The sequence below is a fragment of the Janthinobacterium sp. 35 genome (assembly GCF_002754575.1).
GTDB classification, from domain to species: Bacteria; Pseudomonadota; Gammaproteobacteria; order Burkholderiales; family Burkholderiaceae_D; genus Janthinobacterium; species Janthinobacterium tructae.
On sequence record NZ_PEFN01000001.1, the window covers coordinates 4753849 to 4811261 of the forward strand.

Genomic DNA, 57413 nt, shown 5'->3' on the forward strand with positions numbered 1-57413 from the left:
ATGGTTTTCAGGCGCGCCTGCAGGGCGGAGAAGCCGGGCCGGGCTTCCAGCTCTTTGGTGGTGACGGCATTGTGTTGTTTGACCCAGGCCAGCGGCTTGTCGCCGAGGACGTCTTCCAGCCACAGGTGGGGATCGGCCGGAGCAGTGGCAGCGGCGGGCGTGGGTGCTTGTGCATGGGCGATGCCCGCTGCGGCCAGGCCGAGCAGCATGCTGCCGGCGAGATTGCGATATGACGACATGTAGGGTTCCTGGTTGGTCCGATGGAGGCCGCGTTGCAGGCAAAACGGCGCAGCCATGGTGCCATGGATTGCTGTGGGGAACCAGTGTCTATGGACGGCTACTTAAAAAAATAGTTACTTTTCAAATATTGTTTGCTGGAATGGAAGCACGCCGCAGAATCTGCGGTGCTATACAGGCGAGGCGGCCTCCTCAAGGCAACTGATTGACCCACACGGGCGCCGACCAGACGATATTGCCGTCATCCTGCGTCAGGCGCGCGTAATAGAAATGGGGGCCGGGCGCGGGCGTGAGGGTGGTCTCGGCCTGGTCCGATATGGCGGTGACGGAGCCGTTGCCGCCCGGTACACCGTGCAAGATGGCGATGGCCGCCGCTTGCCGCCCGGCGCTGTTGCTGAAATGGGTGGCCAGCTGCAAGGGGCCGTGGTTGTCGAAACGCTCGCCCATCAGCCTGCCATTCGCTGTGAACAGCAGCTGCGCGTGCTTGTCCATGGTGGCAAACACGCGGCGCGCGCGCAGCGCGTCGAGGAAGCTGTCGCGGGAAACGGGCATGCCGGCGGCCGGGCTGGCCACCAGCACGGCCGTGCGGTTGCCGTACGACGCGCCCCAGTTGGCGCAGTGGTTGTCCTGGTTGCTGCTGAAGACCACGTGGTAGCCGGCTGCCAGGGCCCGGTTGCAAGCCGCTTCGTAGTTGCTGCGCCGCGTCTCCGTTTCCTTGTCGTTGGTGGAAAAGGCGGACGTGTTCATCACTTCGCACAGCACCATGGCCGCGTCGCCATCTTGTGTGTAGCCCAGCGGCTGGCCGTTGACGAGAAACTGGCCCGTTTGCGCCGGGTGGTTGAACTGGCCCAGCCAGCCCCGTTCGCGCATCAGCGCATACAGGGCTGCGTAGTCGCTTTTCGGCGTTTCCACATCGGCCAGCAATTCGCCGCCGGCATTTCTTTCCCAGCCCAGCAACTGCTCGCTATTGACAATGTTCACATGGCCGCCCTTGTTGATGACGCCCCATTCCATGCCGTACAGTGCCAGGAAGCCCGGGTGGGCAGCCGTGTAGGCGGCCGCTTCGGCCAGCCCCGTCTGGTACAGGGCCTTGGCTTCTGCCGGCAGGGCGGCGGCGTTGGTGCCGTCCGAGCCGTCATACATATGGTTGTGCTCGGATGTCAGCAAGGCGTCCAGGCCGTGATCTTGCGCATACTTGTACGCATCGATGGGGCCGAAGGGCGCCGTTTGCGGTTCCTGCGCGCCACGGCAGGCGTCGAGCGCCGCGCCGCCGTCGCTGTGGCGCGTCTGGCTGTGCAGGTTGGCGTAGACGATGCGGTAGGCGGGCTGCCCATCCAGGCTGGACAGGTGTTGCAGGCCGGCCTGGAAGGCGGGCACTCGGGGCGCCGTGCTGGTGCCCCGCTGCACCTGGATGTGCCATTGCTGCTCTACCTGCGCCTCTTGCGGCGTGCCCGCATCGGCTACGGCCAGCAGGCGCAACTGGTACAAGCCATCGGGCGCCAGCATGCGCCGCTCGCGCGCACCGGCGTCGACGCGGCCATCCCAGGGCAGGGTTATGCTCTGGCCGTCGGCGCCCACCTGTTGCGTGCCTGACCAGCGCCGCAGCACGGCCCCTTGCGGTCCGGGGCCGGACAAGGTCAGTGTCCAGTGCACGGCGTGCGTGCGGCCTGCGTCCGGGTAAGTGAGGCGCACGATAAATGTACGTGACTGCGAGGTACGCGCCTGCGTTGTCCGCGCAGCGGCTGCGGCGCGGAAGGGCGCAACGACGGTGGCATCGAGTTCGCTGTGTTCCTTCGGTTCTTGCGCTGCGGCGGTGTTGCTCCACGTAATGAGCAGCACGCCGGCGCACGCGCAAGCCAGCCACGGTGGCCGCCAGCGGCGCAGTATCTTGAGCATCATGGCCTCCTGCGACTACTTCGAATGGTATTTAGACAAAAGTTGCCACTTGCTGGTTCCCGCATGCACCAGCAAGTGGCGTGCTTGCACCGTGATTGGCCATGATCTGGCGCAAACCTCGTATCGGTAAGGCTATTTGCCCGTGCGGCAAGCTGGCACGGCGCTTGCTAAACAGAAGGTACGGATCAACGGCGATCCCCTGAATAAACGCACAACGGTCCAACGACGGACCACCTGGACAACGGCGTCCGCTCTGGCTGATTTTTTTTCATCGGCGGGGGCGGGCGCCGTTTTTGTTTGCATTTTTGTTATTTTCGGGATACTTCGGGAACCTATCATGGCCAGCCAAAAAGCAACGCGCATCGCGCTCTTCTCCCTCGCCACGCCGCCCATGCGGGCATTCCACCTGACGTGGATGGCATTTTTCGTGTGTTTCTTCGCCTGGTTCGCCTGTGCACCGCTGATGCCGGTTATCAAGGGCGAGTTCGGCCTTTCCCTGGCGCAAGTGGCGAATATCAATATCGCGGCCGTCGCCATCACCATCCTCGTGCGCCTGATCGTCGGACCCTTGTGCGACCGCTACGGCCCGCGCAAGACGTACACGGGCTTGCTGCTGCTGGGCGCCATTCCCGTACTGGGCGTGGCCGCCTCGCAAAGCTATGAAAGCTTTCTGTTCTTTCGCCTGGGCATCGGCGCCGTCGGCGCCAGCTTTGTCATCACGCAATATCACACCTCCGTGATGTTCGCGCCCCGCGTGGTGGGCACGGCGAATGCGGCCGCCGCCGGCTGGGGCAATGCGGGCGGCGGGGCGGCGCAGGCGCTGATGCCCTTGCTGCTCGGTGCCGTGCTGATGCTGGGCGTGTCCGAATCGCTGGGCTGGCGCATCGCCCTGCTGGTGCCGGGCGTGCTGATGCTGGTGATGGCCGTGTTGTACTGGCGCTATACGCAGGATTGCCCTGAAGGCAATTACTCGGACTTGCGCGCCGCTGGCACCGCCATCGAAGGGGGCAAAGGTGGTGGCAAAAGCGGTGGCTGGGCCAGCTTCAAGGCAGCCAGTTCCAACTACCGCGTCTGGCTGCTGTTCGTCACCTACGGCGCCTGCTTCGGCATCGAGATTTTCATCCACAACATCGCCGCCGTGTATTACGTCGACCATTTCGGCCTGTCTTTGAAATCCGCCGGCCTGGCAGCCGGCAGCTTCGGCTTGCTGGCCCTGTTTGCCCGCGCCCTGGGTGGCTGGATGTCCGACAAACTGGCCTTGCGCGGCAATCTGAACAGCCGCGTGACCCTGCTGTTCATGCTGATGATCGGCGAAGGCGTGGGCTTGCTGTGGTTTGCCAAGGTCGACAGCGTCACGTACGCCGTCATCGCCATGCTGGTCTTCGGCCTGTTCACCCACATGGCGTGCGGCGCCACCTACGCGCTGGTGCCCTTCATCGACAGCAAGGCGCTCGGCGGCGTGGCCGGCATCATCGGCGCGGGCGGCAACGTGGGCGCCGTGGCGGCCGGTTTCCTGATGAAGGGTACGGGCGACATCCGCCAGACCCTGATCATCTTGAGCGCGCTGGTGGTGATCTCGGCCCTGTGCGCCATCGCCGCCCGTTTTACGGGGCTGGCGGCCGAACCGAACATGGCCGCGGCCTGAGGAGAGCAGAATGAACCATCCCGTGAAGATCGTCGTCCTCGGCCATGGCATGGTCGGGCACAAATTCCTCGAACGCCTGGCCCTGGAAAACGCGCCGCACTTGTGCGTCACGGTCTTGTGCGAAGAACCGCGTCCCGCCTACGACCGCGTGCACCTGTCCGAATTTTTCAACGGCAAATCGGCCGAGGATCTGTCGCTAGTGGCGCCCGGCTTCTTCGACAAGGGCAACGTCGTCCTGAAACTCAATGCGCGGGCCGTGTCCATCGACCGCGTGGCGAAAACCGTCACTGCCAGCACGGGCGAAGTGCTGGCCTACGACAAGCTGGTGTTCGCCACGGGTTCCACGCCGTTCGTGCCGCCGCTGCCGGGCAAGGAGCGCGATGGCTGCTTTGTCTACCGCACCATCGAAGACCTGGAAGCCATGCTGGCCTGGGGCGCCAAGTCCACCACGGGCGTGGTGATCGGCGGCGGGCTGCTGGGCCTCGAATGCGCGAAAGCCTTGCGTGATTTGAAGCTCGACACCCACGTGGTGGAGTTCGCGCCGCGCCTGATGGCCGTGCAAGTCGATGAAGGTGGCGCGCGCGTCCTGCGCCGCAAGATCGAGGAACTGGGCGTGACCGTGCACACGCAAAAGAACACCCTGGCCATCGTCGACGGCGAAGCGGCCACGCACCGCATGCAGTTTGCCGATGGCAGCCACCTGGAAGCGGACATGATCGTCTTCTCGGCCGGCATCCGTCCGCGCGACGAACTGGCGCGCGCCTGCGGCCTGGACGTGGGGCCGCGCGGCGGCATCGCCATCGACGACCGTTGCGTCACCTCCGACCCCGATATTTATGCGATCGGCGAATGCGCGCTGTGGGGCGGCCTGGTCTTCGGCCTGGTGGCGCCCGGCTATGAAATGGCGCGCATCGCGGCGCGCCATGTGCTGGAAGAGGAGGGCGAAGCGTCGTTCAAGGGTGCCGACATGAGCACCAAGTTGAAACTCATGGGCGTGGACGTGGCCAGCCTGGGCGACCCGCACGGCAATGCACCGGGTAGCCGCTCCTACCAGTTCATGGATGAGCGCAAGCAGATCTACAAGAAGATCGTCGTCTCCGATTGCGGCAAATACCTGCTGGGCGGCGTGATGGTGGGCGACGCCAGCGAATACGGCACGCTCTTGCAGATGATGCTCAATAAAATCGAGCTGCCTGCATCCCCCGAATTCCTGATCCTGCCGCAGGCCGATGGCCAGCAAAAGGTGGGACTGGGCGTGGATGCCTTGCCCGAGTCGGCGCAAATCTGCTCGTGCAACGACGTGTCGAAAGGCGCGCTGTGCGCGGCCGTGGCCGAGGGCGCGACGACGATAGGCGCGCTCAAAAGCTGCACCAAGGCGGGCACCGCCTGCGGCGGCTGCGTGCCCTTGGTGACGCAGATCATGAAGGCGGAAATGCAGAAGCAGGGCCTGATGGTGAACAACCACGTGTGCGAGCACTTTGCCTACTCGCGCCAGGAATTGCACCACCTGGTCCGCGTGGGCAAGCTCCGCAGCTTCGGCGAACTCTTGGAAGCGCATGGCCACGGTCTCGGTTGCGACGTGTGCAAGCCCGTGGCGGCAAATATCCTGGCCTCGTGCTGGAACGATTTCGTGCTGTCTCCCGTGCACGCCAGCCTGCAGGACAGTAACGATTATTTCCTCGGCAATATCCAGAAGGATGGCACATATTCAGTCGTGCCGCGCATGCCGGGCGGCGAAGTGACGGCCGACGGCTTGATCGCCGTGGGCATGGTGGCGAAAAAATATGGTCTCTATACGAAGATCACGGGCGGCCAGCGGGTCGACCTGTTCGGCGCAAGAGTCGACCAGTTGCCGGCCATCTGGGAAGAGCTGATCGCGGCCGGCTTCGAGTCGGGCCACGCCTACGGCAAATCCTTGCGAACGGTGAAATCATGCGTCGGTTCCACCTGGTGCCGCTATGGCGTGGCCGACAGCGTGGGCTTTGCGATCCAGCTGGAAAACCGCTACAAGGGCTTGCGCACCCCGCACAAGATCAAGTTCGGCGTCTCCGGCTGCACGCGCGAATGCGCCGAGGCGCAGGGCAAGGACATCGGCCTGATCGCCACAGAAAAGGGCTGGAATCTGTACGTGTGCGGCAATGGCGGCATGAAGCCGCGCCACGCGGAACTGATCGCGTCCGATCTCGATGAAGCGACCCTGGTGCGCTACGTCGACCGCTTCCTGATGTTTTACGTGCGCACGGCCGACCGCCTGCAGCGCACCAGCGTGTGGCGCGACAATCTGGAAGGGGGCCTCGATTACCTGAAAGCCGTCGTCGTGGCCGACCGCCTGGGCATCGCCCACGAGCTGGAAGCGGACATGCAGCACGTGGTCGACACCTATGCCTGCGAATGGAAAGCAGCCGTCACCGACCCCGCCGTGCGCCAGCGCTTCCGCCACTTCGTCAACAGCGAGAAGAACGATGAAAACGTGGTGTTCGTCGAAGAGCGGGGCCAGATCCGGCCCGCCACGCCGAGTGAACGCCGCAGCAGCGTGATCCCCATCCTTGCCGTGGAGGCTTGAGCCATGAATGCGATGAATGAACTGTCCGGCGCCAGCGCCGACAACTGGGTGGCTATCTGCCCCTTGACCGACATCGTGCCCGACACGGGCGTGTGCGCATTGTTGAACGGGCGCCACGTGGCCGTGTTCCGCATCGGCGATGCCGCGCCGCGCGTGTACGCGATCGACAATGTCGACCCGAACGCGGGCGCTTCCGTGCTCTCGCGGGGCCTGGTGGGCAGCATCGGCGAGCGCGTCGTCGTCGCCTCGCCCATCTACAAGCAGCACTTTGACCTGGCCAGCGGCGAGTGCCTGGAAGCGCCCGAGCATTCGGTGGCTACCTGGCCGGCGCGCGTGTTCGGCGGCATGGTATGGGTGGCCCTGTGAACACCGCCGCACGGCCGTCTTTAGTTGTTGTTGGCAACGGCATGGCCGGCATGCGCACGGTCGAGGAGTTGCTGAAACTGGCCCCCGACCTGTACGACATCACCGTGTTCGGCGCCGAACCGCATGGTAATTACAACCGCATTTTGCTGTCGCCCGTGCTGGCCGGTGAAAAGACGGTGGACGACATCATGCTGCACACGCGCCACTGGTATGCGCAAAATGGCATCACCCTGCACGCGGGCGACCCCGTGGTGCGCATCGACCGCCAGGCGCGCACCGTGCAATCACTGTCCGGGATCGAGGTGCGCTACGACCGCTTGCTGCTGGCCACCGGCTCGACGCCGTTCATCGTGCCTGTGCCCGGGCATGACCTGCCCGGCGTGATCGGTTTTCGCGACATCAGCGACGTCGACACCATGCTGCAGGCGGCGCGCACGCACCGCCACGCAGTGGTCATCGGCGGCGGCTTGCTGGGACTGGAAGCGGCCAACGGCTTGCAGCGCCAGGGTATGGATGTGACGGTGGTGCACATGAGCGGTGCCCTGATGAACCAGCAGCTCGATGCACCCGCATCGATGCTGCTGAAAACGGCGCTGGAAGCGCGCGGCCTGCGGTTTTTGATGCAGGCGCAAACGGCGGAAATTCTCGGCACCGACCGGGTGCAGGCAGTTCGCTTTGCCGATGGTACGTCGATCCCGGCCGACCTGGTGGTGATGACGGCCGGCGTGCGCCCCAACATCGCGCTGGCGCAAGCGGCCGGCCTGCACTGCGAGCGGGCCATCGTCGTCGATGACTGCCTGCAAAGCTATGACCCGCGCGTGTACGCGGTGGGCGAATGCGTGCAGCACCGGCGCGCCACCTTCGGCCTGGTCGCGCCCATCTGGGAACAGGCGCGCGTGTGCGGCGCGCACCTGGCCGGCGCGGGACACCGGCGCTACGTGCAGCAGGCCAGCGCCACCAAATTGAAAGTGACGGGCATCGACCTGTACTCGGCCGGCGACATCATCGGCGGCGAAGGCAGCGAAGACCTGGTGCTGCGCGATCCGCGCCGCGGTGTCTACAAGCGCCTGGTGGTGCAGGGCAGCCGCCTGGTGGGCGCCGTGCTGTATGGCGAGGTGCAGGACGGTCCCTGGTATTTCGACCTGATCCAGCAGCGCCGCGACATCAGCGCGCTGCGTTCCCATTTATTGTTTGGCCAGGCCCTGTGCGGCCAGGCTGCCTGACAGGACATCTCATGACAAGCTGCACGCCCGTAAAAACCACTTGCCCGTACTGCGGCGTCGGCTGCGGCGTGGAAGCGACACGCCTGCCCGACGGCGCCATCCGCATCGCCGGCGATAGCGGCCACCCGGCCAACCTGGGCAAGCTGTGCGTGAAAGGCTCGGCGCTGGGCGACACCCTGGATCTGGACAAGCGTTTGCTGCAGCCGCAGGTGCGCGTCGATGGTGCGTTGCAGCCGGCTTCATGGGACGTGGCGCTGGACAAAGTGGCCGGCGGCTTGCGCGCCATCATCGATGCACACGGCCCCGACGCCGTGGCCCTGTATGTCTCGGGCCAGCTGCTGACGGAAGATTATTATGTGGCCAACAAGTTCATGAAGGGCTATGTGGGCAGCGCGAATATCGACACCAATTCGCGCCTGTGCATGTCGTCGGCCGTGGCGGGACACAAGCGCGCGTTCGGCGAGGATATCGTGCCGGGCTGCTATGAAGACATGGAACTGGCTGACATGGTGGTGCTGGTGGGGTCGAACACGGCCTGGTGCCATCCGATCCTGTTTCAGCGCATCGCCCGCATCAAGGAAGGCCGGCCGGAGATGAAACTGGTGGTGATCGACCCGCGCCGCACGGCCACCTGCGAGCTGGCCGATGTCCATTTGCCCGTGAAGCCGGGCACCGACGTGTGGCTGTTCAACGGCTTGCTGTGCTATCTGGCGCAGGCAGGCGTGATCGACGATGCGTTCGTCACGCAGCACAGCTCCGGACTCGACGCAGCGCTGGCTGCGGCGCATGTTGACTGTTCAGATCCTGTGCAGGTGGCGAAAATCTGCAAGGTCGACCCGCAAGCCTTGCTGGCGTTTTACCAGGCGTTTGCCGCTACGCGCAAGGTCGTCACGGCGTTTTCGCAGGGCGTGAACCAGTCTTCCTCCGGCACGGACAAGGTCAACAGCATCATCAACTGCCACCTGGCGACGGGGCGCATCGGCCAGCCCGGCATGGGGCCGTTTTCGCTGACGGGCCAGCCGAACGCCATGGGCGGGCGTGAAGTGGGCGGCCTGGCCAATATGCTGGCGGCGCACCTGGAACTCGATAATCCCCTGCACCGCGACACGGTGCAGACGTTCTGGGACTCGCCGCGCATCGCGCACAAACCGGGCTTGAAAGCCGTGGAACTGTTCCACGCGATCGAAGCGGGCAAGGTCAAAGCCGTGTGGATCATCGCCACCAATCCCCTGGTCAGCATGCCGGACGCGGACCAGGTGCGCCGCGCGCTGGCCAAGTGCGAACTGGTGGTGGTGTCGGACATCAGCGCCGGGTCGGATACGAATGCGCATGCCGACGTGCTGCTGCCCGCGCTGGGCTGGGGCGAGAAGGATGGCACGGTGACCAATTCCGAGCGCCGCATCTCGCGCCAGCGGGCGTTTTTGCCGGCGCCCGGCGCGGCGCGCGCCGACTGGCAGGTGCTGTGCGAGGTAGCCACGCGCATGGGCTATGCGGGCTTTGATTTCACCTCGCCGCAGGCCATCTTCGACGAGCACGCGCGCCTGTCCACCTTCCGCAACGGGGCAGAAACGGCGCGCCTGTTCAACCTGGCGGGCCTCGACAAGCTGGATGCGGCGCAATACGATGCGCTGGCGCCGCAGCAGTGGCCGCAGGGCCAGGCGCGTTTGTTTGGCGACGGCCGCTTCGCGCATGCGGATGGGCGCGCGCGCTTCGTGCCCACGCCGCCGCGCGCACCGCGCAATGCGCCCGACGCAGAGTATCCGCTGATCCTCAACACGGGAAGGGTGCGCGACCAGTGGCATACCATGACGCGCACGGGCAAGGCGGCGAAATTGTCCGCTCACGTCGCCGAGGCGTTCATCGACCTCCACCCGCAGGATGCGCTGTTGTACAGCGTGCGCGAAGGCGAGCTGGCGCGCATTTCCAGCGCCTGGGGCGCGATGGTGGCGAGGGTCGTGCACGGCGGCGGCATCGCGCGCGGCCAGGTTTTCGTGCCGATCCACTGGAGCGACGCGAATGCCTCCGATGCGCGCGTGGGCGCCGTCGTCAACCCGGTCGTCGATCCCGTCTCGGGTGAACCCGAATTCAAGCACACGCCCGTGCGCATCGAGCAGTTCCGCGTGCACTGGCATGCTTTCGTGTTGAGCCGCACGCCCTTGAAGCTGGACGGCGTGGCGCACTGGACGCGCATCCAGGGCGAGCAATTCCTGCGCTACGAGCTGGCCGGGCGCCAGCGCATTGAAGACCTGGGCGCCTGGGCGCGCGCGCTGCTCGGCGTCACGGACGACAAGGCCGACTGGCTCGATTATGCGGACGCCAGCGCCGGCGTGTACCGCGCCGTGCACCTGGACGAAGGGCGCATCGCGCAATGCGTGTATGTCTCGCCCCGTCCCGACCTGCCATCGCGCAGCTGGCTGGCGGGCCTGTTTGCACACGCGCAAATGGATGCGGCGGACCGCGCCGGCGTGCTGCTGGGCCAGCCCATCGGCAAGGGTGTCGACGCCGGGCCCACCGTGTGCTCGTGCTTTGGTGTCGGGCGCAACACCATTTGCGCCGCCATCCAGGAGCAAAAGCTGACGACGACGGCGCAGGTGACGGCTTGCGTCAAGGCGGGCGGTAATTGCGGTTCCTGCGTGCCGGAGATACGACAGTTGCTGCTTGCCGCGCGCAGCGCGGCCTGAAAATCTGTCCTTTCCGGCACGGCTTTGTTATATTGCCAGCTCTGTAACAGAGAGGCAGTGTGATGACAGCAGCACAACACCCCACGGTCTGGCTGACGGGCTTGAGCGGCGCCGGCAAGACCAGCATCGCGCTGGCGCTGGCGCAAGCGCTGAAGGCGCAGGGCCGCGCCGTGGCGCTGCTCGACGGCGACCAGCTGCGCCATGGCCTGAACCGCGACCTCGGTTTTACGCCGCAAGACCGGCATGAAAACATCCGCCGCACGGCCGAAGTGGCGCGCCTGATGAACGCGGCGGGATTGACCGTCATCGCCGCCTTCATTTCGCCGTACCGCGCCGACCGGGCCATGGCGGCCGACATCGTCGGCGCGGCGCATTTCATCGAGGTCCACGTCAGCACACCGCTGGCCGTGTGCGAGGCGCGCGATCCGAAAGGCCTGTACGCAAAGGCGCGCGCGGGGCAGCTTGCGCAATTCACGGGCGTTTCCGCTCCCTACGAAGCGCCGCTGTCGCCCGCGCTGACCCTGGACACGGGCACGCTGGCGCTGGACGAGTCGGTCGAGCGCCTGTGCCACTACCTTCAGCAGCGTACGTGACGAACTGGCGAAAACGATTGCGCCGACGCCTGCCCGCCAGCCTGAAGGCGCGCATGAGCGTGGTCGTCTTCCTGCTCGTGCTGGCGGCCGTGGCCTCGCTGGCGCTGGCCACCCTGAGCGTGGCCGAGCGCGGCATGCGCGATGTGACGGGACGCCAGCAGTATGTATCGCTGGCCAGCGCCGCTGTCTTCATCGATGAAGAACTCGACGCGAAGCGCAACGTGCTGCGCGCCATCGCCGACAGCCTGGCGGCCAGCGGCGCGCATGATGGCGCCGGCTTGCAGCGCTTCCTGGCCGCGCAAACGGTGCTGGACAAGGAGTTCTACACGGCCGGCGTGGCGGCCGCCGATGGCTCCCTGCTGGCCAGCATGGGCCCCGTCAAGCCGCAGGCGGGCATGAACCTGAAAGGCCGCCCGTATTTCGACCAGACGCTGGCGACCCGGCGTTCGGTGATTTCCGCGCCGCTCAACGGCAGCATTTCGGGCATGCCCATCGTGGTGGTGACGCAGCCCGTGTTCGACGCGCAGGGCGCCGTGCGCTATGTGCTGGCGGCCAGCGTGAACCTGCGCCAGCCCGATTTCCTGGGGCGCCTGGGCGCGCTCAAGCCGGGCACGGGTGGTTATCTGTACATCATGACCAGCGAAGGCGTCATCGTCGAGCATCCCGACAAGTCGCGCATCATGCAGCATATCGACGCGCATGGCCCCATCAGCGAACCGACGCGGCGCGCCATGCAGGGCTTCGAGGGCTGGCTGACGGGCACCACCACCCAGGGCGTCGATGCCTTGTTCGCCTACCACCGCATTCCCGCCACGGGATGGATACTGGCGTCCGTGTATCCCATGCGTGACGCGTTCGCGCCGCTGCACGCCATCCGCAGCAAGATCCTGCTGGCCGCCGTGCTGCTGGCGGCGCTGGCGGGGCTGGCCGGCTGGCGCGTGGTGCTGCGCCTGTTGCAGCCTTTGGAGCGCTTGCGCCGCCAGGTGCACCAGATTCGCCGCCAGCGCCTGGGCATCGAGGCGCTGCAAATCGGGCGGCGCGACGAAATCGGCGACTTGAGCCGCGATTTTTACTCGCTGGTGGCCGAGCGCGAAATCGCCGAGGCGCAGACGCGCGACAGCGAACGGCGCCTGAAACTGCTGACGGACCATGTTCCCGTGGTGATCGTCTACATCGACCGCGAGCACCGCTACCAGTTCATCAACGCCACGTTTGAAAAATGGTTCGGCCGGTCGCACAAGGAAAGCATGATGCAGTCGATCCGCGAGGTGCTGGGCGAAGAAGCTTATCAGCTGCGCGAAGCCTACCTGCAGCGCGCCTTCGCGGGCGAGGAGGTCGAATATGAATTCACCATCGACGGCGAGGGGGAGGCGGGCCGGCGTGCCTTTCAGACCAGCTATGTGCCCGATGTGGGCGAGAGCGGCGCGGTGGAAGGCGTGTATGGCCTGATCCACGAAATCACCAAGACCAAGGCGGTGCATACGGCGCTGCAGTTTGCCGCCGCCACCGACACCCTGACGGGCATCGCCAACCGCCGCCGCTTCGACGAACAGCTGGTGCAAAGCATGCAGCGTACGCGCGTGGCGCGCGCGCCGATGGCGCTGGCGTATCTCGATATCGACCGTTTCAAGGTCATCAACGACAGCCTGGGACACAAAGCGGGCGACGAGGTGCTGAAGGAATTCGCCGCGCGCCTGGTGCGCAGCGTGCGCGCCAGCGACCTGGTGGCGCGCCTGGCCGGCGATGAATTCGTGATCATTTTCGAAGGCGTGAACGGCGCGGCGGAAGTGCGCCAGATCGGCGCGAAGATCATCGACGCCATCCGCCAGCCGTTTGAGCTGGCCAGCGGCCCGCTGCGGGTGACGACCAGCGTCGGTATCGCCATCTTCCGCGAAGGCGCGCTGACGCCGGCGCAGTTGCTGGACCTGGCGGACCAGGCCCTGTATGCCGCCAAGGGGCAGGGCCGCGACGGCGTGGCGCTGCTTGAGGCGGCGCCGTAGGTTTTACAGAGTGGCAGTCCAGTGGTCGAGCTGCTGCGTGGTGGCCGTGACGCCGCCGCAGACGATGACCAGCACATTGCGGTAGGGCGCCAGTTGCGGCACCTTGCCGTAGACGGCGGCCAGCGCCGCGCCGCAGGCCGGCTCCACCACCAGGCGCTGGTCGTCAATGAAGCGCTGGCAGGCATCGACGGCGGCCTTGTCCGAGACCACCACGCTGTGCAGCAGGCGCGTCTGGCTGATGGCGTAGGCTTGCGCACACACCTGGCGCGCGGCCAGCGAGGTGGCGATGCTGGCGACAGATGGCAGGGCCACGTGGTCGCGCGCGGCCACGGCGGCGGCCAGCGAGGCCGCACCTTCGGTTTCCACGGCCACCAGCGCCACGTCGTCCCACCCGTTGCGCTGCAAGCCTTCGGCCACGCCGGCCAGCAGGCCGCCGCCGCCCACCGACAGCACCACCGCGTCCGGTTTCAGGCCCGCGCTGGCCACTTCATCGATCATGCCCGCGTGGCCCTGCCACAGCAGCGGGTCGTCGAACGGATGCAGGAAAGCGTCTTGCGGCGTGAGCATGGCTTGCGCCAGCGCGTTGGCTTCTTGCCAGGCGGCGCCGTGCACGATGACTTCGGCGCCTTCCTGGGCGATCAGGGCCCTGGCCCGCGCGCTGGTCGTTTCCGGCACCACGACGATGACGGGAATGCCCAGCTGGCGTCCCGCATAGGCCACGGCGATGCCGGCATTGCCGCCGGAAGAAGAGATGAAACGGCTGGCGCCGCGCCGCGCGTATTCTTCGCAGGCGAGACCGATGCCGCGGATCTTGAAGGAGCCGGGCGGCTGCAGGGCTTCGAGCTTGAGCCAGATGGTGCGTTCGCTGAGCAGGCTCAGGGCGCGCGAGTTGAGCAGAGGGGTTTCGATGTGCAGGGCCATGCGTGTTCCTGGTAGACGGTCAGGCCAGCATCATAGCCGAAGCGCCCGTGCCACCGTCCCACCCTTGCCGCCAGCGGCCTTAATTCAGGGGCGCGTTCTTGAGCTGATGCGTGCGCGCCACTTCCTTCATCGCATCGAGCAGGTCGTCGCGCAGTTGGCGCGGCAGCTTGCCGAAGAATTCCTCGTCGTTCTGGTCGGCCATCTCGGCCAGCACGGGCACCAGCGCTTCGCCTTCCGTGGTCAGTTCGATCGAATGCTGGCGGCGGTCCGCCAGCAGGATGGACTTGCTGACCATGCCCTTGCTTTCCAGTCGGTCGATCAGCTTCGACACGGCGCCCTTGCTCATGCCGGACACTTGCGCCAGCACCGTGGGCGAGGTGCAGCCGAGGCGGAACATTTCGCGCAGCACGACCCATTCGGACACCGTCACGCCGTTGGCTTCGGCTTTTTTCTGGAAGCTGTGGGAAACGTGGTTGGAGACGAAACGCAGCCAGTAGCCGAGATGGGCTTCCAGCTCGCTGACGGGAACGCTGTTGGGACGGGCGGTTTGCGGCATGCCGGCCGTTTCAAAATTATGGCTCATTTCTTTTCCTTCACTGGGCGGCGTTGTCGGCATGGTTAGGGCCTTGACGCTGGCTGTCGAGTGGTTTGTTTGGGAATAATCATCGTGCTTGAGGTCGTTTTAACACTGTTTTCACAGGAAATCACTGAGCGACAAAGAGTTTTTCCTTATTTCCTTGCTCTGGATAGATAAAAAGCAATATCAAGCGGCTAATCGTATTGCCGGAGAGGAAGATTAAAAAAATAACTCATGTTGCATCAATGGTAACAGCTTTTTTGCCGAATTGATAAATATTTCATATCATTCGCTGCGCTTGCCCCTACCTGCCGCTCAGGCCACCACCACCTTGACGCCCGCGTCGCGCAGGACGTCGGCAAAGCGGGCCGGCGGCGGCGCATCCGTAAACAAGATATCGATTTGCGCCAGGTCGGCCAGGCGCACCAGCGCCTTGCGGCCGAATTTATGCTGATCAGCCACCAGCCACACTTCGCGCGACTGCTCGATGATGGCTTGCGCCACCTTCACTTCGCGCGCATCGAAGTCGCGCAGGCTGCCGTCTTCGTCGATGCTGGAAATGCCGATGATGCCGATGTCGACCTTGAACTGGCGGATGAAGTCGATGGTGGCTTCACCCACGATGCCACGGTCGCGTCCGCGCACCACACCGCCGGCCACGATGACTTCGCAGGCGCCGTTGTCGGCCAGGATGGCGGCCACGTTCAGGTTGTTCGTCACCACGTGCAAGCCCGTGTGCTGTCCCAGCGCGCGCGCCACTTCTTCGGTGGTGGTGCCGATATTGATCAGGAGCGAGCAGCCATGCGGCACTTGCGCCGCCACGGCGGTGGCGATGCGCCGCTTGGCGTCGCTGTTGAATACCTGGCGCTGGCTGTAATCGATGTTTTCCACGGACGAGGGCAAGCCCACGCCGCCGTGATAGCGGGCCAGCAGGCGCGCTTCTTCCATCTGTTTGACGTCGCGCCGCACGGTTTGCGGCGTGACGTCGAGTTGCTGGGCCAACTCCTCGACCGACATGGTGACTTTCTGGCGCACCACTTCAAGCAAGCGGCGCTGGCGGGGATTCAAATTCATGGGCGTGTCTCTTTAAAATTGCATAAGCGAACAAAATCGAACAAATTTGGGTGAAAACATGTTGCTATGAGTTCGATTTATGGCGTAATCTTATCCATATTGCATTCGTATGACATCCGTATTGATCTTAACCACAGTCGCCGGGTGTGCCTAGTCTTTCTTGGTCGCTTGTCCTTGATAACGATGGAGTCCCGATGGCCTCAATGCAGCAGGGAATCGACGCAGTGCCGCAGCCGCAGCCGGCGATGGCATGCGACGTGCTGGTGGTGGGTGGCGGCATCAACGGCGCCGGCATCGCGCGCGACGCGGCCGGGCGGGGCTTGTCCGTGGTGCTGTGCGAAAAAGACGACCTGGCCGCCCACACCTCGTCCGCGTCCACCAAGCTGATACACGGCGGTCTGCGCTACCTCGAATACTATGAATTCGGCCTCGTGCGCAAGGCGCTGATCGAGCGCGAAGTGTTGTTGCGCTCGGCGCCGCACATCATGTGGCCCTTGCGCTTCGTCATGCCGCATGCGCAAGGCCAGCGCCCCGCCTGGCTGATACGCGCCGGCCTGTTTCTCTACGACATGCTGGCGAAGCGCGAAATCCTGCCTGCCTCACAAGGCATCGACCTTGAGCGCCACGCGGCCGGACAACCGTTAAAACCTGAGTTCAAGCGCGGCTTCGTGTATTCCGACGGCTGGGTCGACGATGCGCGCCTGGTGGTGCTGAACGCCATCGACGCGGCGGACAAGGGCGCGCACGTGCTGACACAGACGCGCTGCACGGCCCTGCGGCGCGATGGCGCGGGTGCGGACGCTTGCTGGCAGGCGACCCTGCAGCAAGGCGATGGACGTGAGTTGTCCGTGCGCGCGCGCAGCGTCGTCAATGCGGCCGGGCCGTGGACGGCCGAGTTCCTGCAACAGGCGGCGCCCGGCGGACAGGGCCGCCATTTGCGTTTGATCAAGGGCAGCCATATCGTCGTCAAGCGATTGTTCGAGCATGATCATGCGTATATCTTCCAGCATCCGGACGGACGCATCGTGTTTGCCATTCCATACGAGCACGATTTCACCCTGATCGGCACCACCGATCTCGACTACCAGGGCGAGCGCGGCAAGGTGGAAATCGATGACGCGGAAATTCGTTACTTGTGCGAGCTTTCCAGTTACTATTTCAGCAAGCCCATCAATCCTGCCGACGTGGTCTGGACGTATGCGGGCGTGCGCCCGCTGGTGGAAGACGCGGCGGCCGACGCCAAGGCCGTCACGCGCGATTACCGCTTCGAGCTGGACCAGGAGGGCGCGCCGCTGCTGAGTATCTTCGGCGGCAAGATCACCACCTTTCGCAAGCTGGCTGAGGAAGCGCTGGATTTACTGGCGCCCTTGCTGGGCAATACGCGGCCAGCCTGGACGGCCAGCGCCTGCCTGCCCGGCGGCGACGTGTTCGGCAGTACGCCGCAGAACCGGTCCGTGCGCGAATTCGGGCAGTTCGTGCAAGGCTTGCAGCGCGAGTACGCGTGGCTGCCGGCGGCGCTGGTGGCGCGCTATGCGCGCGCCTACGGCACGCGCATCCATCTGCTGCTGGCTGGGCGCAAGGATGTGGCGGCCATGGGCGAGGCAATCGCCGCCGGCCTGTACGGGGCGGAAGTCGACTATTTGCGGCGCCATGAATGGGCCGTCAGCGCGGCCGACATCCTGTGGCGGCGCTCCAAGCTGGGCCTGCACCTGCCGCGCGAGACGGCGGGCAGGCTCGACGCCTGGCTGTTGCAGCACCCTTTGCCGTAAGCAGCACATGTTGGCGACCACGCCCCGCAGAGGGTGCCGCGAAGAATAAGAAACCATCACTGGAGGAGACGCGCGTGCAACTGGTACTGGACAAGATCAGCAGGAAGCAGGGGGCTGACGATTATTTATATCCGATGTCGCTGGCGCTGGTGCCGGGCGCCATCAACGTCTTGCTGGGCACCACGCGTGCCGGCAAGACGACCCTGATGCGCGTGATGGCGGGCCTGGACAAGCCCAGCGGGGGCACAGTGACTGCCGATGGCGTCGACGTGACGGGCGTGCCCGTCAGCAAGCGCAATCTGGCCATGGTGTACCAGCAATTCATCAACTATCCGGCCTTTACCGTGTACGACAATATCGCCTCGCCCTTGCGCTTGCGCAAGGTGCCCGAGGAACAGATCCACGCCAAAGTGCTGGCGCTGGCCGAGCGCCTGCATATCACGCCGTATCTGCAGCGCACGCCCGGCGAACTGTCGGGCGGCCAGCAGCAGCGCACGGCGCTGGGGCGCGCGCTGATCAAGGATGCCTCGCTGTTGCTGCTCGACGAGCCACTGGTGAACCTCGACTACAAATTGCGTGAGGAATTGCGCCGCGAGTTGACGGAACTGTTTTCCAGCGGCAGCACGACGGTCGTGTACGCCACCACGGAACCGCTGGAAGCGCTGCAGCTGGGCGGCCACGTGGCCGTGCTGCACGAGGGACGCTTGCTGCAGCAGGGGCCGACCCTGGACGTCTTCAACGCGCCCAATTCCATCGCCGTGGCGCGCACCTTCAGCGATCCGCCCATCAACCTGATTCCCGCGCGCGTCGATGCGCAGGGCGTGGCGCAGGCGGCGGACGGCCTGGCGATACACCTGAGCGGCGCACAGCGTGCCCGCCTGGGCGACAGCACGCAGGTGATTCTCGGCGTGCGCGCGCACAGCCTGCATCTGTCTCCCCAGTCCGAGGGCGACGTGGCCATCGCAGCGACGGTGGACCTGGCGGAAATCAGCGGTTCGGAAACCTATGTGCATGCGCGCCGTGGCGACCTGGCCCTGGTGGCGCAACTGGGCGGCGTGCACAACCTGGAGATCGGCAGCGCCTGCACCGTGTATTGCCAGCCGCACGCCTTGCTGATTTTTGCCGACGATGGCGGCCTGCTGTTTGCCCCTGTGCAAGGAGGAGTGTGACATGGCGCGCATCGAACTGGTCGACCTGGCCCACGCCTACAAACCGAACCCCACGGCACCGGCCGACTATGCGCTGCGGCCCATGAGCATGGCGTGGCATGACGGTGGCGCCTACGCCTTGCTGGGGCCGTCCGGCTGCGGCAAGACGACCTTGCTCAACATTATCTCTGGCCTGGTGAAACCGTCGCATGGCAAGGTGCTGTTCGATGGCAAGGATGTGACGCAACTGCCCACGGAAGCTCGGAATATCGCGCAAGTGTTCCAGTTTCCCGTCATCTACGACACCATGACCGTGCACGACAACCTGGCGTTTCCGCTGCGCAATCGCGGCTGGAAAGAGATCGAGGTGAAAAAGCGCGTGCAGCAGGTGGCGCAGATGCTGGAGCTGACGGGCGACCTGAAGCTGCGCGCCAGCGGCTTGTCCGTGGACGCCAAGCAAAAGATTTCGCTGGGAAGGGGGCTCGTGCGCCCCGACGTGGCGGCCGTGCTGTTCGATGAACCGCTGACGGTGATCGATCCGCACCTGAAATGGCTGCTGCGCAGAAAACTCAAGGAAATCCACCACGAACTGAAATTGTCCCTGATCTACGTTACGCACGACCAGGTGGAAGCGCTGACCTTTGCCGACCAGGTGGTCGTCATGACGCAGGGCGAAGTGGTGCAGACGGGCAGCGCGCAAGCGCTGTTCGAGGAACCCGAGCACACCTTTGTCGGCTATTTCATCGGCAACCCAGGCATGAACTTGCTCGATTGCGCCATGGACGATGGCGGGGCGAGGGTGGCGGGCCAGCCGCTGGCCGTGTCCGCCGCCGCCCGCGCGGCGCTGGCTGGCGCGCAAGGGAAAATCACGCTCGGTGTGCGACCGGAATTCGTCGAATGCCTGATAGCGAGCGAGGGTGGGGAGGATACGCTGGACGCCACGGTGACTGCCGTACGCAACATGGGCACGCATTACCTGGCGGAATTTCAGCTGGGCGGCGCCACGGTGGCGGCCAAGCTGCGCGCCATCGACGCCGTGGTCGGGGAGGCTGTACGGCTGCGCTTTCCGCCGCAACGCACCTTGTACTACGTCAACGATAAGCGGGTGGCCTGATGATACATAACGGTAAAACCGATAACAACCGCCGCGCCTGGCTACTGATCCTGCCCGTGCTGCTGTGCGTGGCCTTTTCCGCCATCCTGCCGCTGATGACGGTGGTGAATTATTCCGTGCAAGATATTCTGAGCCCCACGCAAAAGGTGTTTGTGGGCACAGAGTGGTTCCGCATGGTCATGCTCGACGGCGACTTGCACAGCGCCTTGCTGCGCCAGTTGCTGTTTTCCGGCTCCGTGCTGGCGATCCAGATTCCGCTCGGTATTTTGATTGCCCTGTGCATGCCGGCCGAGGGCTGGAAGGCGTCGCTGGCGCTGGTGCTGATCGCGCTGCCCCTGTTGATACCGTGGAACGTGGTGGGCACCATCTGGCAAATCTTTGGCCGTGGCGACATCGGCCTGATGGGCTACACCTTGAATCAATTGGGATTTGACTACAATTACAACGGCAACTCGCTCGACGCCTGGCTGACGGTGATGGTGATGGATATCTGGCACTGGACGCCCTTGGTGGTGCTGCTGTGCTATGCGGGTCTGCGCGCCATTCCCGACGCGTATTACCAGGCGGCACGCATCGACGGCGCCTCGCGCCTGGCCGTGTTCCGCTACATCCAGCTGCCGAAACTGCGCAATGTGCTGATGATCGCCGTCTTGCTGCGCTTCATGGACAGTTTCATGATCTACACGGAACCGTTCGTGCTGACCGGTGGCGGACCCGGCAATGCCACCACCTTTTTGTCGCAATACCTGACGCAAAAGGCCGTGGGCCAGTTCGACCTGGGGCCGGCCTCGGCGTTCTCATTGATTTACTTCCTGATCATCCTGCTGTTCTGCTTTGTGCTGTACACGTGGATGCAGCGCGTCGGCACGGGAGACCAGAAATGATGCACAAGAAAATCAGCGCCATCATCCTGATCGTCTTCCTGCTGGGTTCGCTATTGCCCATCTACTGGATGCTCAACATGTCGCTCAAGACCAACGAGGAAATCGTCGGCGTGCTGAGCCTGTGGCCCGAACACCTGACGTTCGCCAACTACAAGACCATCTTTACGGACCCATCGTGGTACAGCGGCTACATCAATTCCATGATTTACGTGGCCTTGAACATGGTGATGTCGGTCACGGTCGCCTTGCCGGCCGCGTATGCCTTTTCGCGCTATAACTTTGTCGGCGACAAGCATTTGTTCTTCTGGCTGCTGACCAACCGCATGACGCCGCCCGCCGTCTTCCTCGTGCCCTTCTTCCAGCTGTATTCGACGGTGGGCCTGATGGATACGCATCTGGCCGTGGCGCTGGCGCACATGGTCTTCAACGTGCCGCTGGCCGTGTGGATTTTGGAAGGCTTCATGTCCGGCGTGCCGAAGGAAATCGACGAGACGGCGTATATCGACGGCTACAGCTTCCCGCGCTTCTTCATCCGCATCTTCTTGCCGATGATCAAGTCGGGCGTGGGCGTGACGGCCTTCTTTTGTTTCATGTTCAGCTGGGTGGAACTGTTATTGGCGCGCACCTTGACCTCCGTCAACGCCAAGCCGATTGCCGCCACCATGACGCGCACTGTCTCGGCGGCCGGCATGGACTGGGGCGTGCTGGCGGCCGCAGGCGTGCTGACCATCGTGCCTGGTGCGCTGGTGATCTGGTTCGTCCGGCATTACATCGCCAAGGGTTTTGCGATGGGGAGGGTGTGACATGGAAAATACCGATAGCACAACCAGCCTGTTCGGCTGGATGGCGTGGACGCCGGAAGTGGCCATCTTCTTCATCTGCATCGGCTTGATGCTCGCTGGCATGACGGTGTGGCAAATCCGCTCGCCCAGCATCGCGCGCAAGGGCTTCTTGCCCATGCCGACCACGCGCGGCGACCGTTTGTTCATCGGCTTGCTCACGGCCGCGTATGTGAATCTGGCGTGGGCGGGGTTTACGGAAATGCAGCAAGCGATTGGTGCTGCCATCAGTTTTGTGTTGTTGGTAATAGTGATGCGTTGGGGGTGAGCCGGCTTGCCGGTGTTGATGGAGGCCGGACCGTCAGCAGGCGGCCGGTAAAACTATAAGGAGATTCACGATGAAATTGAAGTTCACGGTCTTCGCGGCGGTGGCCATGCTCGTGTCGAATGCGGCCCTGGCCGACGCCAAACAGGCGCAAACCTGGATCGACAAGGAATTCCAGCCATCCAGCCTGAGCAAGCAGCAACAGCTTGCTGAAATGCAGTGGTTCATCGATGCGGCGGCCAAGCTGAAAGCCAAGGGCATCAAGGAAATTTCCGTGGTCTCGGAAACCATCGACACCCACGTCTACGAATCGAAGACGCTGGCCAAGGCTTTCGAGGAAATCACGGGCATCAAGGTGCGCCACGACATCATCCAGGAAGGCGACGTGGTGGAAAAGCTGCAAACGTCGATGCAGTCGGGCAAGAGCATCTATGACGGCTGGATTTCCGATTCTGACCTGATCGGCACGCATTACCGCTATGGCGCCGTCGAACCGCTGTCCGACTACATGGCCGCCAAGGGCAAGGAATTCACCAATCCCGGCCTCGATTTAAAAGATTTCATCGGCATCAGCTTTACCACGGCGCCCGATGGCAAGGTGTACCAGCTGCCCGACCAGCAATTTGCCAACCTGTACTGGTTCCGCGCCGACTGGTTCGCGCGCAAGGATTTGCAAGCCAAGTTCAAGGCCAAGTATGGCTACGAGCTGGGCGTGCCACAAAACTGGTCCGCGTATGAAGACATCGCCGACTTTTTTACCAATGACGTGAAGGAACTGGACGGCAAGAAAGTGTATGGCCACATGGATTACGGCAAGAAAGATCCATCCTTGGGCTGGCGCTTTACCGATGCCTGGCTGTCGATGGCCGGCGCGGCCGACAAGGGCATCCCGAACGGCTTGCCCGTCGACGAGTGGGGCATCAAGGTGGCGGCCGACAAGTGCACGCCTGTCGGCGCGTCCGTTTCACGCGGCGGCGCCACCAATTCGCCGGCGGCCGTGTATGCGCTGACGAAATACATCGACTGGATGAAGAAATACGCGCCGCCGCAGGCGAACGGCATGAATTTCTCGGAAGCGGGCCCGGTGCCGGCGCAGGGTGAAATCGCCCAGCAAATCTTTTGGTACACGGCGTTTACGGCGGGCATGACGAAACCGGGCTTGCCAGTGGTCAACAAGGACGGCACGCCGAAATGGCGCATGGCGCCGTCGCCACACGGCCCGTACTGGAAAGAGGGCATGCAGAACGGCTACCAGGACGTCGGTTCCTGGTTCCTGTTCAAGTCCACGCCGGACGACCGCAAGGCTGCCGCCTGGCTGTATGCGCAATTCGTCACCTCGAAAACCGTGTCGCTGAAGAAATCCATCGTCGGCCTGACTTTTATTCGCGATTCCGATATCCGCCACGATTATTTTACGAAACATGCGAACGAATACGGCGGCTTGATCGAGTTTTACCGCAGCCCGGCCAGAGTGGCGTGGACACCGACGGGCAACAACGTGCCCGACTATCCGAAACTGGCGCAGCTGTGGTGGAAAAACGTGGCCACGGCCATCACGGCGGAAAAAACGCCGCAGGCCGCCATGGATAACCTGGCCGAGGAAATGGATCAGGTCATGGCGCGCTTGCAGCGGGCCGGCATGAAGGCGTGCGCGCCCAAGCTCAATGCCAAGGGCGATCCGAACCAGTATCTGTCGGACCAGCACGCCCCATGGAAAAAGCTGGCGAATGAAAAGCCGAAGGGCGAAACGATTGCCTACGATAAATTATTGCAGGCTTGGAAAGAGGGCAAGGTAAGGTAGTCGTGTAAACTTCTGCTGCCGCTTTCCCGGGGCACGGGCGTTTGCCCGTGCCCCTTCACTGTATCGACGTAGTAGCGACCATGACCAAATACATACTTGCTTTAGACCAAGGTACCACCAGTTCGCGCGCCATCCTGTTTGACCATGCGGGCCGGCCGCACGCCAGCGCGCAGCGCGAATTTCGCCAGATTTTCCCCCAGCCGGGCTGGGTCGAGCATGACGCGAACGAAATCTGGGCCTCGCAAGAAGGCGTGCTGCAGCAGGTGCTGCGCGACAGCGGCGTGGCGGCAAGCGATGTGGCCGCCATCGGCGTGACCAACCAGCGCGAAACGACGGTGCTGTGGGACCGCGCCACGGGCGAGCCCGTCGCCAACGCCATCGTCTGGCAAGACCGGCGAAATGCGGCCTATTGCGAGCAACTGGTCGGGCAGGGCAAGGCGGACGTGATCCAGCAAAAGACGGGCCTGGTGCTGGACGCCTATTTTTCCGCGACTAAATTGAAATGGCTGCTCGACAACGTTGCCGGCGCCCGCGCGCGCGCCGAGCGGGGAGAACTGGCCTTCGGCACCATCGACAGCTGGCTGATCTACAAGATGAGCGGCGCCCACTTGACGGACACGAGCAACGCGGCGCGCACCATGCTGTTCAACATTCATACTTTGCAGTGGGACACGGATCTGCTGGCGCTGCTCGACATTCCCGCCTCGCTGCTGCCCGACGTCGTGCCATCGAGCGGCGTGGCCGCGCACACGCGCGTTGACCTGCTGGGTATCTCCGTGCCGATCGCCGGCATCGCGGGCGACCAGCAGGCCGCGACGTTCGGCCAGGTGTGTCTGAAGCCGGGCATGGCGAAAAATACCTACGGCACGGGCTGCTTCATGCTGATGAACGTGGGCAAGCGCCCCTTGCCATCGAAAAACCGGCTGTTGACGACGGTGGGCTGGAGCCTGGGCGCGGGCAGCGACAAGACCGATTACTTGCTCGAAGGCAGCGCCTTCATCGCGGGTGCGGCCGTGCAGTGGATGCGCGATGGGCTGGGCATCATCCGCGACTCGTCCGAAGTGGAAGCGCTGGCCACCAGCGTGCCCGATTCGGGCGGCCTGGTCTTCGTGCCCGCCTTCGCGGGACTCGGCGCGCCGTACTGGGACCCGTATGCGCGCGGCACCCTGATAGGTATCACGCGCGGCACGGGCAAGGCCCATATCGCGCGCGCCGCATTGGAGGGCGTGGCGTACCAGAACGTCGATGTGCTGTCCGCCATGCAGGACGATGCGGGCATCGCCTTGAGCGAATTGCGCGTCGATGGCGGCGCGGCGCGCAACGACATGCTGATGCAGTTCCAGGCCGACATCTTGAATGTGCCCGTGGTGCGTCCCGTGGTGACGGAAACGACGGCCCTGGGCGCCGCCTACCTGGCGGGCCTGGCCGTGGGTTTCTGGGCATCGCAGGAAGAAATCGCCGCCCAGTGGCAGGTGGGGCGACGTTTCGAACCGGCCATGGCGGCCGACGAGCGCCTGACGCGGCTGCACAAGTGGCAGCGCGCCGTGGAGCGCTCGCGCGACTGGAGCGAGTGACAGCTTACTGGCGTGCCACGGCTTTTAACAGGCGCGGCAGCAGCAGGGCCGCGCCGGTGGCGCACAGGGCGCTGGCGGCGTAGGCCAGGACCGGCGTGATCGACGGCGTGGCAAATGCCAGCGCGAAACTGCCGTACAGCATTACGCCGCACAGCGCACCGGCGCAGGCCGATGGCAGGCGGCCGATTGTTGCATTTCGGCGCTGCGCCACTGCGCCAAAGGCGGCGATGCATATGCCCAGCACCAGCGCGCCAAATAGATACAGGCTGGCAGCGGCGCCGATCGGCTCCGCATCGGTGGCGGCCATCGACGGAACGGCACAGGCCGCTGCCAGGGCAAAACCGGCGGCAAAGAACAGTGGTCTCATCTTCCTTCTTTCAAATAGTAGACGGCATAGCCGACGGTTTCGCGCGGCACGGAATACAGGTCGCGCAGTTCGAAGTAGGGCGCGTGCACCTGGCCGCTGACGGTGATGCCGGCCCGTTCCAGAGCCAGACGGAAGCGCGGTACATGAAAATACTGCGTGGCGACCATGGCCGTCTGCCAGCCGTGCGTGCGCATCAGAACGGTCGCATTGCGCGCCGTGGCTTCCGTGGTCCAGCCTTGATTGTCCTCAATAATGGCGCTGGCCGGTACGCCGCGCGACCGCAGGTAGCGCGCCATGGAAGCGGCCTCGTCGAACCCTTCCTTGCCCGTCGCCCCGCTGACGAGGATGCGCGGCGCCCTGTGTTCCTGGAACTGTTTGAGCGCCACGTCGAGCCGCGCCTGCAGGCGGGGGCTGGGCGTGCCGTCGGGCAGGATGGTATTGCCGGGCACGACGATCAGGTCGGCGGGCGCCAGTTTGTCGTGCAGGCCAGCCCCTACCAGCGCGGTCGTGGCCAGCAGGAAAACACCCGCAGTCGTTAAGCCCAGCACAGTTATTTTTCGCATCGTTCATCATCGAGTGGGGAATGGACGCATGATACCCGTCCATTCCCGCCTGCGTCAGTTCGCCTGCACCTTGCGCGCACGCTGGTTCGACAGATAAATATTGTCTATTTCCAGCGGCTTGCCTTCGCGTACTGCCTCGATCCAGTCCTGCGTGCTGGCGACGGCGGCGAAATTCGAGTGGAACACGGCGCTGAAGACACGGTGGATTTCTTCGGCGCTGGCCGTACCGCCCGCATTCGCGTAGGGCAGGGTGCCGCTGGCATCTTGCAGGAATTCGACTTGCAAGCCGTCGTGCGCGGCGTGGTAGATGGTGGCGGCATCGCAGTTGTGCGTCATGTAGCCGGTCACCGTCAGGGTGTCGATGTTGTGGTTTTCCAGCCAGGCGCGCAAGTCCGTGCCTGCAAAGGCGCTGCCCATGCTCTTGTTGATGCGGTGGTCGGCAGGGAATGCTGAGACGGCCGGATGCAGCTGCCAACCGTCGCTGCCCCTGGCGAAGATGGGAGAATTTTCCGGCGCATCGTGCTGGACGACGATCACGGGTACGCCGGCGGCGCGGGCGGCGGCCATGGCGGTGACGATATTCGGCAGCGAGATGTCGACGGACGGATATTCGATGGGCATGTCGCCCGTGAAGTATTCATTTTGTACATCGATGACGAGCAGGGCGCGGCGTGGTGCGGTAGTGTTGGACATGCGTGACTCCTGAATGGTTGAAAGAGGAAGGACTTCCCCGATACAGTCATTTTCAAGCCGCGCGTCACAAACAAAAAGTGGCCCGAAGGCCTATCTGCGATAAAATCGGGCCATGCCTACAATTTCCCTTACTTCCGCTACTTCCGCTCCCTTGCGCATCGCCGTGATCGCCTTCGACGGCATGACGCCATTTCACTTGTCCGTGCCTTGCCTCGTGTTTGGCGCCCAGACGGACGAGGCCGATCTGCCGCCTTTTCACGTGCGCGTCTGTGCCGCCGATCCCGCACCGTTGCGCACGGCGGCCGGCTTTTGCATCACGCCCGAGTGCGGACTGGAGGGGCTGGAGGGCGCCGATATCGTCATCATGCCGGCCTGGCACGACGATTGCCGCGATGCCGCACCGTCGCTGGTCGCGGCGCTGCAGGCGGCCAGCGCGCGCGGCGCGCGCATGGTGGGCCTGTGCCTGGGCGCGTTTCCGCTGGCGCAGGCGGGCTTGTTGGATGGCAAGCGCGCGGCCACGCACTGGGGCATGGCGCAGCAGCTGGCGGCCCGCTATCCCAGGGTCAGGGTGGACCGCGAAGTGCTGTATGTGGACGATGGCGCCGTGCTGACGTCGGCCGGCGTGGCGGCCGGCCTCGATTGCTGTTTGTACCTGCTGCGCCAGCTGGCCGGTGCCGAGGTGGCGAACCGCGTGGCGCGCCGGCTGCTGGTGGCGCCGCACCGCCAGGGCGGGCAGGCGCAATTCATCGAGCGCCCGCTGCCCGTGTCCGGCAGCGAAGGGCGCTTTGCCGAGGTGCTCGCTGACGTGACGGCCAACCTGGGCCAGGCGCACAGCATCGACGCGCTGGCCGCACGGGCCGCCATGAGCCGGCGCAACTTTACGCGCCATTTCCGCCAGGCCACGGGTACGTCCTTCAAGCAATGGCTGCTGAACCAGCGTCTTGCGCATGCGCAAGGCATGCTGGAAAAAAGCGCAGCCTCGATCGATGTCGTGGCGCAAGAGGCCGGCTTCGGCACGGCGTTGTCGCTGCGCCAGCATTTCCGGGCCAACTTGCAGACGTCGCCGTCGGCGTACCGCAAGCTGTTCCGCGAGAAGCTGGCGTGCGCGGGGTGCTGAGATCAATGCGCAGGGCTTGTGACGCCTGCCAGTTCCTCTGCTTCCCATACCCGGTAGCTGGCTTTTCCTTCCGGTGAATCGAGTGTGATCATCGTCTGCGCTTGCCCGCCGAACTGGCTGAAGCTGGTTTTGCTCGCCGCGTAGGCGGGTACCAGGGTGACGAGATTACGCACCAGCAAGCCAACATGCCGTGCCGCGTGCTCGATGACGACGATGCGCGCCGTTGGCGCACCCTGGGGGCCGAGCGCGATCAATGGCAGCGTGCGTCCTTGCCAGGTAAAGCTGCCAGGCGGCGCGGCCGGGTCGTCGGGCGAGGGGGCTTGCATGTCGGCAGGCAGGGGCAGGATGGTGACGATGGCGGCCATCGGCAATGCCAGTTCTTCGCCCGCATCGCAGACGATGTAGGCATCGCTGCTGCGCCTGTCCTGCACCAGCGCCTGCACTTGCGCGCGCGTGTCCCGCGAGGTTTGCGGACATAGCGCCAGCAAGGCCGCGTCATCGAGCAGCAGTTGTGGCGGGCCCGATTCGGCCGTGATGGTGGCGGCCACCAGTGGGTGGCTGCAAGGCCCGTCCGTCGCGTGCAGCAGCTGGCTGCAATCGATATCGCGCACGGCCAGCGTCTTGTCGATGCGTAGCCCCAGGCAGAGGCCGTCGCGTTCCAGCACGGCCAGCAGGGGCGGCGGCGCTGGCGGTGCCGGCAAGGCACCGTTGAAAACGGCGCCATTGAGGACGTAGACCTGGCGGCCGCGCCAGCCGGCCACACCGGCCAATGGCCCATTCCAGCCGAATGCCGTGTCCATTGGCGGGCAGGGCAGGACTTCGGCTACCAGCGTCGAGGGCAGTGCCAGCACGCGTCCTGCCAGTTCGAACAGGGCCAGCGATATGGCAGGGCCGGCCTGGGCCAGGTCGGGCGGTGCATCGACCCCTGCTTGCATACCCGCTGTACGGGTCCAGGCTTGCGCCCGCAGCATCAGGCGCTGTGGCTCCAGCAAGTTCAGCAGTTCATCATCGCCAGCGGATCGCGCGACGTAGCGGAGGAAGTGGTCAGGCTCATCGTCGTGGTACACCTGCTCAATGTGCTCAGGATGAATCTTCTGCGCGCTGGAGACGGCATCGACGGCGAGCCCGGCCAGCAGGCCGTCCGTCGCCAGCACCAGCACGTAAGCGCAGGGCGTATCGGCCGCCATGTGGAGCCAGGGGCGCAAGTCGATCAGGGGAATCACCCGGCCCTGATGTGAAAAAACCCCGGTCAGGGCGCCTGTTGCACCTGGCACGGGAAGCACACCGGCGGGACGCGCCAGCGCCTGGTGCACACAGGAAGATGCAATGCCCACCTGCAGCGAGCCTATTCTTACCCGCACGTAATCCTGTGCCGCCGCTAGCGGGGCCGTCATGCTCAGTGCTCCGCAGCGGTGGTCGCTTGCAGTTCGGTCAGCAGTTGCGCCACGTGCCTGCTGGAGTCGACCTGGGCCGCCGTGGCCTGGTCGATCTGGCCGATCGATTGTGTCGTGTTATGGACGGAATCACGGATCTGTTCGAACGATTGGCGCACCTGTTCTGACAGGGTGCCGCTTTGATCGACGCGGCTGATGGTGCTATCGATCAGGCGCGCGATGTTGCGCGCCGCATCGCCGGATTTTTCGGCCAGTTTGCGTACTTCATCCGCCACGACGGCAAAACCGCGACCGTGCTCCCCGGCGCGGGCCGCCTCGACGGCGGCATTGAAGGCCAGCAGGTTGGTCTGGATCGCAATATCGCTGATCGTGCTGACGATTTCATGGACGTCCTGCGACGATTTCTGGATCTCCAGGATGGAATCGATGGATTGGCCCAGCAGTACGCGCCCCTGCCGGGCATGCTGTTCCGTTTGCTGTGCGATGGTGTTCGCATGCGCGGCGCCCTGGCCGATGCTGTCGATGGCGCCGGCGAGCTCCTGCATGGCATCGCCGATGCCGGCGACGCGGCTGCTGACGGTCTGTTCGCGCTCGACCTGCTGCGTGATGTCCATGGCGAATTTGACGACCTTGAAGGCACGGCCGTTTGTGTCGAGAATCGGATTGTAGGTGGCTTGCAGCCAGATGGCGGCGCCATGCTTGGCAAGCCGGTGAAAACGGGCGCTCTTGAATTTGCCTTCGCCGAGATCGGCCCAGAAGTTACGGTATGCCTCGCTCTGCACCAGTATGTCATCGCAAAACATGCTGTGGTGCTGTCCCTGTACTTCTTCCAGCGTGTAGCCGACTGCCCGCAGGAAATTGCTGTTGGCCGTCAGGATATTGCCCCGCATGTCGAATTCGATCACCGCTTGCGAGCGGGCGATGGCATCGATCTTGCCGGCCGTCTCGGAGCTGAGGCGCTTGGCGGCGGTGATGTCGGTGGCAAACTTGATCACTTTGAGCGGCCGGCCATCGATATCGAGGATGGGGTTGTAGGACGCCTGTATCCAGACTTCGCGCCCCAGCTTGTCAAGCCGGCGGAACTCGCCGGACTGGAATTGACCGCGTCCCAGGCCTTCCCATAAGTGCCGGTAGCTGCTCGCCTGCACATCTTCCGCAGTGCAGAACATGCGATGATGCTGGCCGAGCAGTTCCTGCTCCTGATAGCCGAAGGTGCGCAGAAAGTTGTCGTTGGCGCGCAACACGCGGCCCTGCAGATCAAATTCAATCACGGCCTGGACCCGTTCAATGGCCTCGATCTTGCCCGAAAAATCCAGGCGCGAGCGCATATTGGCCGTGATGTCGTCGATGAGCACGATGACGTGGTCGGCTTGTCCGCCATCGTGCGACAGCGGGACATAGCGGGCCTGTATCCAGAGTTCCCGTCCTTGCCTGTCGACACGATGAAAATCGCCGCACTGTGACTGGCCCCCGGCCAGCAGGCGCCAGAATTCCCGCTCCTCCTGCTGCCGTTCGCGCGTGACCGTGCATAGCAACTGATGGGGCTGACCCAGCAATTCATCGCGCTGATAGCCGAACAGATCCAGCGCGATCTGGTTGGCGTTGCTCACGCAGCCGTGCAAATCGAATTGCAACAGGCCTTGCATCTTGCCCAGCGCGGCTGCCAGGCCAACACCATTGATGCCTTGCTTTGCCTGCTCAGCTTCCATCATCGGGTAGTTCATTGCGATCTCCATGTTCTCAGGCCGGCGCGCGCCGGCACAACGGTGCGTGACTGTTTGCGTCACGTGGCAGTCAGGCTTGCCTCGGCATCCGAAAAACAAATAAATTAAATATGACTAATTAAACAAATATTAAACAAATTAGTCAAATAGTATTTGAGATTTTTCTCTGCAGGATGCCGAGTTTTTCCTGTTCTCACACCTATGAACGCTGGATGGCTGGATATGTTTCTTTATGGATACAAGTGCGGCTGGCCGTATGGGAAAAACAAATATGACAAATATGCCAAATAATATGGCGCTGATGTCGTCAGCCAGGGGAGGGGACTTAATCCTTGCCGGGCAAGCGTGGTGCTGCGGGGTCGCGGCTGCCGTGCGGGAGCCGCGCACTGACGGCGATCTGGCGTGCGATGAAGGCGGCTGGCTCGAAGCCGTAGCGTTCCTGGAAGGACACGGTTTCCGCGCTCATCAGTTCGGCATACGTCTGCATCAGGGTCGCGGCGCAAAGGTAGTTGCCGTGCTCCAGATAGCTTTCTATGGCGGCGTGCAGCACGGGATAATCGGCATTTTCCTTGTTGCCGCCAAAGTTGAATGACAGCTGCCCGCAGGCGCGCCAGATGGGGTCAGGTTCCCCGTCCGGCACCGGCTGCGTGCGCAGCCATTGCAATGCCTTGAAGGGCGGGCCGCCAAAGGACGGTGGCGAGATGATGGCCTGGATGGCCACCTTGACGGCTTCCCCGATTCTTCCCGCGCGCACATACTGGCCATGCAGCAGCACCAGGGCGTCCGTATATTCGGGCACGATGGCCAGCGCCGCTTCCAGCAGCGCGATGGCCGCCTCCGGGTTGCGCTGCGCAATCAATTCCTTGGCTTCCACATAGGCGGCGCGCGGCGAAGCCGGGTCGTCGGCCAGCGATGGCGTGCCGACATACTCGTCCTGCGCTCCCGCGTAGGCTTGCAAAAACGCGGCCAGGCTGGAAAAGTGCGGCTGGAGGCGCCACTCGTCGTGCCAGGTCTCGACGACGATCGGTTCGGACGCTTCTCGCCCGATGGGCCAGTACAGGCCGAAGGTGTCGCCATTGCCCAGCGCGCCTTCGGAAAACGGCGTGAAGCCGAGCGGTGGGTACGCTGTCGTGTGTTGCCAGTCCTGGTCTGTCGAGATGTGCGCGAGGCTTGCGGGTAATTGCATGGTGGCACCGGAATATAAAACGCCAGTGTAGAACAAGAGGGCGCAGCGGACGCGTCCCCGTGGCGTGCTGGCGCGACCTACTTGCGCGGCTCGTGGATGCGGAATTTCCTGACGACACCCGCCTGGTCGAACATGACGGCCACTTCGCGTGTGCCTTTTTCGCCCAGCAGGGGGAGCAGCCGCGTCATCTTGGGGGTTTGCAACTGGTTCTTGTAGACCCAGACTTCATAGCCGGGATCGAAACTGACGACGGTGGCGCTGCCCAGGGCCGCGTCGAGGTCGAGGCGGGTGGTCTTGCCGACCTGGATGTTCTGATAGATGGCGCCGTTGTCGGGCGCGCGGTTGACCTTGTATTCACTGGCGGTGCACATGGCCACGGCCAGGCCCGCGAGGCAGGAAGCTGCCAGTTTTATCAATGTGTTCATAGGGACTCCCAGTGTGCATCACTGCTTCCAATCTCAGAGGGGACGGGCGTGATGTCAGGAGGGAGTGTGCGTGGGTCGCCACGAATGTGCTACAAGATTATACAAAGGCGCACAAAATGATGCCTTTGGTGCCAGCTGGTGCTACCTTTAGCGGCTTTGCAGCACGTCGGTCGAGAGCGCCAGGGTTTCCTTGATTTCTTCCATCACCACATAGCTTTTCGATTGCGCGGCGCCGGGCAGCTGCAGCAGCATGTCGCCCAGCAGTTTGCGGTACTCGGCCATTTCATGGATGCGCGCCTTGATCAGGTAATCGAAGTCGCCCGACACCAGGTGGCATTCCTGCACTTCGGGAATTTGCAACACTTCGCGGCGGAATTGCTCGAAGGCGGACGCCGACTTTTGATTGAGAGTAATCTCTACGAAGACGAGCAGCTTGGCGCCCAGCGCGGCCGGGTTCACCTTGGCATGGTAGCCCGTGATGACGCCGTCGCGCTCCATGCGCTTGACCCGCTCGATGCAGGGCGTGATCGACAGGCCCACCTGCTCGCCCAGGTCTTTCATCGAGATGCGACCATCCTGCTGCAGGATGCGCAGGATGTGGCGATCCAGCTTGTCGAGACCACGTGCCGATTCTTTAAGGATTCTCATGATTTATTGCTGAATATCTCGATTTATACGTGAACAAATACTGGCTCTTTCCCAATATGATAGCGGTTAATCTGGCAATAGCCTAAAAAATATAATGAGGAAACTATGCGTATCGTGATTCTGGGTAGCGGCGTCATCGGCGTCACCAGTGCTTACTATCTGGCCAAGGCAGGACATGAGGTGACCGTCATCGACCGCCAGCCGGGCCCGGCACTGGAAACCAGCTTCGCGAATGCGGGGCAAATCTCGCCCGGCTACGCTTCGCCATGGGCCGCGCCCGGCATTCCCCTGAAAGCCGTGAAGTGGATGATGCAGCGCCACGCGCCTCTGGCCATCTCGCTCGACGGCAGCGCCGCCCAGCTCAAATGGATGTGGCAGATGTTGCGTAATTGCACACCGGAAGCGTATGCGGTGAACAAGGAACGCATGGTCCGCCTGGCCGAGTACAGCCGCGACTGCTTCAAAGTGCTGCGCGCCGAAGCGGGCATCACGTATGAAGGCCGCCAGCAAGGCACGATGCAATTGTTCCGCACGGAAAAGCAATACAACGATGCCGCCAAGGATATCGAAGTGCTCAAGGACGCGGGCGTGCCGTATGAAGTGCTGCAGCGCAACGAGCTGTCGCGCGCCGAGCCGGCCCTCGAAGCGGTCAAGGATAAACTGTTCGGCGGCTTGCGCCTGCCCAACGATGAAACGGGCGATTGCCAGCTGTTTACCACGCGCCTGTCGGAAATGGCCGTGGCGCTGGGCGTGAAGTTCCGCTATGGCGTGTCCATCGACGCGCTGCTGACGCAGGGTGATGAAATCGCTGGCGTGCAATGTGGCGCGGAAGTCGTCAAGGCCGACTCCTACGTGGTGGCCCTCGGTTCCTACTCGACGGGCTTCATGCAGCCGCTGCTGGACATTCCCGTGTATCCATTGAAGGGTTATTCGATCACCGTGCCTATCGTCAATGCGGCCAAGGCGCCCGTGTCGACCATTCTCGATGAAACCTACAAGATTGCCGTGACGCGTTTTGACGACCGCATCCGCGTGGGCGGCATGGCGGAAATCGCCGGCTACAACCTGGACCTGAACCCGCGCCGCCGCGAAACCCTGGAAATGGTCGTCAACGACCTGTTCCCCGGTGGCGGCAACACGGCCGAAGCCACGTTCTGGACGGGGCTGCGCCCGATGACGCCGGATGGCACGCCGATCGTCGGCCGCACGCCGCTGCGCAACCTGTTCCTCAACACGGGCCACGGCACGCTGGGCTGGACCATGTCCTGCGGTTCGGCGCAATTGCTGGCCGACCTGATGTCGTCGAAACAGCCGGCGATTCTGGCCGACGACCTGTCCGTCAGCCGCTACAGCGGCGCGCAGCGCGGCGGCAAACTGCAATACGCGGGAGCCTGAGATGGCGGCCAGCATGCCTGCAAAGGAACGTAGCGGCGCCATCCTGACGGTAGACCTGGACGCCGTGCGCGCCAATTACCGCTTGCTGCGCGACAAGGCGCACCCGGCCGCCTGCTCGGCCGTCGTCAAATCCGACGCCTATGGCCTGGGCGCCGCGCAAGTGGGCGCGGCCCTGTATGAAGAGGGTTGCCGCCATTTCTTCGTGGCGCACCTGGAAGAGGGCATCAGCCTGCGCCCGCACGTGGCGCCGGACGCGGCCATTTTCGTGCTGCACGGCCCGCCCGTCGATACGGAAGGCGAATTCACGGCCCATGGCCTGACGCCAGTGCTCAACAGCGAGCCGCAGGTGGCGGGCTGGCGCGCACACGCCAAGGCATTGGGGCAAACCCTGGACGCCATCGTGCAGGTGGACACGGGCATGTCGCGCATGGGCCTGTCGCCACAGGAAATCGACGCCTGGCTGCTGGATGCCCACTTTCTTGACGGCATCAAGGTGCGCTACATCATGAGCCACCTGGCGTGCGCCGACGAACGCAGCAACCCCATGAATGGCGAGCAGCTGGCGCGTTTCATCGCCATCCGCGCCCGTTTGCCGCAGTACCGCGCCAGCCTGGCCAATTCCTCGGGCATCTTTTTGTCGCCTGACTATCACTTCGACCTGGTGCGCCCCGGTGCGGCCCTGTACGGCATCGCGCCGCAGGGCGGCGAGCCCAACCCGCTGCGCTCCGTGGTGCGGCTGCAAGGCAAGGTCATGCAGACGCGCACGATTGCCGCCGGCGACCACGTGGGCTACAGCCGCCGCTACACGGCCAGCGAGCCGCGCCAGGTGGCAACGATTTCCGTCGGCTATGCCGATGGCTGGCTGCGCAGCATGAGCAACCAGGGCCTGGCCATCGTCGATGGCGTGAAAGTGCCGCAGATCGGCGCCATCTCGATGGATTCCATCACGCTCGACGTGAGCGCCATCGCGCAGGAACGCATCGTGCCGGGCAGCCTGGTCGACCTGATCTGCGCCGAACACCCGGTCGACGCCGTGGCGGCCATGGCAAATACCATCGGCTATGAGGTCTTGACCAATCTGGGCGGACGTTACTATCGCGAATACCAGGGATTGGCACGTTAGCGCACCTGCCAAAACGCCCATGGCGTTGTTGCCTTGCCTTGCCGTACATTCGTACTGTCTTCGGCAAGGCGCCTAGCCCTGAGCATTTTTTCAGGTACGCTGGTTTCGCACGCTAAGGCAGCGCAAAACCGATGATTGTGTGGCAAGATAGCCCTGTAGTGAGCTTCACTCCAGGGCTATTTTTTCACCATCATCGGGGATATATATGAGTCAATATCAAGTCGCAATCATCGTCGGCAGCCTGCGCAAGGATTCCTTCAACCGCAAGCTGGCCGACGCCATCATCAAGCTGGCGCCGCCCGAGTTTTCCTTCAAACATATCGACATCGGTGACTTGCCGCTGTACAACCAGGATGACGATGGCGCGCAAGCCGAACAGGTGCTGCGCCTCAAATCCGACATTTCCGCATCGCAGGCCTTGCTCTTCCTCACCCCCGAATACAACCGCTCCATCCCCGGCGTGCTGAAAAACGCCCTCGACCATGGCTCGCGCCCATACGGCCAGAGCGTGTGGGGCGGCAAGCCGGGCGCCGTGCTGGGCGTCTCCGTGGGCGCCACGGGCACGGCCCTGGCGCAGCAGCATTTGCGCAATGTGCTCGCTTACCTGGACGTGCCGCTGCTGAACCAGCCCGAGATGTTTATCCAGGCCAAGGAAGGCCTGTTCGACGAGCATGGCGGCATCGGTCCGGCCAGCCTGGGTTTCTTCCAGGGCTGGATGCAGCGCTACGCGGACTGGGTACGCAAGCACGCCGTGCATGCCTGAATAGCCCAGGCTTGTCGGGCGGGGACAAATGGGGCAATAAACCCTTGTCCATGGCACTTTGTTGCTGTATGGACATGTATAATGGCCGTTTTTTTCAGGCGCAATCCTACGCTGCCCCGTCTCTTCCATGCCGCTTCAACCTGTGGCGCAACCTTTGTTGCGCATCAATCTGCGCCGTCTGATCGTGCTGGTGGCGTTTGCCAGCGCCGTCATCTCCCTGGGTAACAGCTTTTATGCCACGTATCAGGTGCAGCGCCAGCTGCTGATCGATACGACCCTGGAGGGTAACTACGCGTATGCGCTGAAGCTGGCCAGCAGCACGGAAAACTTCCTGCTGGCGGCGCGCCAGCAGCTGGCCTACAGCGCCGGCCAGCTGCCCCGGCACTATGGCGACCCTGCCGCCCTCAAGATGGAAGCCGAACGCTTGCGCGGGCAGACCAACACCTTCAATTCCGTCCTGATCGTCGATGCGCAGGGCAAGGTGCTGGGCGTGTCGCCCGAGACGCTGGCCCTGCAGAACAGCCAGCTGGCCTCGGAAGGGGCGAGCCTGGCGCTGCGCGAACGCCGCCCGCTGATCACCCGGCCGTATATGTCGTCGGTGGGCAACCTGGTGGTCTTCATTTCCCATCCCGTCTTCGATCACGGCGGACGCTATCTGGGCTATGTGGGCGGTTCGATTTACCTGAAGCAGAAAAACATCCTGTTCACCTTGCTGGGACAGCATTACTACCGCGATGCTTCGTATTTATATGTGGTCGACCAGAGCCGGCGCCTGCTGTACCACCCCGATCCCTCGCGGGTCGGCGAAGTGGCCGGCAAGAATGCCGTGATCGACGCCATCCTGCGCCAGGAAAGCGGCAGCGGGAGCATCGTCAACAGCCGGGGTACGGAGATGCTGGCCGGCTATGCCGTGCTGCCGTCAACGGGCTGGGGCATCGTGGCCCAGCGGCCCAAGGCCGCCACTTTGGCGCCGCTGAACCAGCTGATGCTCAATACCCTGTGGCATTCCTTGCCCATTGCTTTGCTCAGCCTGCCGTTCATCTGGTGGCTGGCGCGCCTTATTTCACGGCCCCTGGTGCAGCTGGCCGAAGGCGCCAGCCGCATGGACGCGCCCGGCATGGCCGAGCGCATCGGCGGCATCCGCGCCTGGTATCTGGAATCGGCGCAGATCAAGCGCGCCTTGCTGGTGGGGATGTCCTTGCTGCAGAAAAAGATCGGCAAGCTGAAATTCGACGTGCAGACGGACCCGCTGACGGGCCTGTCGAACCGGCGCGGCATGGCGGCGGCGCTGGATGCCTGGCAGGCCCAGGCGCGGCCGTTTTCCGTCATCGCCATCGATATCGACCATTTCAAGCAAGTCAACGACCGCTGGGGCCATGCCGTGGGCGATGAAGTCATCTTGCACCTGGCGCAACTGATGCGCGCCTGCTCGCGCGATGCCGACGTGCTGTGCCGCAATGGCGGCGATGAATTCATCATGCTGCTGCCCGAGGCCGACCTCGACGTGGCGCTGCAGGTGGCCGAGCGTCTGCGCGCCCGGGTGGCCGCCGCCGCGATCCCCGGCGCCGGTCCCGTCACGGTGTCGCTGGGCGTCGTATCGTCGGAGCAGGGGGCGGGCAAGGTGCTCGGTGCGGACGCCGTGCTGCTGGCGGCCGATGCGGCCCTGTATGTGGCCAAGGAAAATGGACGCAACCGCGTGGGCCTCGCCGAGCCCGCCTGAGGCGTTTTTGTGCCGGATCAGATTGACCTTGTCATTCGGCAAACGTCAAACTGATCCTATGTTTTCTCTGATTTCTGAGTCTGTTATGTTTTACTCGAAAAGCCTAGAGTGGAGGCTTGGGTAAAACAGACGTCACACGTCGGGAAGGCAACACATGTCAGGGCTCACTGCATTGGAACTGGCGCGCGTCCAGTTCGGCTTCACCATCTCATTTCACATCATTTTTCCTGCCATCACCATCGGCCTGGCCAGTTACCTGACGGTACTGGAGGCGGCGTGGCTGCGCACGCAGGATGGCGTGTATCGCGACCTGTACCACTTCTGGTCGAAGATTTTCGCCGTCAATTTCGGCATGGGCGTCGTTTCCGGCCTCGTCATGGCTTACCAGTTCGGCACCAACTGGAGTTTCTTTTCCGATTATGCGGGCAGTATCACGGGTCCGCTGCTGGCCTATGAAGTGCTGACTGCCTTCTTCCTGGAAGCGGGCTTCCTCGGCGTGATGCTGTTCGGCTGGTACCGCGTGGGGCCGGGCCTGCACATGTTCGCCACGGCCATGGTGGCGCTGGGCACCTTGATCTCGGCCACGTGGATCATCGCCTCGAACAGCTGGATGCAGACGCCGCAAGGCCATGAAATCATCGACGGCAGGGTCGTGCCCGTGGACTGGCTGGCCGTCATCTTCAATCCCTCGTTCCCGTACCGGCTGCTGCACATGAGCGTGGCGGCCTTTCTCGCCACGGCCTTGCTGGTGGTGGCGTCGGCCGCCTGGCATTTGCTGCGTGGTAACGACAATGCTGCCATCCGCAAGATGATGACGATGGGCTTGTCGATGCTGCTGATCGTCGCGCCCATCCAGGCCGTGATCGGCGACCTGCATGGCTTGAATACGCTGGAGCACCAGCCGGCCAAGCTGGCCGCCATGGAAGGCCACTGGGAAAACAAAGGGGGCGAGGGCACGCCGCTGATCCTGTTCGGCTGGCCCGATATGGAACGCGAGGAAACCCGGTACAAGGTGGAAATCCCGCGCCTGGGCGGCCTGATCCTCGCGCATGACTGGAATGGCACGATTCCCGCCTTGAAAGAATTCGCGCCGCGCGACCGGCCCCCTTCCGCCGTCGTGTTCTGGTCTTTCCGCATCATGGCTGGGCTGGGCATGCTGATGATCGCGCTGGGCATCTGGAGTGCGTGGCTGCGCTGGCGCGGCACCCTGTGGCGCTCGCGCCTGTTCCTGCGCTGCGCTCTGTGGATGGGGCCCAGCGGCCTGGTGGCCATGCTGGCCGGCTGGTACACGACCGAGATCGGCCGCCAGCCGTGGACCGTGTACGGCTTGCTGCGCACGCAAGACGCCGTCTCGGCGCACGGCGCCACGCAGCTGGGCATCACCCTGGTACTGTTCATCGTCATTTATTTTGCCGTCTTCGGCACGGGCATCGGCTACCTGCTGCGTTTGATCCGCGTGGGGCCGCAGCCGCATGAAGGCGAGCGCGTCGAGCACGGCGGACCGGGCCAACAACGTACACCCGCGCGGCCACTATCTGCAGCACAAGGAGGACATTCTCATGGGCATTGATCTGCCACTACTGTGGGCCATTATTATCTTGTTCAGCATCATGATGTATGTGGTGATGGATGGCTTTGACCTGGGCATCGGCATCCTGTATCCGTTTTTCCAGGAGAAGAGCGAGCGCGACGTGATGATGAATACGGTCGCGCCCGTCTGGGATGGCAATGAAACCTGGCTGGTGCTGGGCGGCGCTGGCATGCTGGCAGCCTTTCCGCTCGCCTATTCCGTGGTGCTGAGCGCCTGCTATCTGCCGCTCAGCTTCATGCTGATGGGCCTGATCTTCCGCGGCGTGGCCTTCGAGTTCCGCTTCAAGGCGCGCGAGCACGAGCGCCATGTGTGGGACAAGGCCTTCATCGGCGGCTCGGTGGCGGCCGCTTTTTTCCAGGGCGTGACCCTGGGCGCCTACATCCAGGGCATGCCGGTAGTCCAGCGCAGCTATGCGGGCGGCGCGCTGGACTGGCTGACGCCGTTCTCGCTGTTCACGGGTGTGGGGCTGGTGGTGGCGTATGCCTTGCTGGGCAGCACCTGGCTGATCATGAAGACGGACGGCGGCCTGCAGGCGCGCGCGGGGCGCATCACGCGCACGCTCGTGTGGCTGCTGCTGGGCGTGATCGCCATCATCAGCGCCTGGACGCCGCTGGTCGATCCGGCCATCGCCGCGCGCTGGTTTGCGCTGCCGCAACTGTTCTGGTTCCTGCCCGTGCCGCTGCTGGTACTGGGCGCGGGCTGGCTGCTGCTGCGCGCCGTACGGCGCGGACGGCAGACGGCGCCTTTCCTGCTGACCCTGGCGCTGGTCTTTCTCGGCTACAGCGGCCTGGGCATCAGCGTGTGGCCCAATATTATCCCGCCGTCGGTATCGATATGGGAGGCGTCGTCACCGCCGCAAAGCCAGGGTTTTACCCTGGTGGGGGCGCTGTTCATCATCCCCGTCATCCTGATGTATACGGTGTGGTCATATTATGTGTTTCGTGGCAAAGTCCACCCGGAAGATGGCTATCACTGATGAAACAATTTGAACAGGGACAACAATCATGGTGCAAACGACTGGCGTGGCTGGCCGGCATCTGGCTGGCCAGCGTGACCACCCTGGGCCTGGCCGCCTGGGCGATGCGCCTGCTGATGCGGGCGGCGGGGATGGGCAGCTGACAGGCATCCGCTGCGAGGTCGGTGGCCAGTTGCACCCGCTGGCCTTGCTCGGCTGCCGCGAATTCAACTACGGCCAGCGTAGCGCGCTGCCGCTGCAGCCGTTCCGCCTGAGCGTGCCGGAAGCGGCGCTGGCGGGCTTGCTCGACGAGCCGTTCAACAGTTTTATCCAGACTTGCCGCGAAGACGATTTGCAGTACGAGGAAAGCGACTTGCCCGAACTCAAGGAAGCGGGCTACCCGGACATCACGGCGATGCTGGCGGGCCACCGGCCGCTGCTGGCCGATATGTTGGTCGACTTCATGATCGGCGACCTGCTGGCCGCCATCGGGCGCGCCAGCGGCTACCGGCCACCGCGCGCGCGCCATTGGGGTGACGTCGAGGCGGCCGATGGCCGCGCGTATTTCACCATCAATGAAGTGCAAAAAGTGACTTTTTCCGATGGCCAGGCCGTATTCGAAGGGCAGGGATATTATGGCGAGTACGTCATCTGGCTGACGCATGGCTACATGCGCAAATAGGGACTTGACCTTCCTCGCGTGGGAAGGTTTATAGTCCTGCCATGAACCGTGCCTTTTTCCGCTCACTCGCCCGCTCGCTGCTCTGGCTGCTGGCCGTCACCTTGCCCTTGCAGGGCTTTGCGTCGGCCATGCGCAGCTGCTGCGTGGACGAGCTGGCGGCAGCGGTCACGGTTACTGTTGCCGCCGAGGCTATGCAGGCGCCCCAGTGCCATGACATGGGCGACATGCAGATGCAGGGCCAGCCGATGAAGATGGCCATGGACGATGGCGGCGCCACGCATCACGGCCATGATTGCAGTAACCATGGCGCCTGCACTGTGGGTGCCACGGCGCCGCCCGGCATGCCCGCCTTGCACGCCTTGATCCTGCGCGCGCCGCCCCCTGCGCTGGCGCCCGATTCCCTGTTCGCCGGGCATATCCCGCCTGGTCCCGAACGTCCCCCGAGAAGCACGCACTCCGCCTGACCGCCCGTTGAACCTGGCGGTGTGGTCCTTGCACGTCCATCGCGGCTGTGCTCGCCGCGCCTTCACGTTCCACCTGCGCGCCCGCCGCGCCATACCCTGTCATTCAAGGAATACCATGAAACACCTGTTCAGCCTCGTGCTGGCTGTACTGCCGCTGGCTGCCGCAGCGCAGTCCCAGCCCAAGCCCGCCCCGCAAGAAGCGCAAGCATCCGTGCCGGCCACCGCGTACCGCTCCGCCTTCACCGGCTACCGTCCCGCCGCCGAGGAAGACGCCACGCCCGACCAGACCTGGCGCGCCGTCAACGAGAAAGTCGGCAAGGCGGGCGGCCACATGGGCATGATGAAGATGGACGGCCACACGATGCCGATGCAGCATGCCATGCCCAAGCCGGCGGCGAAGCCGGCCGCCCAGCCGGCCCCGCAACACCAGCCACACCAGCATGAAGGACACTGACATGGCCCGTTTCAGACAATCAACCTGCCTCACGCCGCTGGCGCTGGCGGCCGTCCTGCTGCTCAGTGGCTGCGTCAGTTTCAGCGCGGATGGCGGCATGCGGACGGTATCCACGCTGGCCGATGTCCGCACGGGCGCCCCTGCGGCGCTGGCCGGCGAGGGCGGCGAGGAAAAACTGGCCTCCCTGCTGGCCCAGCCCCTGGACGCCGACAGCGCCGTGCGCATCGCCCTGATGAACAACCACGGCATGAAGGTGGCGCTGGCCGAACTGGGCGCGTCCGAGGCGGACCTGGTGCAGGCGGGGCGCTTGCGCAACCCGGGCCTGTCGTTCGGCCGCTCGCACAGCAGCCATGGCAATGAAATCGACCGCAGCGTCAGCTTCGACCTGGCGGGACTGCTGACCATGCCGATGCGCATCAACATCGAGCGGGGCCGTTTCGAGCAAGCCAAGCTGCAGGCGGCCAGCAGCGCCGTGCAACTGGCGTTTGATACGCGCCGCGCCTATTTCACTGCCGTGGCCGCCGTGCAGACGGAAGCGTTCATGCAGCGCGCGCTGCTGTCGGCCGAAGCGGGCGCCGAACTGGCCACGCGCTTGCGGCAGGCGGGCAACTGGAGCCGTCTCGACCAGGCGCGCCAGCAAGTGTTTTATGCGGATGCCGTCGGCGACCTGGCCCGCGCGCGCCATCAGGCCACCGCCACGCGCGAGCACCTGACGCGCTTGCTGGGCCTGTGGGGCAAGCAGACGGCTTTCACTTTACCGTCGCGCCTGCCCGACTTGCCGGCCCAGGCGGTGGACGCGGGCAATATCGAGGCGCAGGCGATGGAACAGCGCCTCGACGTGCAAAGAGCGAAACTCGACGCGCATGCCACGGCCAGCGCGCTGGGCCTGTCGAAGGTGACGGGTTTCGTCAATGTGCTCGACGTGGGCTATACCAACAAGAGCAGCAGCGAGGCGCCGCGCGAAAACGGCTACGAAGTGTCGCTGGAATTGCCCCTGTTCGACTGGGGTTCGGCGCGCAATGCGAAGGCGCAAGCGCTGTACGAGCAGTCGCTGCAGCGCACGGCGGGCACGGCGGTACGGGCCCGCTCGGAAGTGCGCGAAGCGTATTCCAGCTACCGCACGGCCTACGACCTGGCGCGCCACTACCGCGATGAAGTCGTGCCGCTGCGCAAGACGATCTCGCATGAAGTATTGCTGCGCTACAACGGCATGCTGGCCAGCGTGTTCGAGCTGCTGGCCGACGCGCGCGAGCAGGTCGCCAGCGTCAACAGCGCCATCGAGACCCAGCGCGATTTCTGGATCGCCCAAACAACATTGCAGTCGGCCATCAATGGCAGCGGCCCAGCCGAGAAGGAATAATGATGATTACACGTAGGAACTTTTTCATGAATGCGGGCGCCGTCGCCCTGAGTGCGGCGGCCGTCAGCCGAGTCGGTGCGGCCTCGTTGCCGGAAGCCGTCAGCATGGCCGGTGCGGAGACGAAAGCGCCGCCATCGCCGCCGAACGGGCGCCCCTACAACCCCGTCGTCACCCTGAATGGCTGGTCCTTGCCCTGGCGCATGAACAACAACGTCAAGGAATTCCATCTGGTGGCCGAACCCGTCGTGCGCGAACTGGCGCCCGGCATGCAAGCGAACCTGTGGGGCTATAACGGCCAGTCGCCCGGGCCTACCATCGAAGTGGTGGAGGGCGACCGCGTGCGCATCTTTGTCACGAATAAATTACCGGAACACACGAGCGTGCACTGGCATGGCCAGCGCTTGCCGAACGGCATGGATGGCGTCACGGGCCTGACCCAGCCGGGTATTCCTCCCGGCAAGACTTTCGTGTACGAATTCGTTGCCAGGCGGCCCGGCACCTTCATGTACCACCCGCATGCGGATGAAATGACGCAGATGGCCATGGGCATGATGGGGTTCTGGGTGACGCACCCGAAAGACCCGAATTTCATGAAGGTGGACCGCGATTTCGTCTTCCTGCTCAGCAACTACGATATCGATCCGGGCAGCTACACGCCGAAGATCATGACCATGACGGATTTTAATCTGTTCACGTTTAACAGCCGCGTCTTCCCCGGCATCGATCCCATGGTGGTGCGCCAGGGCGACAAGGTGCGCGTGCGCGTGGGTAATCTGACCATGACCAACCACCCGATTCACATGCATGGCCATGAATTCGAGGTGACGGGCACGGATGGCGGCTGGACCCGGCCCGAATCGCGCTGGCCCGAAGTGACGACGGACGTGGCCGTGGGGCAGATGCGCGCCGTGGAATTTACGGCCACCGACCTGGGCGACTGGGCTTTCCACTGCCACAAGTCGCACCACACGATGAATGCCATGGGGCATGACGTGCCCACCATGATCGGCGTCGACCACCAGGGCGTGGCGGCGAAGATCAACCAGCTCGTGCCCGGCTACATGGTGATGGGCGAGCGGGGCATGGCCGACATGGGCGAGATGCAGATGCCGATCCCCGACAACACCTTGCCGATGATGGCCGGCGACGGCCCGTTCGGCGCCATCGGCATGGGCGGCATGTTTACCACGGTCAAGGTGCGCAAGGACCAGAAGCCGGGCGACTACCGCGATCCGGGCTGGTACAAGCACCCGGCCGGCAGCGTGGCGTGTGAATGGACGGGCGCCTTGCCGGAACCGGTGCGCAGCCAGGGTACAGGCAAGGCGGCGGCGAAGGGCGGCGTCGAGATGACGGTGCGCAAGCCGCTCAGGCACGATCATTAATGTCTTAATAATATTATTATTTTTAATTTAACATTAAGGGCTTGCCTAGCACGGCAAGCCCTGGTGCATGTTGTTATAGATCAAGCTATTGTCGTTTAGTGACAATGCGCGTATTTCTACCCCACTATTTTCTTTATATTCAAGACATTCCGCTGCTTCTTCGAGCACGGGTGGCCGGACTATGGGGGAATCATGTTGAGTCAAATGACGGTGGGCACGCGCCTGATCGCGGCGTTTTTTTGCGTGGCACTGATGGGGGCCATCGTGGCCGGCATCGGCATCTTTAACATGGGCAAGATCGACGCCATGGCCGGTCAGATGTACCACAATGAGTTGCTGGGTCTGTCCCACATCAAGGAAGCCAATATCGCGCTGATCAAGGTGGGCCGCGCGCGCAGTAATTTCTTGCTGGCCACTACCGCCGAGGAGCGCGCCACGCGCCAGGCCGATATCGCCAGATTCATCGCCGCCAGCAAGGACAGCCTGGCCAAGGCGCAGCCGCTGTTTATCACGCCGGCCGCCAAGGAGCTGTTCGCCCGCTTCGCGGCCGTCGAGGCGCAATACATCACCGTCATGACGCAGGCGCTGTCCCTGGCGGGGACCGAGCCGCTGGCCCAGCGCAGCGCCGAGCTTGTCGGCTTGCTGAACCAGACGCGCCAGCATGCGGACGAACTCGACGGCGTGCTCGATAAATTGTCGCTGCAGAAGGAAGAGCGCGCCAAGGCGGCGGCCGAGCAGGCGTCCGGCGTGTACCAGGCCAGCCGCAGCTTCATGCTCGCGCTGGTGCTGGGCAGCATGGCGGCAGGCCTGGCGCTGGGCGTGCTGATCACGCGCGGACTGACGCGCCAGCTGGGCGGCGAACCGGCGTATGCCGTCAAGATTGCGGGCGCCATCGCCGAGGGCGACCTGAGCGTCGATATCCGCACGGCCAGCCATGACAACACCAGCCTGTTGTTTGCCATGAAAGCCATGCGCGACAAGCTGGTGGGCATCGTCAGCCAGGTGCGTTCGGGCACGGACACCATCCATACGGCCTCCAGTGAAATCGCCCAGGGCAATCTCGACCTGTCGTCGCGCACGGAAGAACAGGCCAGTTCGCTGGAAGAGACGGCATCCTCGATGGAGCAGCTGACCTCGGCCGTGCGGCAGAATGCGGATAACGCGCGCCAGGCCAATGCACTGGCCGGCGCCGCTTCCGACGTGGCCGGCAAGGGCGGCGCCGTGGTGGGGCGGGTGGTGCAGACGATGGAATCGATCAATGCCTCTTCGCGCAAGATCGTCGACATCATCAGCGTCATCGACGGCATCGCCTTCCAGACCAACATCCTCGCCTTGAACGCGGCAGTGGAAGCGGCCAGGGCGGGCGAGGAGGGGCGCGGTTTCGCCGTTGTGGCGTCCGAAGTGCGCAACCTGGCGCAGCGATCAAGCCAAGCCGCCAAGGAAATCAAGACCCTGATCGGCGACTCCGTCGAGCAGGTGGAAATCGGTTCCAGGCTCGTGCATGACGCGGGCAAGACGATGGATGAAGTCGTCACCAGCGTGCGCCAGGTGGCCGACATCATGCAGGAAATCACGGCCGCCAGCGCCGAACAGAGCGCCGGCATCGAGCAAGTCAACCAGGCCATCTTGCAAATGGATCAGGTGACACAGCAGAACGCGGCCCTGGTGGAAGAGGCGGCCGCGGCGGCCGAATCGCTGCAAGACCAGGCGCAGATCCTGACGGACCTGGTGGGCGTGTTCCGCCTGCATGCCCAGACCGAGCGCATCGCCGTGGCACCGGCCAGCAATGTCACGCCGCTGCGCCGGCCGCCGCCCGCCGCCAGGCAGGACGTGCGGCGCCTGGCCTGAACCCGGCTGGCCCGGCGCAATCGGCACGGCGGTGGCAGGCATGTCGCCATGCCATTCCGTGCTTGCTGCACGCGTTGCCTATCCCAGTAGATGAATACAGCCCCAGCTGGCGCCCCTCAGAAGCGGGGGACTGCGTTGATCCTCGTCGTCGCGTGGCTCGCCACGCATCCTCCTCACGCCATGGCGCGCCACGGCGCAGTTTGCCACGGTGTTCCCTATGTGTCCTTGCGAACAAACAGCGTGGCGCACAAGGTCTACAATTACGGCATAACTGATAAAAGGAGTGTCCCATGAAAACCCTGATTCTTGCCGCCGTCTTGCTGTCGTCCGCCACCGCCGCTGTTGCCCAGGTCTCCGTCACCATCGGCCAGCCCGGCTTTTACGGACGCATCGACATCGGCGACTATCCCGCGCCGCAATTGATCTACGCCCAGCCCGTCATCGTGCAGCGCCCGCAATACTATTCGGCCCGCCCCATCTACCTGCGCGTGCCGCCCGGCCATGCGAAACACTGGTCCAAGCACTGCCGCAAGTATAATGCCTGTAACCAAGAGGTCTATTTCGTCCAAGATAGTTGGTATAACAACCAATATGCGCCCCGCTATCGCCAGCAGCATGGCGACCATGGCCGTCCCGGTGGACGTCCGCCGCAACAGCAGCATGGACGCCCCGATCACAAGGACCGTGATCACCATGACGACAAACCGGGCAAAGGCCACGGCAATGGCCGTGGCAACGACAAAGGTCACGGTAACGACAAAGGTCACGGCAACGGACACGGCAACCGGGGCAACGACAATTAATTCAGCAAACCGGAGGATCTTTGCATAGTAAAATCGTTATCGTAGGTGGCGGCGCAGGCGGCCTGGAGCTGGCCTGCAAACTCAGCCGCAAGCTCGGCCCCGGCCAGGTAATCCTGGTCGACAGCCGCCTGTACCATATCTGGAAGCCGTCGCTGCATGAGGTGGCGGCCGGCACCCTGGATATACACCAGGAGGGCCTGTCATACCAGATGCTGGCGCATGACAATGGTTTTACCTATGTCTATGGCCCCCTGATTGCGCTCGACGCCGCGTCGAACAGCCTCACCGTGGGCGCCATCGCTACGGACAAGGATGAACAGCTCTTGCCGCAGCGCACGGTCCACTATGACCAGCTGGTGCTGGCTGTGGGCAGCACCTCGAATTACTTCGGCGTGCCCGGCGCCAAGGAAAACACGATTTCCCTGAATGCCACGGAAGACGCCGAACGTTTCCGTCTGACCCTGCTCAAACTGCTGGCCATGGCCGAGCAGCGCCAGGGCGATGCGGGCCATCCCGGCGTCGATATCGTCATCATCGGCGGCGGCGCCACGGGCGTGGAGCTGGCGGCCGAATTGCGCGAAGCGAGCGGCGTGTATGCCGCGTATGGTTTTCAGAATCTCAACGCCATCAAGGATGTGCGCATCACCCTGCTCGAAGGGGCGCCGCGCATCCTCGCGCCGCTGCCCGAGCGCGTTTCCATCGCCGCCTCGAAACTGCTGCATCAACATGGCATCAGCGTGGTGACCGATACGCGCGTCACCACGATCGAAGCCGACAAGGTGACGGTGGCCAGCGGCACCAGCTATGCGGCCGACATCTGCGTGTGGGCCGCCGGCATCCGCGCGCCGGAATTCCTGGCCACGTTGGGCTTGCCGACCAACCGCGCCGGCCAGCTGGAAGTGACGGGCATGCTCAATGTGCAGGGCCATGCGAATATCTTCGCGCTCGGCGATTGCGCCGCCTGCATGGGGCCGGATGGCAAGCTGGTGCCGCCACGCGCCCAGGCTGCCCACCAGCAAGCAGATTACCTGCTGAAAACTTTCCTGCTGCAAGCGAAGGGCAAGCCGCCGCAAACGAAACCGTATGAATACCTCGACTATGGTTCGCTGGTGTCGTTCGGCCGCACCACCTCGGTGGGTACCCTGATGGGTTCGCTGAAGGGCCTGAGCTGGTTCGTCGAAGGCTTTGTGGCGCGCATGATGTATGTCAGCCTGCACCTGATGCACCACAACGCCGTGCTGGGCAGTGTGCGCACGGCCGTCATGGCCATGGGCCGCTTCCTGATCAAGCGCAGCACGCCGCAGGTCAAGCTGCATTAAGCCGTTGATATCAAACTCGAAAAGGGGCCTCGCGGCCCCTTTTCTTATTTGCCGCGCGCCACGGGTGCCGCTTCGCAGCGGCCCCGCGTCATGGGGAAGTCGATGGTGGTGAGCTTGCCTTTCAAGGTGCCGGTGATGCTGGCATGCAAGATGCGCTCGCTGTCGTGGCGGTAGAGGATGCGGCTCGGAAAGTCATTGTCCAGATTGGCGAAGATGAATTCATTCGGCTTGTCCTGGCGCAGCAGGTTGAAGATCACGGGCGGCTGGCCCGATGGCTGCACGATGTAGGCCAGCTGGCCCGGTTCCGTCAGGCGGATCTGCACGAATTCAAAGGCTGTTGTCTTGCCGCCCTTGACGGTGCGGCTGGTGCCGAGGAGGGTGCCGCCGGCGGCCGTGCTCCATTGTTCCCCGGAGCCCGGTTCGGCGCCGTCGACATTCCAGCAGCCGGCCAGCCAGGCCAGCTTGTCCACCGTCTCCGGCGGCGCCACGGTGTTGTCGGCGGCCTGGGCAGTATTTATGGTCAGCAGTGCTGCCAGCAGGGTGGGGATGAGTCGTTGCATTCGGTCTCCTGTCGTCGAAGCGTTCAGCGTATGAGGGCGCCTGGCAAAGACTATTCTTTCGGACTAATACGCGGCAAGACGACGGTCAGGGCCGTGCCGCCTTGCGGATTGGCCGCCAGGCTCAGGTTGCCGCCCAGGTAATGCACGCGTTCGCGCACGGAGCGCAGGCCGTGCTTGCTCATTTCGACGGGTTCACTGGCCGGCAGCCCCACGCCGTTATCCTTGACCGTCATCATCAGTGCTTCGTCGTTGTCGTCGATGATGATGTCCACCTCTGTGGCGTTGGCGTGCGTGGCGATGTTGCTGAGCGCTTCTTCCAGGGTGCGCAGCAGGGCCACGCCCACGTTGCGCGGGCAAATCAGTTCATCTTCGGGCAGGCTGCAGCGCACGGCGATTTTGTGCTGGTCGGCAAATTGCGCGGCCAGCTCGCCCAGCGCGACATTGACGCCGAGAAACTCCAGCTTGTCGTTCCACAGTTTCATCTGCATTTGCCGGTTGGTTTCGATCACATTCAGCAGCAATTGCTTCATGGTTGCCGCACGGTCGAGCAAGGCCGCTTCCTGCGGCATTTTTTGCGTCAGCAGCGACAGGTGCATGGTCAGTGCCGTCAGCGAGGAACCGAGGCTGTCGTGCAGCTGGCGCGACAGGGCGCGCCGTTCATTGTCCCAGCTGGTGTTGACATGGCCGAGCAACTCGCTGAGATCGGCGGCGCGTTCCGCATCGGCCTGGGCCGCTTCCTTGTTCGGATCTGTTTGTGCGGACATAGCGCCCCGTGAATGGTGAAAGGTGGACCAAATTCAAGTGGTGGATCATACATGAGGATTTCATCGCAAGGCGCATGGATGAAAAATTTCTGTCTTTTCGGCAATTTTTATCTCTTCCCATCATTTTTATATGATAGGCAAGATTATCGTTTGCGCCAGGTGGAATTGTTCCCTTCGTTACGTACGGCTGCGCACATACCGGGGCGCCGCGCACTGCCATAGTGGGGCCATGCATTCTCCCCATGCAGCATAGCCGCTCCGCGGCGTAGGGCGCAGCACCGGCCCGCTTATTGAAACGAAAGGACATGCCATGAATATCGATACCATCGTTGACCAGGAATATGCCGACAAAAGCTTCCGCGACATCGTCAATGCGCCCATCAGCGCCCTGCGCGGCGTCAGCGCCAAGGATGCCAAGGCCTTGCAGCAGGCGTTTGGCGTGACTACCGTGCGCGAACTGTCGAACCTCAATTTCGTCAAATGGGCCAGCGCGCTGGCCATCCTGGCCGATGAAGAGGGCATGAGCGGCGAAGAGCGGGCCAAGGAAGAGTTGCTCGACGATGCCGTCGAAATGACGTTCCCCGCCAGCGACCCGATTTCCGTCGATGCCGGCATCACGCGCATCGAAGTGGCGCCGGACACCGTGAATGCGCAAACGGATCACCAGCGTGCGGGCCAGCAAGAAGTGGCGGCTGGCAAGAAATAAAGCCTTCGGCCATGAAAAAACCGGCTGGCCGTGAGGCTTGCCGGTTTTTTCATGCGCCGCGCGGAATAACTTTCAGGCGATCGAGGCGACGCTGCTTTTCTGCATGTTGACCTGCGACGCGATCACTTCGTGGGGCGAGCAGCAAAAGCGGTTCTTGCCGGCGCGCTTGGCTTCATACAGGGCCGTGTCGGCCGCGCCCAGCAGGGATTCGACGGTGCTGGCGTCGTCCGGGTAGATGGAGATGCCGATGCTGGTCGACAGGCGCAAGGTCAGGTCGTTGATGAAATACGGCTCGGAAATGACTTCGATCAGCTTGGCGGCCGGTTCACGCGCATCGCCTTTGCCGGCCAGGTTGCCCAGCACGATGACGAATTCGTCGCCGCCGATGCGCGCTACCGTGTCTTCCTTGCGCGACGCGCCCACCAGACGGGCTGCCACCATTTTCAGGATCTCGTCGCCATAGCCGTGGCCGTAACTGTCGTTGATGGTCTTGAAGCCGTCCAGGTCCAGATACAGGATGGCCGACTTGCCGCGGCTGCGGGCCGATTGCTGCAAGGTGTGTTCGATGCGGTCTTCCAGCAGGCGCCGGTTCGGCAAGCCCGTCAGCGGGTCGTGCAGCGCCAGTTCCTGCTGCTGCTTGCTGTATTGCGCCAGTTCCTTGTACAGCAGGCGCACTTCCAGCATGTTGTGGATGCGCTTGTGCACTTCCATCAGGTCGAAAGGTTTGCTGATGAAGTCGCGCGCCCCCGCTTCCAGGGCGGCGATCTTGAAACTCGGTTGTGCCGTCAGGGCCAGCACGGGCAGGTAGCCGCCATGCTCGATTTCCTTCAAGCCTTTCATGACCTGGAAACCATTCAGTTCCGGCATTTGCAGATCCAGCAAGATCAGGTCGTAGCAATGCTCCTGGTGCAGGGGGCAGACCTGGGCTGGACGCATGGTGGCCGTGACATTGGTATAGCCGGCATCGCGCAGGATTTCCAGCATCAGGTCGACATTGTCGGGCGAATCGTCGACGACCAAAATTTTGGCTTTCAAAATCTCATCTTGGCTGGGCATGTAGGGTCTCGGTTAATACGGTCTATGCAACGCTGGCTTCTACCGCTGATGATCGGCTGACGGCGGTGGGAAAGATAGTAGCGCCTTGCAACAAGATACGGCGCACAACAGCGCTTGAACTCGCTTCTGCCACTGATGGCAGCCAAGGCTGCCGGTCTCCTGCCTGCCGTGCAGGGGGTGCTTCTGCATTTCAGTGTAGCAAACTTCAGCTTAGTTGCTTGTAGGACAGTGCCGCGTCTGGAAGTAGGAAGGCCAACCCATGAAAATAGTCATTTTGTTCTGCAGTATGTATTTCTTTGCATCATCTTTTCAAGGGTGGGCCGTGGCGGGCGCCGCGGCCAGTTGCGCCACGGCCGCCAGCAGTTCGGCCGGGTCCAGCGGTTTCGAGACCCAGGCCTGGAAGCCGCTGGCCAGTGCCCGCTGGCGATCCTGCGGTTGCGCGAATGCCGTCAGCGCCAGCGCGGGCAGGCGGGCGGCGTCAGGGGAAGCGCGCGCGCGGATGTGCGCCAGCAGGTCGAAACCGTCGGCATCGGGCATGCCGATATCGCTGACCAGGACATGCGGGCGCACCTGCTCCAGCAGTTGCAGCGCCTGCGCCACGCTGCCGGCGCTGTGCACTTCGGCGTGATTCTCGCGCAGGATGCGTTCCGTCAGTTCGCGCGCATCGGCTTCGTCATCGACCAGCAGCACCCTGACGCCGCGCAAGTCAGGGCTGTCGGACGGGGCATCGCCCGCCTGGCGCGCGGCAGCGGTGGGCGTGCCCAGGGGCAGGCGCACGGTAAAGCTGGCGCCCTGCATGTCGCCGGCGCTGCTGACCGTGACCGTGCCGCCATGCTGTTCCACCAGGTGCTTGACGATCGCCAGTCCCAGTCCCAGGCCGCCATGCCGGCGCGTGGTGGAAGCGTCTGCCTGGCGGAAGCGGTCGAATACGTGGGGCAGGAAGTCTTGCTTGATACCCACGCCGTTGTCGGCCACCGTGATGGCCAGGCGGCTCGCCTCGCGGCGCACGCCGATATCGACCCGTCCCCCTTGCGGCGTGAACTTCAGGGCATTCGACAGCAGGTTCCAGATCACTTGCTGGAGACGACCGGGGTCGCCCATGAACGTGCCCGCATCGCTGGCGATGCTGCTGTGGATGGTGATGTGCTTGGCGTCGGCCGCCGGGCGCAGGGTTTCGATGGCCGAGGCGATGACGCTGGCGGGCGCAAGAGGCTGCAGGTCGAGCAGCACCTTGTCGGAGGTGATGCGGTTCATGTCGAGCAAGTCTTCGATCAGTTGCGCCTGCGCGCGCGCATTGCGTTCGATGCTTTGCAAGCCGCGGTGCAGGTCGGCCTGGTCGCGCGTGCCGCGCCGCAGCACCTGGGCCCAGCCCAGGATGGCCGACAGCGGCGTGCGCAGTTCATGCGACAGGGTGGCGAGAAAATCATCTTTCAGCCGATTCGTGCGCTCGGCCTCGGCGCGCGCCTCGCGTTCGCTGTCGAGCAGCACCTTGCGCTCGTCGGCGGCGCGCGTGGCGGCCGCGTACAGGCGCGTATTGTCGAGCGCGACGGCGGCCTGTGCCGCGATGGCCGAGACGATGCGTTCGCTGCGCGCGCTGAACATGCCTGCCTGCGGATGAGCGAGCAGCAAGCGCCCCAGCAACAGGCCCGAGCGCGAGCTGACGGGCAGGCTCAGGCAACTGCGCAACGGCGGCGCGTCATCGGCGCTGGCGTCGGGTGCGGCCAGCAAGTCGTTCTGGCGCATGGCCGGTCCCTGGCGCAGTTCCGCGGCGATGGTGTCGGCCTGGCGCAGGCTGATGCCGTTGACGGCGCGCGCCGCCGGCAGGGCGCCGGGGTGGTCGTGCACATCGCCCGCATCGTCATAATACAAGGCGCCGAAGCGCGCGCCGCTGATGCGCGTGGCCGCATCGACGGTTTCCTGCAGCAGGGCAGGCAAGTCGAGCGTGCCGGCCAGGGCCGCGCCCGTGTTGTTGAGTAATTCCAGTACGCGCGTCTCGTCGCGCAAGGCTTCCTGCGCGCGCTTGACCTGGTCGACGTCGGTGCTCGTGCCAAACCAGCGCAGCAGCTGGCCGCCCCGGTCGCGCACGGGATTGGCGCGCGTCAGGAACCAGCGGTACTGGCCGTCGGCGCCGCGAATGGGAAACTCCATTTCGAAGGGCGTGCCATCGCGCAAGGCGGCCTTCCAGCCTTGCAACATGGGCGGCAGGTAGCGCGCGTCATAGGCGATGCTCCAGCCCTCGCCCGCCATCTGTTCGGCGCTGGTGCCCGTGTAGTCGTGCCAGCGCTGGTTGTACCAGGCGATGGTGCCGTCGAAGCTGGCGATCCAGGCCAGTTGCGGGATGGAGTTGGCCAGCGCGCGCAAGTCTTCTTCGCTGTGGCGCAAGCTTTCCTCGGCCGCCTTGCGCTGGCTGATGTCCTGGATATATGTGGTCAAGCCTTCGCTGGACGGGAAGATGCGCACTTCCAGCCAGCGTCCCAGCGGGGGATACAGCAGCTCGAAACTGCAGCTGTGCTGCTGCGCCATGCTGCGCCGGTACTGCACTTCCAGTTCCGTGCCCGGCAAGTGGGGGCAGGCTTGCCACAGGTTGCTGCCCGCCAGCTGGCTGCCGGGCGGACGCTGCGGCGCGAGCATGTCGGCGCCGCGCGTATTGATGTAGCGGATGGTCCAGTCGTGGTCGAGCAGGCAGAAGCCGTCGGTAATACTCTCCAGCAAGTTGGCCAGGCGCTCGTCTGACAGGCTCAGCGGCGCTGATGAGGGGAGCAGATCTTGCTTGTGGTCATGCTTAGCCATCGGAAATCCTGCAACGGTGAGTCTGCCGCACGGGCTGGTGCCCCGCTGGGCCGCCGTCGCCAAGCTCAGTGAGTGGGTCATGATGGAATAGCCTGCCGTCATGCATGAGCGGAGACACGAGCGCCCCTGTCTGACTGGTATTGTAGCTCCAAGCGCCGCGCCGCCACCGCACGCTTGCGTGCCGCCTGCAGATAGCACTGGACAGACGGGAAGGCAGTCCCTATAATCCCGCTTCTTTCGAGACAGCAACTTCTCGATGCGCTGGATGCCACTGTGAAAGCAGCTGAGTCCATCGATGAAAGGCGTGCGCTTTTCTGCAGTGAAAAGGTGGCTGATGGTGCGGGGCGGTATTCTGCAAAAATCAGCTAAGCGATTGAAAAATCGAACTTTTCAAAGCGAAATGAATACGCTATAATGTTTGCCTGCGCGGCTGTAGCTCAGCTGGATAGAGTACTTGGCTACGAACCAAGGGGTCGTGGGTTCAATTCCTGCCAGCCGCACCAGAATACTGAAAATCAGACTTTGCCTGGTTTTGTTGTAACAAGTTTCACCTCCATGTTGTTAATGGAATGTTGTCGAAGTTTTGCGGCTGTAGCTCAGCTGGATAGAGTACTTGGCTACGAACCAAGGGGTCGTGGGTTCAATTCCTGCCAGCCGCACCAGTATTACAAAAACGCAGTTCGCTGCGTTTTGATGAAAGTTTCAAGCTTCGCGCCGTCCGGCGAAGTGTGTCAGAGTTTGCGGCTGTAGCTCAGCTGGATAGAGTACTTGGCTACGAACCAAGGGGTCGTGGGTTCAATTCCTGCCAGCCGCACCAGTATCAGCAGTAGTGAAAAAAACCCGGAAAGTTCGCTTTCCGGGTTTTTTTTCGTCATGACAGCGGGCGGGCAGCGGCCATGTTGGCGGCCTGGGCAATTGTGAAATATCCGCACTGCGCCCTTTGCCATTCTGCAAAGCCCTGCTATAATCTTGTCTTAGGCGGCTGTAGCTCAGCTGGATAGAGTACTTGGCTACGAACCAAGGGGTCGTGGGTTCAATTCCTGCCAGCCGCACCAGAATATTGGGGGTCAGATTGTAAAATCTGATCCCCTTTTTCGTTGTCCGGACGCTTTATGTCGCCATTCTGGTGGCGTGCCGGTATTGCCGGCGAAACGCGCGCGGCGTGACGTGCCTGGCGGCGCGGAACTGGCGATTGAAATGCGCGAGGTTGCGGTAGCCCGCCTCTTGCGCGATGACGGCGATGGCCAGATTGCTTTCGATTAGCTGTTGGCAGGCGCGGCCGATGCGCAGCCGCGCCAGGTATTCGCCCGGCGTGCAATGCGCGTGGCGCTTGAAACAGCGGTGGAAGGCGCCCAGCGACAGGGCTGCCCGCTGCGCCAGGCTTTCCAGTGCGATCTCTTCCCGGAAATGCGCGTGCATGAAATCGAACACGCCGGCCATGCGCTTGTGCTGCCCATCGGGCAGCGGCGCCTGCGCCATCGAGGCCAGCGGCCGCGCGCCGCCATCACTGGCCAGATCCAGCAGCACGTCGAGCAGCAGCGGCAAGCGCTGCGGCACGGGCAGGGCATTCAGTTGCAGCAGCTTATCTGCGCTGCGCGCGCTCGTGTCCGTTGAAAAATGCAGGGCAGGGCCGGCCCGGGCCGCCAGTTGCCGCAAGCTGTGCAACTCGGGAAAACAGGCCGCCAGCTGCTCCACCCATTCTAATGAAAACCACACGACGACGGCCAGCATCGGCTGCGCGCCGTCGATGCGCTCGCTGGCCGACCACGTGTGCGGCAAATTCGGCCCCAGCAGCACCAGGTCGCCCGGCTCGAAGTCGCCCAGGTGGTTGCCGATGTAACGTTGTCCCCGCGCATTGACGGTCAGGGTCAGCTCGAACTGCGGGTGGTAATGCCAGATGAAGGGGATGGTGTCGAGTTCGCGCCACAGCAAGCCCCAGGAGTGGCCCGTCGGTATCGTGACTTGTTCGAATAAAGGCGTCATTGTGACGTTTGAAGCGTATGAATAGTCAGGATAGTATCAGTATTGGCCGCTCAGCGCGCATTTCATGGCGCCGTGTCATCGCACAATCTGTCTCACACCAACCCAGGAGACAGCGATGCAAGACAAATATCAATACGGCGAAGACCGTCCCGGCAATCCGTCCGTGGCCTACTCGGAACAAACCCAGTTGCGCGACATCCGGAAACAGCTGCCCCTGCGCGTGCTGTCCGACAGCGACTTTTTGCACTGGCAAACCTATGGTTATGTCATCGTCAAGGATGCCGTGTCGCCCGAGCAGGTGCGGCGCACCACCGATTTCCTGTGGGAGTTTCAAGGACTGGACCAGCACGATGCTGCCACCTGGAACCGGGGCCAGCTGCGCGACCACGCGATGAAGGAACTCAACGG

General features: G+C 63.6%; 51 protein-coding genes and 4 tRNA genes (2 of these 55 only partly in view). 37 read left to right on the forward strand and 18 right to left on the reverse strand.

Going from position 1 to position 57413, the window contains the following annotated elements; genetic code table 11:
* Together CLU93_RS21225 and CLU93_RS21230 are read right to left on the reverse strand one after the other, a co-directional pair.
* Positions 1–239, reverse strand: the beginning of a protein-coding gene (locus tag CLU93_RS21225) for a prolyl oligopeptidase family serine peptidase (protein WP_099763185.1). Its footprint begins 1873 nt before the window's first position; only the first 239 of its 2112 coding nucleotides appear in the window; it begins with the start codon at positions 237–239; the stop codon falls past the left edge of the window.
* 190 nt (positions 240–429) lie between these two features.
* On the reverse strand, positions 430–2136 hold the full coding sequence (locus CLU93_RS21230) for a CehA/McbA family metallohydrolase (protein WP_257225041.1): 1707 nt from the start codon (positions 2134–2136) through the stop codon (positions 430–432).
* 334 nt (positions 2137–2470) lie between these two features.
* On the opposite strand from CLU93_RS21230, the gene CLU93_RS21235 reads away from it, so the two are divergent.
* From CLU93_RS21235 to CLU93_RS21265, 7 genes are all read left to right on the forward strand, one after another.
* Positions 2471–3778 carry an MFS transporter gene (locus CLU93_RS21235; RefSeq protein ID WP_096236307.1) on the forward strand — a complete coding sequence of 436 codons (1308 nt, stop codon included), beginning with the start codon at positions 2471–2473 and terminating at the stop codon, positions 3776–3778.
* 10 nt (positions 3779–3788) lie between these two features.
* Positions 3789–6341 (forward strand): nitrite reductase large subunit NirB, encoded by a 2553-nt coding sequence (nirB, locus tag CLU93_RS21240; RefSeq protein ID WP_099763187.1) that lies wholly within the window; start codon positions 3789–3791, stop codon positions 6339–6341.
* A 12-nt stretch (positions 6342–6353) separates the two neighbouring features.
* Positions 6354–6707, forward strand: a complete 354-nt coding sequence (gene nirD, locus CLU93_RS21245) for a nitrite reductase small subunit NirD (protein ID WP_165829607.1) — start codon at positions 6354–6356, stop codon at positions 6705–6707.
* A complete protein-coding gene (locus CLU93_RS21250; RefSeq protein ID WP_099763188.1) occupies positions 6692–7930 on the forward strand; it encodes an NAD(P)/FAD-dependent oxidoreductase in 1239 nt (412 codons plus the stop codon). Before nirD ends, CLU93_RS21250 begins: the two co-directional genes overlap by 16 nt.
* 11 nt (positions 7931–7941) lie before the next feature.
* Complete coding sequence (locus CLU93_RS21255) at positions 7942–10611, forward strand: nitrate reductase (protein ID WP_099763189.1); 2670 nt, start codon at positions 7942–7944, stop codon at positions 10609–10611.
* A gap of 62 nt (positions 10612–10673) precedes the next feature.
* A complete protein-coding gene (cysC, locus tag CLU93_RS21260; protein WP_099763190.1) occupies positions 10674–11204 on the forward strand; it encodes an adenylyl-sulfate kinase in 531 nt (176 codons plus the stop codon).
* A 17-nt stretch (positions 11205–11221) separates the two neighbouring features.
* On the forward strand, positions 11222–13204 hold the full coding sequence (locus CLU93_RS21265; RefSeq protein ID WP_099763191.1) for a diguanylate cyclase domain-containing protein: 1983 nt from the start codon (positions 11222–11224) through the stop codon (positions 13202–13204).
* A gap of 3 nt (positions 13205–13207) precedes the next feature.
* On the opposite strand, the gene CLU93_RS21270 is transcribed toward CLU93_RS21265, so the two are convergent.
* The 3 genes from CLU93_RS21270 to CLU93_RS21280 all read right to left on the reverse strand — a co-directional run bounded on the left by CLU93_RS21270 (position 13208) and on the right by CLU93_RS21280 (position 15776).
* Entirely contained in the window at positions 13208–14125 is a 918-nt protein-coding gene (locus CLU93_RS21270; RefSeq protein ID WP_099763192.1) for a pyridoxal-phosphate dependent enzyme, read from the reverse strand.
* Positions 14126–14204: 79 nt separating this feature from the next.
* Positions 14205–14708 (reverse strand): MarR family winged helix-turn-helix transcriptional regulator, encoded by a 504-nt coding sequence (locus CLU93_RS21275; protein WP_099763193.1) that lies wholly within the window; start codon positions 14706–14708, stop codon positions 14205–14207.
* Positions 14709–15017: 309 nt separating this feature from the next.
* Complete coding sequence (locus tag CLU93_RS21280) at positions 15018–15776, reverse strand: DeoR/GlpR family DNA-binding transcription regulator (protein WP_096236294.1); 759 nt, start codon at positions 15774–15776, stop codon at positions 15018–15020.
* 194 nt (positions 15777–15970) lie between these two features.
* On the opposite strand from CLU93_RS21280, the gene glpD reads away from it, so the two are divergent.
* The 8 genes from glpD (at position 15971) to glpK (ending at position 25170) form a co-directional block, all read left to right on the forward strand.
* Positions 15971–17545: a glycerol-3-phosphate dehydrogenase gene (gene glpD / locus CLU93_RS21285; RefSeq protein WP_257225044.1), complete on the forward strand. Its 1575-nt coding sequence runs from the start codon at positions 15971–15973 to the stop codon at positions 17543–17545.
* A 74-nt stretch (positions 17546–17619) separates the two neighbouring features.
* Entirely contained in the window at positions 17620–18714 is a 1095-nt protein-coding gene (locus CLU93_RS21290; RefSeq protein ID WP_099763194.1) for an ABC transporter ATP-binding protein, read from the forward strand.
* A gap of 1 nt (position 18715) precedes the next feature.
* Positions 18716–19807, forward strand: coding sequence for an ABC transporter ATP-binding protein (locus CLU93_RS21295; protein ID WP_099763195.1), 1092 nt, complete (start codon positions 18716–18718; stop codon positions 19805–19807).
* Positions 19807–20691, forward strand: a complete 885-nt coding sequence (locus CLU93_RS21300) for a carbohydrate ABC transporter permease (RefSeq protein ID WP_071076566.1) — start codon at positions 19807–19809, stop codon at positions 20689–20691. Before CLU93_RS21295 ends, CLU93_RS21300 begins: the two co-directional genes overlap by 1 nt.
* A complete protein-coding gene (locus CLU93_RS21305; protein ID WP_099763196.1) occupies positions 20688–21494 on the forward strand; it encodes a carbohydrate ABC transporter permease in 807 nt (268 codons plus the stop codon). The genes CLU93_RS21300 and CLU93_RS21305 overlap by 4 nt, the downstream gene beginning before the upstream one ends.
* Before the next feature lies 1 nt (position 21495).
* The gene (locus CLU93_RS21310) at positions 21496–21798 is read left to right on the forward strand and encodes a DUF2160 domain-containing protein (RefSeq protein ID WP_373629860.1); all 303 of its coding nucleotides are present in this window, start codon (positions 21496–21498) and stop codon (positions 21796–21798) included.
* Positions 21799–21868: 70 nt separating this feature from the next.
* The gene (locus tag CLU93_RS21315) at positions 21869–23596 is read left to right on the forward strand and encodes an ABC transporter substrate-binding protein (protein WP_099763197.1); all 1728 of its coding nucleotides are present in this window, start codon (positions 21869–21871) and stop codon (positions 23594–23596) included.
* An 80-nt stretch (positions 23597–23676) separates the two neighbouring features.
* Positions 23677–25170, forward strand: coding sequence for a glycerol kinase GlpK (gene glpK / locus CLU93_RS21320; RefSeq protein ID WP_099763198.1), 1494 nt, complete (start codon positions 23677–23679; stop codon positions 25168–25170).
* Between the two features lie 4 nt (positions 25171–25174).
* Here the strand turns inward: glpK and CLU93_RS21325 are convergent, their stop codons facing one another.
* Genes CLU93_RS21325 through CLU93_RS21335 form a run of 3 tightly spaced genes read right to left on the reverse strand, consistent with a single transcriptional unit; the run spans position 25175 to position 26793 of the window.
* On the reverse strand, positions 25175–25537 hold the full coding sequence (locus CLU93_RS21325; RefSeq protein ID WP_099763199.1) for a hypothetical protein: 363 nt from the start codon (positions 25535–25537) through the stop codon (positions 25175–25177).
* A complete protein-coding gene (locus CLU93_RS21330; protein WP_257225045.1) occupies positions 25534–26100 on the reverse strand; it encodes a YdcF family protein in 567 nt (188 codons plus the stop codon). The genes CLU93_RS21325 and CLU93_RS21330 overlap by 4 nt, the downstream gene beginning before the upstream one ends.
* 54 nt (positions 26101–26154) lie before the next feature.
* Positions 26155–26793, reverse strand: coding sequence for a cysteine hydrolase family protein (locus CLU93_RS21335; RefSeq protein ID WP_099763200.1), 639 nt, complete (start codon positions 26791–26793; stop codon positions 26155–26157).
* Positions 26794–26944: 151 nt separating this feature from the next.
* Here CLU93_RS21335 and CLU93_RS21340 point away from each other — a divergent pair, with 151 nt between their 5' ends.
* Positions 26945–27910, forward strand: coding sequence for a helix-turn-helix domain-containing protein (locus CLU93_RS21340; RefSeq protein ID WP_099763201.1), 966 nt, complete (start codon positions 26945–26947; stop codon positions 27908–27910).
* A 2-nt stretch (positions 27911–27912) separates the two neighbouring features.
* On the opposite strand, the gene CLU93_RS21345 is transcribed toward CLU93_RS21340, so the two are convergent.
* The 5 genes from CLU93_RS21345 to CLU93_RS21365 all read right to left on the reverse strand — a co-directional run bounded on the left by CLU93_RS21345 (position 27913) and on the right by CLU93_RS21365 (position 33287).
* Positions 27913–29304, reverse strand: a complete 1392-nt coding sequence (locus CLU93_RS21345) for a chemotaxis protein CheW (protein ID WP_099763202.1) — start codon at positions 29302–29304, stop codon at positions 27913–27915.
* Between the two features lie 2 nt (positions 29305–29306).
* On the reverse strand, positions 29307–31028 hold the full coding sequence (locus CLU93_RS21350; RefSeq protein WP_099763203.1) for a methyl-accepting chemotaxis protein: 1722 nt from the start codon (positions 31026–31028) through the stop codon (positions 29307–29309).
* Between the two features lie 325 nt (positions 31029–31353).
* On the reverse strand, positions 31354–32214 hold the full coding sequence (locus tag CLU93_RS21355) for a tetratricopeptide repeat protein (protein WP_099763204.1): 861 nt from the start codon (positions 32212–32214) through the stop codon (positions 31354–31356).
* A gap of 77 nt (positions 32215–32291) precedes the next feature.
* Positions 32292–32639, reverse strand: coding sequence for a hypothetical protein (locus tag CLU93_RS21360; protein WP_099763205.1), 348 nt, complete (start codon positions 32637–32639; stop codon positions 32292–32294).
* Between the two features lie 147 nt (positions 32640–32786).
* On the reverse strand, positions 32787–33287 hold the full coding sequence (locus CLU93_RS21365; RefSeq protein ID WP_034754979.1) for an Lrp/AsnC ligand binding domain-containing protein: 501 nt from the start codon (positions 33285–33287) through the stop codon (positions 32787–32789).
* 105 nt (positions 33288–33392) lie between these two features.
* Between CLU93_RS21365 and CLU93_RS21370 the strand changes: the two genes are divergently transcribed.
* From CLU93_RS21370 to CLU93_RS21440, 15 genes are all read left to right on the forward strand, one after another.
* Positions 33393–34682: a D-amino acid dehydrogenase gene (locus CLU93_RS21370; protein ID WP_099763206.1), complete on the forward strand. Its 1290-nt coding sequence runs from the start codon at positions 33393–33395 to the stop codon at positions 34680–34682.
* Between the two features lies 1 nt (position 34683).
* Entirely contained in the window at positions 34684–35805 is a 1122-nt protein-coding gene (alr, locus tag CLU93_RS21375) for an alanine racemase (protein ID WP_099763207.1), read from the forward strand.
* A 205-nt stretch (positions 35806–36010) separates the two neighbouring features.
* On the forward strand, positions 36011–36568 hold the full coding sequence (locus CLU93_RS21380; RefSeq protein WP_099763208.1) for an NADPH-dependent FMN reductase: 558 nt from the start codon (positions 36011–36013) through the stop codon (positions 36566–36568).
* Positions 36569–36695: 127 nt separating this feature from the next.
* Positions 36696–38288 carry a sensor domain-containing diguanylate cyclase gene (locus tag CLU93_RS21385; RefSeq protein ID WP_099763209.1) on the forward strand — a complete coding sequence of 531 codons (1593 nt, stop codon included), beginning with the start codon at positions 36696–36698 and terminating at the stop codon, positions 38286–38288.
* Positions 38289–38442: 154 nt separating this feature from the next.
* A complete protein-coding gene (locus CLU93_RS21390) occupies positions 38443–39858 on the forward strand; it encodes a cytochrome ubiquinol oxidase subunit I (RefSeq protein ID WP_099763210.1) in 1416 nt (471 codons plus the stop codon).
* A complete protein-coding gene (gene cydB, locus CLU93_RS21395; RefSeq protein WP_099763211.1) occupies positions 39848–40855 on the forward strand; it encodes a cytochrome d ubiquinol oxidase subunit II in 1008 nt (335 codons plus the stop codon). Before CLU93_RS21390 ends, cydB begins: the two co-directional genes overlap by 11 nt.
* A complete protein-coding gene (locus CLU93_RS21400) occupies positions 40855–40998 on the forward strand; it encodes a DUF2474 domain-containing protein (RefSeq protein ID WP_099763212.1) in 144 nt (47 codons plus the stop codon). Before cydB ends, CLU93_RS21400 begins: the two co-directional genes overlap by 1 nt.
* 29 nt (positions 40999–41027) lie before the next feature.
* A complete protein-coding gene (locus CLU93_RS21405) occupies positions 41028–41516 on the forward strand; it encodes a hypothetical protein (protein ID WP_099763213.1) in 489 nt (162 codons plus the stop codon).
* Positions 41517–41557: 41 nt separating this feature from the next.
* Positions 41558–41980 (forward strand): hypothetical protein, encoded by a 423-nt coding sequence (locus CLU93_RS21410; protein WP_099763214.1) that lies wholly within the window; start codon positions 41558–41560, stop codon positions 41978–41980.
* A gap of 115 nt (positions 41981–42095) precedes the next feature.
* Positions 42096–42434 carry a hypothetical protein gene (locus tag CLU93_RS21415; protein WP_099763215.1) on the forward strand — a complete coding sequence of 113 codons (339 nt, stop codon included), beginning with the start codon at positions 42096–42098 and terminating at the stop codon, positions 42432–42434.
* A 1-nt stretch (position 42435) separates the two neighbouring features.
* Entirely contained in the window at positions 42436–43794 is a 1359-nt protein-coding gene (locus CLU93_RS21420) for a TolC family protein (protein ID WP_257225046.1), read from the forward strand.
* A gap of 2 nt (positions 43795–43796) precedes the next feature.
* The gene (locus CLU93_RS21425; protein ID WP_099763217.1) at positions 43797–45176 is read left to right on the forward strand and encodes a multicopper oxidase family protein; all 1380 of its coding nucleotides are present in this window, start codon (positions 43797–43799) and stop codon (positions 45174–45176) included.
* Between the two features lie 192 nt (positions 45177–45368).
* Complete coding sequence (locus tag CLU93_RS28775) at positions 45369–47024, forward strand: methyl-accepting chemotaxis protein (protein WP_143451778.1); 1656 nt, start codon at positions 45369–45371, stop codon at positions 47022–47024.
* A gap of 290 nt (positions 47025–47314) precedes the next feature.
* Positions 47315–47827 (forward strand): hypothetical protein, encoded by a 513-nt coding sequence (locus CLU93_RS21435; RefSeq protein ID WP_099763218.1) that lies wholly within the window; start codon positions 47315–47317, stop codon positions 47825–47827.
* A gap of 20 nt (positions 47828–47847) precedes the next feature.
* Positions 47848–49146, forward strand: coding sequence for an NAD(P)/FAD-dependent oxidoreductase (locus CLU93_RS21440; RefSeq protein WP_099763219.1), 1299 nt, complete (start codon positions 47848–47850; stop codon positions 49144–49146).
* Positions 49147–49190: 44 nt separating this feature from the next.
* On the opposite strand, the gene CLU93_RS21445 is transcribed toward CLU93_RS21440, so the two are convergent.
* Entirely contained in the window at positions 49191–49706 is a 516-nt protein-coding gene (locus CLU93_RS21445) for a DUF6265 family protein (RefSeq protein ID WP_099763220.1), read from the reverse strand.
* 50 nt (positions 49707–49756) lie between these two features.
* Positions 49757–50470 carry a sensor histidine kinase gene (locus CLU93_RS21450; RefSeq protein WP_099763221.1) on the reverse strand — a complete coding sequence of 238 codons (714 nt, stop codon included), beginning with the start codon at positions 50468–50470 and terminating at the stop codon, positions 49757–49759.
* Between the two features lie 310 nt (positions 50471–50780).
* Here CLU93_RS21450 and CLU93_RS21455 point away from each other — a divergent pair, with 310 nt between their 5' ends.
* Entirely contained in the window at positions 50781–51176 is a 396-nt protein-coding gene (locus CLU93_RS21455; RefSeq protein WP_099763222.1) for a hypothetical protein, read from the forward strand.
* A gap of 72 nt (positions 51177–51248) precedes the next feature.
* On the opposite strand, the gene CLU93_RS21460 is transcribed toward CLU93_RS21455, so the two are convergent.
* Positions 51249–52232, reverse strand: a complete 984-nt coding sequence (locus CLU93_RS21460) for a GGDEF domain-containing response regulator (protein WP_099763223.1) — start codon at positions 52230–52232, stop codon at positions 51249–51251.
* Between the two features lie 309 nt (positions 52233–52541).
* Positions 52542–55022 carry a hybrid sensor histidine kinase/response regulator gene (locus CLU93_RS21465; RefSeq protein WP_099763224.1) on the reverse strand — a complete coding sequence of 827 codons (2481 nt, stop codon included), beginning with the start codon at positions 55020–55022 and terminating at the stop codon, positions 52542–52544.
* Between the two features lie 426 nt (positions 55023–55448).
* On the opposite strand from CLU93_RS21465, the gene CLU93_RS21470 reads away from it, so the two are divergent.
* From CLU93_RS21470 to CLU93_RS21485, 4 genes are all read left to right on the forward strand, one after another.
* A tRNA-Arg gene (locus CLU93_RS21470) sits at positions 55449–55525 on the forward strand.
* An 82-nt stretch (positions 55526–55607) separates the two neighbouring features.
* Positions 55608–55684: transfer RNA gene (locus CLU93_RS21475), tRNA-Arg, on the forward strand.
* A gap of 78 nt (positions 55685–55762) precedes the next feature.
* Positions 55763–55839 (forward strand) — tRNA-Arg (locus CLU93_RS21480).
* A gap of 161 nt (positions 55840–56000) precedes the next feature.
* Positions 56001–56077, forward strand: a tRNA-Arg gene (locus CLU93_RS21485).
* Between the two features lie 55 nt (positions 56078–56132).
* Here the strand turns inward: CLU93_RS21485 and CLU93_RS21490 are convergent.
* Positions 56133–57005: a helix-turn-helix domain-containing protein gene (locus CLU93_RS21490; RefSeq protein WP_099763225.1), complete on the reverse strand. Its 873-nt coding sequence runs from the start codon at positions 57003–57005 to the stop codon at positions 56133–56135.
* Positions 57006–57120: 115 nt separating this feature from the next.
* Here CLU93_RS21490 and CLU93_RS21495 point away from each other — a divergent pair, with 115 nt between their 5' ends.
* Positions 57121–57413 carry the 5' end (the start) of a phytanoyl-CoA dioxygenase family protein gene (locus CLU93_RS21495; RefSeq protein ID WP_099763226.1) on the forward strand. Its footprint extends 664 nt past the window's final position, so the window shows 293 of its 957 coding nt (coding positions 1–293); its start codon is at positions 57121–57123; the stop codon falls past the right edge of the window.

Coding starts and splice junctions, on each gene's coding strand:
- CLU93_RS21230 (WP_257225041.1), bottom strand. CDS start 2,136: ATGATGCTCAAGATACTGCGCCGCTGGCGGCCACCGTGGCTGGCTTGC.
- CLU93_RS21235 (WP_096236307.1), top strand. CDS start 2,471: ATGGCCAGCCAAAAAGCAACGCGCATCGCGCTCTTCTCCCTCGCCACG.
- nirB (WP_099763187.1), top strand. CDS start 3,789: ATGAACCATCCCGTGAAGATCGTCGTCCTCGGCCATGGCATGGTCGGG.
- nirD (WP_165829607.1), top strand. CDS start 6,354: ATGAATGAACTGTCCGGCGCCAGCGCCGACAACTGGGTGGCTATCTGC.
- CLU93_RS21250 (WP_099763188.1), top strand. CDS start 6,692: ATGGGTGGCCCTGTGAACACCGCCGCACGGCCGTCTTTAGTTGTTGTT.
- CLU93_RS21255 (WP_099763189.1), top strand. CDS start 7,942: ATGACAAGCTGCACGCCCGTAAAAACCACTTGCCCGTACTGCGGCGTC.
- cysC (WP_099763190.1), top strand. CDS start 10,674: ATGACAGCAGCACAACACCCCACGGTCTGGCTGACGGGCTTGAGCGGC.
- CLU93_RS21270 (WP_099763192.1), bottom strand. CDS start 14,125: ATGGCCCTGCACATCGAAACCCCTCTGCTCAACTCGCGCGCCCTGAGC.
- CLU93_RS21275 (WP_099763193.1), bottom strand. CDS start 14,708: ATGAGCCATAATTTTGAAACGGCCGGCATGCCGCAAACCGCCCGTCCC.
- CLU93_RS21280 (WP_096236294.1), bottom strand. CDS start 15,776: ATGAATTTGAATCCCCGCCAGCGCCGCTTGCTTGAAGTGGTGCGCCAG.
- glpD (WP_257225044.1), top strand. CDS start 15,971: ATGGCCTCAATGCAGCAGGGAATCGACGCAGTGCCGCAGCCGCAGCCG.
- CLU93_RS21295 (WP_099763195.1), top strand. CDS start 18,716: ATGGCGCGCATCGAACTGGTCGACCTGGCCCACGCCTACAAACCGAAC.
- CLU93_RS21300 (WP_071076566.1), top strand. CDS start 19,807: ATGATACATAACGGTAAAACCGATAACAACCGCCGCGCCTGGCTACTG.
- CLU93_RS21305 (WP_099763196.1), top strand. CDS start 20,688: ATGATGCACAAGAAAATCAGCGCCATCATCCTGATCGTCTTCCTGCTG.
- CLU93_RS21310 (WP_373629860.1), top strand. CDS start 21,496: ATGGAAAATACCGATAGCACAACCAGCCTGTTCGGCTGGATGGCGTGG.
- CLU93_RS21315 (WP_099763197.1), top strand. CDS start 21,869: ATGAAATTGAAGTTCACGGTCTTCGCGGCGGTGGCCATGCTCGTGTCG.
- glpK (WP_099763198.1), top strand. CDS start 23,677: ATGACCAAATACATACTTGCTTTAGACCAAGGTACCACCAGTTCGCGC.
- CLU93_RS21325 (WP_099763199.1), bottom strand. CDS start 25,537: ATGAGACCACTGTTCTTTGCCGCCGGTTTTGCCCTGGCAGCGGCCTGT.
- CLU93_RS21330 (WP_257225045.1), bottom strand. CDS start 26,100: ATGCGAAAAATAACTGTGCTGGGCTTAACGACTGCGGGTGTTTTCCTG.
- CLU93_RS21335 (WP_099763200.1), bottom strand. CDS start 26,793: ATGTCCAACACTACCGCACCACGCCGCGCCCTGCTCGTCATCGATGTA.
- CLU93_RS21345 (WP_099763202.1), bottom strand. CDS start 29,304: ATGACGGCCCCGCTAGCGGCGGCACAGGATTACGTGCGGGTAAGAATA.
- CLU93_RS21350 (WP_099763203.1), bottom strand. CDS start 31,028: ATGAACTACCCGATGATGGAAGCTGAGCAGGCAAAGCAAGGCATCAAT.
- CLU93_RS21355 (WP_099763204.1), bottom strand. CDS start 32,214: ATGCAATTACCCGCAAGCCTCGCGCACATCTCGACAGACCAGGACTGG.
- CLU93_RS21360 (WP_099763205.1), bottom strand. CDS start 32,639: ATGAACACATTGATAAAACTGGCAGCTTCCTGCCTCGCGGGCCTGGCC.
- CLU93_RS21365 (WP_034754979.1), bottom strand. CDS start 33,287: ATGAGAATCCTTAAAGAATCGGCACGTGGTCTCGACAAGCTGGATCGC.
- CLU93_RS21370 (WP_099763206.1), top strand. CDS start 33,393: ATGCGTATCGTGATTCTGGGTAGCGGCGTCATCGGCGTCACCAGTGCT.
- alr (WP_099763207.1), top strand. CDS start 34,684: ATGGCGGCCAGCATGCCTGCAAAGGAACGTAGCGGCGCCATCCTGACG.
- CLU93_RS21380 (WP_099763208.1), top strand. CDS start 36,011: ATGAGTCAATATCAAGTCGCAATCATCGTCGGCAGCCTGCGCAAGGAT.
- CLU93_RS21385 (WP_099763209.1), top strand. CDS start 36,696: ATGCCGCTTCAACCTGTGGCGCAACCTTTGTTGCGCATCAATCTGCGC.
- CLU93_RS21390 (WP_099763210.1), top strand. CDS start 38,443: ATGTCAGGGCTCACTGCATTGGAACTGGCGCGCGTCCAGTTCGGCTTC.
- cydB (WP_099763211.1), top strand. CDS start 39,848: ATGGGCATTGATCTGCCACTACTGTGGGCCATTATTATCTTGTTCAGC.
- CLU93_RS21400 (WP_099763212.1), top strand. CDS start 40,855: ATGAAACAATTTGAACAGGGACAACAATCATGGTGCAAACGACTGGCG.
- CLU93_RS21410 (WP_099763214.1), top strand. CDS start 41,558: ATGAACCGTGCCTTTTTCCGCTCACTCGCCCGCTCGCTGCTCTGGCTG.
- CLU93_RS21415 (WP_099763215.1), top strand. CDS start 42,096: ATGAAACACCTGTTCAGCCTCGTGCTGGCTGTACTGCCGCTGGCTGCC.
- CLU93_RS21420 (WP_257225046.1), top strand. CDS start 42,436: ATGGCCCGTTTCAGACAATCAACCTGCCTCACGCCGCTGGCGCTGGCG.
- CLU93_RS21425 (WP_099763217.1), top strand. CDS start 43,797: ATGATTACACGTAGGAACTTTTTCATGAATGCGGGCGCCGTCGCCCTG.
- CLU93_RS28775 (WP_143451778.1), top strand. CDS start 45,369: ATGTTGAGTCAAATGACGGTGGGCACGCGCCTGATCGCGGCGTTTTTT.
- CLU93_RS21435 (WP_099763218.1), top strand. CDS start 47,315: ATGAAAACCCTGATTCTTGCCGCCGTCTTGCTGTCGTCCGCCACCGCC.
- CLU93_RS21445 (WP_099763220.1), bottom strand. CDS start 49,706: ATGCAACGACTCATCCCCACCCTGCTGGCAGCACTGCTGACCATAAAT.
- CLU93_RS21450 (WP_099763221.1), bottom strand. CDS start 50,470: ATGTCCGCACAAACAGATCCGAACAAGGAAGCGGCCCAGGCCGATGCG.
- CLU93_RS21455 (WP_099763222.1), top strand. CDS start 50,781: ATGAATATCGATACCATCGTTGACCAGGAATATGCCGACAAAAGCTTC.
- CLU93_RS21460 (WP_099763223.1), bottom strand. CDS start 52,232: ATGCCCAGCCAAGATGAGATTTTGAAAGCCAAAATTTTGGTCGTCGAC.
- CLU93_RS21465 (WP_099763224.1), bottom strand. CDS start 55,022: ATGGCTAAGCATGACCACAAGCAAGATCTGCTCCCCTCATCAGCGCCG.
- CLU93_RS21490 (WP_099763225.1), bottom strand. CDS start 57,005: ATGACGCCTTTATTCGAACAAGTCACGATACCGACGGGCCACTCCTGG.